This window comes from Pantoea sp. PA1 (assembly GCF_056856975.1).
In genome coordinates, this window is sequence record NZ_JBXGEE010000004.1 from 57,672 (window position 1) to 112,874 (window position 55,203).

Annotated in this window: 59 protein-coding genes and 1 other RNA gene (2 of these 60 running past the window's edge); 32 read left to right on the plus strand and 28 right to left on the minus strand. The window is 58.3% G+C overall.

Annotation, left to right across the window (positions count from 1 at the left end):
* The 3 genes from rnr to AC1V0D_RS15855 form a co-directional block, all read left to right on the plus strand.
* Nucleotides 1-2,199, plus strand: the 3' portion of a protein-coding gene (gene rnr / locus AC1V0D_RS15845; protein WP_009087461.1) for a ribonuclease R. It extends 294 nt beyond the left edge of the window; only the last 2,199 of its 2,493 coding nucleotides appear in the window; the start codon falls outside the window, past its left edge; its stop codon occupies nt 2,197-2,199.
* Between the two features lie 71 nt (nt 2,200-2,270).
* Complete coding sequence (gene rlmB / locus AC1V0D_RS15850) at nt 2,271-3,005, plus strand: 23S rRNA (guanosine(2251)-2'-O)-methyltransferase RlmB (RefSeq protein ID WP_009087460.1); 735 nt, start codon at nt 2,271-2,273, stop codon at nt 3,003-3,005.
* 95 nt (nt 3,006-3,100) lie between these two features.
* Complete coding sequence (locus AC1V0D_RS15855; protein ID WP_482907745.1) at nt 3,101-4,729, plus strand: isovaleryl-CoA dehydrogenase; 1,629 nt, start codon at nt 3,101-3,103, stop codon at nt 4,727-4,729.
* Here the strand turns inward: AC1V0D_RS15855 and bsmA are convergent.
* Together bsmA and AC1V0D_RS15865 are read right to left on the minus strand one after the other, a co-directional pair.
* Entirely contained in the window at nt 4,703-5,029 is a 327-nt protein-coding gene (bsmA, locus tag AC1V0D_RS15860; protein ID WP_009087458.1) for a biofilm peroxide resistance protein BsmA, read from the minus strand. The genes AC1V0D_RS15855 and bsmA overlap by 27 nt on opposite strands.
* Before the next feature lie 56 nt (nt 5,030-5,085).
* Entirely contained in the window at nt 5,086-7,017 is a 1,932-nt protein-coding gene (locus AC1V0D_RS15865; RefSeq protein WP_482907746.1) for a methyl-accepting chemotaxis protein, read from the minus strand.
* A gap of 157 nt (nt 7,018-7,174) precedes the next feature.
* Between AC1V0D_RS15865 and yjfP the strand changes: the two genes are divergently transcribed.
* Nucleotides 7,175-7,924: an esterase gene (gene yjfP / locus AC1V0D_RS15870; RefSeq protein ID WP_482907747.1), complete on the plus strand. Its 750-nt coding sequence runs from the start codon at nt 7,175-7,177 to the stop codon at nt 7,922-7,924.
* 49 nt (nt 7,925-7,973) lie between these two features.
* Here the strand turns inward: yjfP and AC1V0D_RS15875 are convergent, their stop codons facing one another.
* Nucleotides 7,974-8,180, minus strand: coding sequence for a hypothetical protein (locus tag AC1V0D_RS15875; RefSeq protein ID WP_009087452.1), 207 nt, complete (start codon nt 8,178-8,180; stop codon nt 7,974-7,976).
* Between the two features lie 404 nt (nt 8,181-8,584).
* On the opposite strand from AC1V0D_RS15875, the gene rpsF reads away from it, so the two are divergent.
* Genes rpsF through rplI form a run of 4 tightly spaced genes read left to right on the plus strand, consistent with a single transcriptional unit; the run spans nt 8,585 to nt 10,025 of the window.
* Entirely contained in the window at nt 8,585-8,980 is a 396-nt protein-coding gene (rpsF, locus tag AC1V0D_RS15880; protein ID WP_009087450.1) for a 30S ribosomal protein S6, read from the plus strand.
* Nucleotides 8,981-8,986: 6 nt separating this feature from the next.
* Nucleotides 8,987-9,304: a primosomal replication protein N gene (gene priB / locus AC1V0D_RS15885; protein WP_009087448.1), complete on the plus strand. Its 318-nt coding sequence runs from the start codon at nt 8,987-8,989 to the stop codon at nt 9,302-9,304.
* Nucleotides 9,305-9,308: 4 nt separating this feature from the next.
* Nucleotides 9,309-9,536, plus strand: coding sequence for a 30S ribosomal protein S18 (rpsR, locus tag AC1V0D_RS15890; RefSeq protein WP_002210155.1), 228 nt, complete (start codon nt 9,309-9,311; stop codon nt 9,534-9,536).
* 39 nt (nt 9,537-9,575) lie between these two features.
* Nucleotides 9,576-10,025 carry a 50S ribosomal protein L9 gene (rplI, locus tag AC1V0D_RS15895; protein WP_058956512.1) on the plus strand — a complete coding sequence of 150 codons (450 nt, stop codon included), beginning with the start codon at nt 9,576-9,578 and terminating at the stop codon, nt 10,023-10,025.
* Nucleotides 10,026-10,093: 68 nt separating this feature from the next.
* Here rplI and AC1V0D_RS15900 read toward each other — a convergent pair whose 3' ends face one another.
* On the minus strand, nt 10,094-10,765 hold the full coding sequence (locus AC1V0D_RS15900; protein WP_150030241.1) for a LysM-like peptidoglycan-binding domain-containing protein: 672 nt from the start codon (nt 10,763-10,765) through the stop codon (nt 10,094-10,096).
* A 220-nt stretch (nt 10,766-10,985) separates the two neighbouring features.
* On the opposite strand from AC1V0D_RS15900, the gene bamJ reads away from it, so the two are divergent.
* On the plus strand, nt 10,986-11,606 hold the full coding sequence (gene bamJ / locus AC1V0D_RS15905) for a BamJ family beta-barrel-assembly machinery protein (RefSeq protein ID WP_009087442.1): 621 nt from the start codon (nt 10,986-10,988) through the stop codon (nt 11,604-11,606).
* Between the two features lie 44 nt (nt 11,607-11,650).
* On the opposite strand, the gene AC1V0D_RS15910 is transcribed toward bamJ, so the two are convergent.
* Nucleotides 11,651-13,594 (minus strand): bifunctional 2',3'-cyclic-nucleotide 2'-phosphodiesterase/3'-nucleotidase, encoded by a 1,944-nt coding sequence (locus tag AC1V0D_RS15910; protein ID WP_482907748.1) that lies wholly within the window; start codon nt 13,592-13,594, stop codon nt 11,651-11,653.
* 292 nt (nt 13,595-13,886) lie between these two features.
* Here AC1V0D_RS15910 and cysQ point away from each other — a divergent pair, with 292 nt between their 5' ends.
* Nucleotides 13,887-14,630, plus strand: coding sequence for a 3'(2'),5'-bisphosphate nucleotidase CysQ (cysQ, locus tag AC1V0D_RS15915; protein WP_046102601.1), 744 nt, complete (start codon nt 13,887-13,889; stop codon nt 14,628-14,630).
* A gap of 60 nt (nt 14,631-14,690) precedes the next feature.
* Here cysQ and AC1V0D_RS15920 read toward each other — a convergent pair whose 3' ends face one another.
* Nucleotides 14,691-15,251, minus strand: coding sequence for a YtfJ family protein (locus AC1V0D_RS15920; RefSeq protein ID WP_058956510.1), 561 nt, complete (start codon nt 15,249-15,251; stop codon nt 14,691-14,693).
* 315 nt (nt 15,252-15,566) lie between these two features.
* On the opposite strand from AC1V0D_RS15920, the gene AC1V0D_RS15925 reads away from it, so the two are divergent.
* On the plus strand, nt 15,567-15,773 hold the full coding sequence (locus tag AC1V0D_RS15925) for a DUF1107 domain-containing protein (protein ID WP_003855513.1): 207 nt from the start codon (nt 15,567-15,569) through the stop codon (nt 15,771-15,773).
* A 50-nt stretch (nt 15,774-15,823) separates the two neighbouring features.
* Here AC1V0D_RS15925 and paeA read toward each other — a convergent pair whose 3' ends face one another.
* Complete coding sequence (gene paeA, locus AC1V0D_RS15930) at nt 15,824-17,152, minus strand: polyamine export protein PaeA (RefSeq protein ID WP_009087434.1); 1,329 nt, start codon at nt 17,150-17,152, stop codon at nt 15,824-15,826.
* A gap of 492 nt (nt 17,153-17,644) precedes the next feature.
* Here paeA and tamA point away from each other — a divergent pair, with 492 nt between their 5' ends.
* Genes tamA through AC1V0D_RS15945 form a run of 3 tightly spaced genes read left to right on the plus strand, consistent with a single transcriptional unit; the run spans nt 17,645 to nt 23,504 of the window.
* Nucleotides 17,645-19,384: an autotransporter assembly complex protein TamA gene (gene tamA, locus AC1V0D_RS15935; protein ID WP_046102599.1), complete on the plus strand. Its 1,740-nt coding sequence runs from the start codon at nt 17,645-17,647 to the stop codon at nt 19,382-19,384.
* Nucleotides 19,381-23,148, plus strand: coding sequence for an autotransporter assembly complex protein TamB (gene tamB, locus AC1V0D_RS15940; protein ID WP_482907749.1), 3,768 nt, complete (start codon nt 19,381-19,383; stop codon nt 23,146-23,148). Before tamA ends, tamB begins: the two co-directional genes overlap by 4 nt.
* A gap of 2 nt (nt 23,149-23,150) precedes the next feature.
* Entirely contained in the window at nt 23,151-23,504 is a 354-nt protein-coding gene (locus tag AC1V0D_RS15945) for a gamma-glutamylcyclotransferase family protein (RefSeq protein ID WP_009087429.1), read from the plus strand.
* Between the two features lie 59 nt (nt 23,505-23,563).
* Here AC1V0D_RS15945 and ppa read toward each other — a convergent pair whose 3' ends face one another.
* The 3 genes from ppa to AC1V0D_RS15960 form a co-directional block, all read right to left on the minus strand.
* Nucleotides 23,564-24,094, minus strand: coding sequence for an inorganic diphosphatase (gene ppa, locus AC1V0D_RS15950; RefSeq protein ID WP_009087427.1), 531 nt, complete (start codon nt 24,092-24,094; stop codon nt 23,564-23,566).
* Nucleotides 24,095-24,194: 100 nt separating this feature from the next.
* The gene (locus AC1V0D_RS15955; protein ID WP_482907750.1) at nt 24,195-24,644 is read right to left on the minus strand and encodes a DUF441 domain-containing protein; all 450 of its coding nucleotides are present in this window, start codon (nt 24,642-24,644) and stop codon (nt 24,195-24,197) included.
* A 59-nt stretch (nt 24,645-24,703) separates the two neighbouring features.
* Nucleotides 24,704-25,114 (minus strand): lysozyme inhibitor LprI family protein, encoded by a 411-nt coding sequence (locus AC1V0D_RS15960; protein WP_111208590.1) that lies wholly within the window; start codon nt 25,112-25,114, stop codon nt 24,704-24,706.
* 171 nt (nt 25,115-25,285) lie between these two features.
* Between AC1V0D_RS15960 and AC1V0D_RS15965 the strand changes: the two genes are divergently transcribed.
* Complete coding sequence (locus AC1V0D_RS15965) at nt 25,286-26,845, plus strand: methyl-accepting chemotaxis protein (RefSeq protein ID WP_140924876.1); 1,560 nt, start codon at nt 25,286-25,288, stop codon at nt 26,843-26,845.
* A 45-nt stretch (nt 26,846-26,890) separates the two neighbouring features.
* On the opposite strand, the gene fbp is transcribed toward AC1V0D_RS15965, so the two are convergent.
* Complete coding sequence (gene fbp, locus AC1V0D_RS15970) at nt 26,891-27,898, minus strand: class 1 fructose-bisphosphatase (protein WP_009087416.1); 1,008 nt, start codon at nt 27,896-27,898, stop codon at nt 26,891-26,893.
* A 168-nt stretch (nt 27,899-28,066) separates the two neighbouring features.
* Here fbp and mpl point away from each other — a divergent pair, with 168 nt between their 5' ends.
* Nucleotides 28,067-29,419 carry a UDP-N-acetylmuramate:L-alanyl-gamma-D-glutamyl-meso-diaminopimelate ligase gene (mpl, locus tag AC1V0D_RS15975; RefSeq protein ID WP_009087414.1) on the plus strand — a complete coding sequence of 451 codons (1,353 nt, stop codon included), beginning with the start codon at nt 28,067-28,069 and terminating at the stop codon, nt 29,417-29,419.
* 91 nt (nt 29,420-29,510) lie between these two features.
* Here mpl and yjgA read toward each other — a convergent pair whose 3' ends face one another.
* Complete coding sequence (gene yjgA / locus AC1V0D_RS15980; RefSeq protein ID WP_009087413.1) at nt 29,511-30,053, minus strand: ribosome biogenesis factor YjgA; 543 nt, start codon at nt 30,051-30,053, stop codon at nt 29,511-29,513.
* 115 nt (nt 30,054-30,168) lie between these two features.
* On the opposite strand from yjgA, the gene pmbA reads away from it, so the two are divergent.
* The 11 genes from pmbA to AC1V0D_RS16035 all read left to right on the plus strand — a co-directional run bounded on the left by pmbA (nt 30,169) and on the right by AC1V0D_RS16035 (nt 39,874).
* Nucleotides 30,169-31,509: a metalloprotease PmbA gene (gene pmbA, locus AC1V0D_RS15985; RefSeq protein WP_009087411.1), complete on the plus strand. Its 1,341-nt coding sequence runs from the start codon at nt 30,169-30,171 to the stop codon at nt 31,507-31,509.
* A 63-nt stretch (nt 31,510-31,572) separates the two neighbouring features.
* Complete coding sequence (gene cybC / locus AC1V0D_RS15990) at nt 31,573-31,959, plus strand: cytochrome b562 (RefSeq protein ID WP_325954794.1); 387 nt, start codon at nt 31,573-31,575, stop codon at nt 31,957-31,959.
* A gap of 294 nt (nt 31,960-32,253) precedes the next feature.
* Nucleotides 32,254-32,589, plus strand: coding sequence for a glycine dehydrogenase (locus AC1V0D_RS15995; protein ID WP_009087405.1), 336 nt, complete (start codon nt 32,254-32,256; stop codon nt 32,587-32,589).
* A 13-nt stretch (nt 32,590-32,602) separates the two neighbouring features.
* Nucleotides 32,603-32,959: an SFCGS family glycine-rich protein gene (locus AC1V0D_RS16000; protein ID WP_009087404.1), complete on the plus strand. Its 357-nt coding sequence runs from the start codon at nt 32,603-32,605 to the stop codon at nt 32,957-32,959.
* A 2-nt stretch (nt 32,960-32,961) separates the two neighbouring features.
* Entirely contained in the window at nt 32,962-33,261 is a 300-nt protein-coding gene (locus tag AC1V0D_RS16005; RefSeq protein WP_009087401.1) for a DUF4312 family protein, read from the plus strand.
* Nucleotides 33,262-33,395: 134 nt separating this feature from the next.
* Nucleotides 33,396-34,172, plus strand: a complete 777-nt coding sequence (locus AC1V0D_RS16010) for a DUF4311 domain-containing protein (RefSeq protein ID WP_009087399.1) — start codon at nt 33,396-33,398, stop codon at nt 34,170-34,172.
* Between the two features lie 11 nt (nt 34,173-34,183).
* Complete coding sequence (locus tag AC1V0D_RS16015) at nt 34,184-34,825, plus strand: DUF4310 family protein (protein ID WP_009087397.1); 642 nt, start codon at nt 34,184-34,186, stop codon at nt 34,823-34,825.
* A 43-nt stretch (nt 34,826-34,868) separates the two neighbouring features.
* Nucleotides 34,869-35,999, plus strand: coding sequence for an amidohydrolase/deacetylase family metallohydrolase (locus tag AC1V0D_RS16020; RefSeq protein ID WP_482907751.1), 1,131 nt, complete (start codon nt 34,869-34,871; stop codon nt 35,997-35,999).
* On the plus strand, nt 35,983-37,104 hold the full coding sequence (locus tag AC1V0D_RS16025; protein WP_471803570.1) for a DgaE family pyridoxal phosphate-dependent ammonia lyase: 1,122 nt from the start codon (nt 35,983-35,985) through the stop codon (nt 37,102-37,104). Before AC1V0D_RS16020 ends, AC1V0D_RS16025 begins: the two co-directional genes overlap by 17 nt.
* Nucleotides 37,101-37,841: a 2-dehydro-3-deoxy-phosphogluconate aldolase gene (dagF, locus tag AC1V0D_RS16030; RefSeq protein ID WP_009087391.1), complete on the plus strand. Its 741-nt coding sequence runs from the start codon at nt 37,101-37,103 to the stop codon at nt 37,839-37,841. Before AC1V0D_RS16025 ends, dagF begins: the two co-directional genes overlap by 4 nt.
* 122 nt (nt 37,842-37,963) lie before the next feature.
* Nucleotides 37,964-39,874: a BglG family transcription antiterminator gene (locus tag AC1V0D_RS16035; protein WP_009087389.1), complete on the plus strand. Its 1,911-nt coding sequence runs from the start codon at nt 37,964-37,966 to the stop codon at nt 39,872-39,874.
* A gap of 18 nt (nt 39,875-39,892) precedes the next feature.
* Here AC1V0D_RS16035 and AC1V0D_RS16040 read toward each other — a convergent pair whose 3' ends face one another.
* Nucleotides 39,893-40,792: a LysR family transcriptional regulator gene (locus tag AC1V0D_RS16040; protein ID WP_009087386.1), complete on the minus strand. Its 900-nt coding sequence runs from the start codon at nt 40,790-40,792 to the stop codon at nt 39,893-39,895.
* 129 nt (nt 40,793-40,921) lie between these two features.
* On the opposite strand from AC1V0D_RS16040, the gene AC1V0D_RS16045 reads away from it, so the two are divergent.
* Nucleotides 40,922-41,626, plus strand: a complete 705-nt coding sequence (locus AC1V0D_RS16045) for a pirin family protein (RefSeq protein ID WP_058956504.1) — start codon at nt 40,922-40,924, stop codon at nt 41,624-41,626.
* 52 nt (nt 41,627-41,678) lie between these two features.
* On the opposite strand, the gene dolP is transcribed toward AC1V0D_RS16045, so the two are convergent.
* Genes dolP through AC1V0D_RS16065 form a run of 4 tightly spaced genes read right to left on the minus strand, consistent with a single transcriptional unit; the run spans nt 41,679 to nt 45,242 of the window.
* Nucleotides 41,679-42,251 carry a division/outer membrane stress-associated lipid-binding lipoprotein gene (dolP, locus tag AC1V0D_RS16050; protein ID WP_058956503.1) on the minus strand — a complete coding sequence of 191 codons (573 nt, stop codon included), beginning with the start codon at nt 42,249-42,251 and terminating at the stop codon, nt 41,679-41,681.
* A gap of 14 nt (nt 42,252-42,265) precedes the next feature.
* Nucleotides 42,266-42,853, minus strand: coding sequence for a DnaA initiator-associating protein DiaA (gene diaA, locus AC1V0D_RS16055; RefSeq protein ID WP_003855538.1), 588 nt, complete (start codon nt 42,851-42,853; stop codon nt 42,266-42,268).
* A gap of 14 nt (nt 42,854-42,867) precedes the next feature.
* Nucleotides 42,868-43,263: a YraN family protein gene (locus AC1V0D_RS16060; protein ID WP_009087381.1), complete on the minus strand. Its 396-nt coding sequence runs from the start codon at nt 43,261-43,263 to the stop codon at nt 42,868-42,870.
* Nucleotides 43,221-45,242, minus strand: a complete 2,022-nt coding sequence (locus AC1V0D_RS16065; protein ID WP_337025547.1) for a penicillin-binding protein activator — start codon at nt 45,240-45,242, stop codon at nt 43,221-43,223. Before AC1V0D_RS16065 ends, AC1V0D_RS16060 begins: the two co-directional genes overlap by 43 nt.
* Nucleotides 45,243-45,304: 62 nt before the next feature.
* Here AC1V0D_RS16065 and rsmI point away from each other — a divergent pair, with 62 nt between their 5' ends.
* Together rsmI and rnpB are read left to right on the plus strand one after the other, a co-directional pair.
* Nucleotides 45,305-46,171 (plus strand): 16S rRNA (cytidine(1402)-2'-O)-methyltransferase, encoded by an 867-nt coding sequence (gene rsmI, locus AC1V0D_RS16070; protein ID WP_009087377.1) that lies wholly within the window; start codon nt 45,305-45,307, stop codon nt 46,169-46,171.
* 33 nt (nt 46,172-46,204) lie between these two features.
* Nucleotides 46,205-46,583, plus strand: an RNA gene (rnpB, locus tag AC1V0D_RS16075) — RNase P RNA component class A.
* Nucleotides 46,584-46,820: 237 nt separating this feature from the next.
* On the opposite strand, the gene AC1V0D_RS16080 is transcribed toward rnpB, so the two are convergent.
* On the minus strand, nt 46,821-46,985 hold the full coding sequence (locus AC1V0D_RS16080; protein ID WP_181161957.1) for a hypothetical protein: 165 nt from the start codon (nt 46,983-46,985) through the stop codon (nt 46,821-46,823).
* 65 nt (nt 46,986-47,050) lie between these two features.
* Between AC1V0D_RS16080 and fliR the strand changes: the two genes are divergently transcribed.
* Nucleotides 47,051-47,827, plus strand: coding sequence for a flagellar biosynthetic protein FliR (gene fliR / locus AC1V0D_RS16085; RefSeq protein ID WP_140029555.1), 777 nt, complete (start codon nt 47,051-47,053; stop codon nt 47,825-47,827).
* Between the two features lie 61 nt (nt 47,828-47,888).
* Here the strand turns inward: fliR and AC1V0D_RS16090 are convergent, their stop codons facing one another.
* The 10 genes from AC1V0D_RS16090 to AC1V0D_RS16135 form a co-directional block, all read right to left on the minus strand.
* Nucleotides 47,889-48,863, minus strand: coding sequence for a glutathione S-transferase family protein (locus AC1V0D_RS16090; protein WP_325954758.1), 975 nt, complete (start codon nt 48,861-48,863; stop codon nt 47,889-47,891).
* A gap of 76 nt (nt 48,864-48,939) precedes the next feature.
* Nucleotides 48,940-49,350, minus strand: a complete 411-nt coding sequence (locus AC1V0D_RS16095; protein ID WP_009087370.1) for a DoxX family protein — start codon at nt 49,348-49,350, stop codon at nt 48,940-48,942.
* Nucleotides 49,351-49,552: 202 nt separating this feature from the next.
* Entirely contained in the window at nt 49,553-49,837 is a 285-nt protein-coding gene (locus tag AC1V0D_RS16100; protein WP_009087368.1) for a YqjK-like family protein, read from the minus strand.
* The gene (locus tag AC1V0D_RS16105; protein WP_082668164.1) at nt 49,837-50,232 is read right to left on the minus strand and encodes a phage holin family protein; all 396 of its coding nucleotides are present in this window, start codon (nt 50,230-50,232) and stop codon (nt 49,837-49,839) included. Before AC1V0D_RS16105 ends, AC1V0D_RS16100 begins: the two co-directional genes overlap by 1 nt.
* Before the next feature lie 2 nt (nt 50,233-50,234).
* Complete coding sequence (locus tag AC1V0D_RS16110) at nt 50,235-50,540, minus strand: ElaB/YgaM/YqjD family protein (RefSeq protein WP_009087364.1); 306 nt, start codon at nt 50,538-50,540, stop codon at nt 50,235-50,237.
* Between the two features lie 35 nt (nt 50,541-50,575).
* A complete protein-coding gene (locus AC1V0D_RS16115; protein ID WP_009087362.1) occupies nt 50,576-50,950 on the minus strand; it encodes a DUF1090 domain-containing protein in 375 nt (124 codons plus the stop codon).
* A 191-nt stretch (nt 50,951-51,141) separates the two neighbouring features.
* Nucleotides 51,142-51,489: an EnvZ/OmpR regulon moderator MzrA gene (gene mzrA, locus AC1V0D_RS16120; RefSeq protein ID WP_009087359.1), complete on the minus strand. Its 348-nt coding sequence runs from the start codon at nt 51,487-51,489 to the stop codon at nt 51,142-51,144.
* Nucleotides 51,489-52,163 carry a DedA family protein gene (locus tag AC1V0D_RS16125; RefSeq protein ID WP_009087358.1) on the minus strand — a complete coding sequence of 225 codons (675 nt, stop codon included), beginning with the start codon at nt 52,161-52,163 and terminating at the stop codon, nt 51,489-51,491. The genes mzrA and AC1V0D_RS16125 overlap by 1 nt, the downstream gene beginning before the upstream one ends.
* A gap of 321 nt (nt 52,164-52,484) precedes the next feature.
* Nucleotides 52,485-53,261: a transcriptional regulator ExuR gene (gene exuR, locus AC1V0D_RS16130; protein ID WP_009087356.1), complete on the minus strand. Its 777-nt coding sequence runs from the start codon at nt 53,259-53,261 to the stop codon at nt 52,485-52,487.
* A gap of 87 nt (nt 53,262-53,348) precedes the next feature.
* A complete protein-coding gene (locus tag AC1V0D_RS16135; protein ID WP_046102587.1) occupies nt 53,349-54,653 on the minus strand; it encodes an MFS transporter in 1,305 nt (434 codons plus the stop codon).
* A gap of 399 nt (nt 54,654-55,052) precedes the next feature.
* On the opposite strand from AC1V0D_RS16135, the gene uxaC reads away from it, so the two are divergent.
* Nucleotides 55,053-55,203, plus strand: partial view of a glucuronate isomerase gene (uxaC, locus tag AC1V0D_RS16140; RefSeq protein ID WP_482907752.1) — the beginning only. It continues 1,265 nt past the right edge of the window; only the first 151 of its 1,416 coding nucleotides appear in the window; its start codon is at nt 55,053-55,055; the stop codon falls past the right edge of the window.

Sequence of the window (55,203 nt, forward strand, 5' to 3'; positions counted from 1 at the left end):
CTGCGGGCGGAAGGTCAGAAAGATGACCTCTATCTTTCCGCTGAACAGATGAAATTCTGCATGCACGGTGACGTGATCCTGGCGCAGCCGCTGGGTGCCGATCGCAAAGGCCGTCGCGAAGCGCGCGTGGTCCGGGTGCAGGAACCCCGCAACAATCAGATCGTTGGCCGCTACTTTACCGATGCCGGTGCCGGCTTCGTGGTGCCGGATGACAGTCGCCTGAGTTTCGATATTCTCATCCCGCCAGAAGAGACGATGCAGGCCCGTATGGGTTCCGTGGTGGTGGTGGAGCTGGTGCAGCGCCCGAACCGTCGCAGCAAAGCGATCGGTAAAGTGATTGAAATCCTCGGCGAAGATATGGGCACCAGCCTGGCCGTGGACATGGCGCTGCGCACCCATGAAATTCCGCACACCTGGCCGCCGCAGGTAGAAGCCCAGATCAGCCAGCTGAAAGAAGAGGTGCCGGAAGAGGCGAAAAAAGGCCGCGTCGATCTGCGCAAACTGCCGCTGGTCACCATTGATGGTGAAGATGCCCGTGACTTCGATGATGCCGTCTACTGTGAGAAAAAGCGCGGGGGTGGCTGGCGTCTGTGGGTCGCGATTGCCGATGTGAGCTACTACGTTCGTCCGGGCACGCCGCTGGATGATGAGGCGCATCAGCGCGGCACCTCGGTCTACTTCCCGTCACAGGTGGTGCCGATGCTGCCGGAAGTGCTGTCGAATGGCCTCTGTTCGCTTAACCCGCAGGTGGATCGCCTGTGTATGGTGTGCGAGATGACCATTTCGACCAAGGGTAAACTGACCGGCTTCAAACATTATGAAGCGGTGATGAACTCCCATGCGCGTCTGACCTATAACAAGGTCTGGAATATCCTGCAGGGCGACAAAGAGCTGCGTCAGCAATACGCGCCGCTGGTTAAAGATCTTGAAGAGCTGCATAACCTCTATCAGGCGCTGGATGCTGCACGCGAAGAGCGCGGCGGTATTTCGTTTGAGACGGAAGAGGCGAAGTTTATTTTCAACGCCGAGCGCCGTATTGAGCGGGTGGAACGCGTCTCCCGTAATGACGCCCACAAGCTGATCGAAGAGTGCATGATCCTGGCGAACATCGCCTCGGCACGCTTTGTGGAGAAAAATCAGGAACCGGCGCTGTTCCGCGACCACGATCGTCCGACCGACGAGAGCATCAAGAGCTTCCGTACCGTGCTCAATGAGCTGGGACTGAGCCTGCCAGGCGGCAACAAACCGCAGCCTGTTGACTATGCGGCGCTGCTGAAGCAGGTGGCCGATCGTCCGGATGCGGAAATGCTGCAGACCATGCTGCTGCGTTCCATGAAGCAGGCGGTGTACGATCCGGAGAACCGCGGCCACTTCGGTCTGGCCCTCTCCTCCTATGCTCACTTTACCTCGCCGATCCGTCGCTACCCGGATCTGACGCTGCACCGCGCCATCAAATATCTGCTGGCAAAAGAGCAGGATGAAGGCAAAGGGCTGGTTCAGCGCGCCATTAAGTACCTGATGCCGAAAGATCGCAGCGTCGCCAAAGATCTGACGACCGCGACCGGGGGCTATCACTATGACATGCCGCAGATGCTGCAACTGGGCCTGCACTGCTCCCTGACCGAGCGCCGCGCAGATGAAGCGACGCGCGACGTGGCGGACTGGCTTAAGTGTGACTTCATGCAGGATCAGGTCGGTAACGTGTTCAACGGCGTCATCTCCAGCGTCACCGGATTTGGCTTCTTTGTGCGCTTAAACGATCTCTTCATTGATGGTCTGGTGCATGTCTCTTCACTCGATAATGACTACTACCGTTTTGACCCGGTAGGGCAGCGTCTGATTGGTGAATCGGGCGGGCGCACCTATCGCCTGGGTGACACCGTGGAAGTGCGGGTCGAAGCCGTGCATATGGACGAGCGTAAAATCGACTTTGCCCTGATCTCCAGTCAGCGGCAGGTGCGTGGGGAAGGAAAGACCGCGCGCGACCGCGCAAAACGTGACGATAAAGCGCCAGCGAAGCGCCGTCGCGATGCGAGCCGTAAGTCTAACTTCGAGCCGGACGCCGCCTTCCGGGGAGGCAAAGGCAAATCTGCCGGGGCAAATAGCGAGAAAAAAAGTAAAAACGTCTCGGAAAAAACCCGTAAAATCGCCGCCGCCACAAAGGCGAAGCGCGCCAGAAGGAAGGCCGAGTCTGACTGAGGCGCGTCACCGCCTTTTCTCTCCGGAGAAAGGGCGGTTATTCTTTTCATTTCCAACCACTGAGCAGATTGATGAGCGAAATTATTTTTGGTATCCATGCCGTGCAGGCGCTGCTGGAACGTGCTCCACAACGTTTTCAGGAAGTCTTTATCCTCAAAGGCCGCGACGATCGTCGCCTGCAACCCGTGGTCGCCGCGCTGGAAGCTCAGGGGATCGTTATTCAGCTGGCGGAGCGTAAATGGCTCGACAGTCAGGTCGAAGGCGGGGTGCATCAGGGCATCGTGGCACGGGTAAAACCCGGCCGTCAGTATCAGGAGGGCGATCTGCCGGATCTGCTGCAGAGCCTGGATAAGCCGTTCCTGCTGGTGCTGGATGGCGTCACCGACCCGCACAATCTGGGCGCCTGTCTGCGCAGCGCGGATGCGGCCGGTGTGCACGCGATTATCGTGCCGAAAGATCGTTCCGCCCCTCTGAACGCCACCGCCAAAAAAGTGGCCAGCGGCGCGGCAGAAAATGTGCCGTTGATCCGCGTCACCAACCTGGCGCGTACGCTGCGTCTGCTGCAGGAGTACAACATCTGGGTTGTCGGCACCGCAGGTGAAGCTGACCATACCGTCTTCCAGAGCAAAATGACTGGCCCGATGGCGCTGGTGATGGGCGCAGAGGGTGAGGGCATGCGTCGCCTGACCCGTGAACATTGCGATGAGCTGATCAGCATTCCGATGGCCGGCAGCGTTTCGTCGCTCAACGTCTCGGTGGCCACCGGCGTCTGCCTGTTTGAAGCGGTGCGCCAGCGCAACGCCTGATCCCCGATGTGATCCTCGCCACAAATTAGTTTCTGTACCAGGCATAACCCTGCGTCCTTCGCATACTTACGGAGTGACATCCGCGAGGAGTGGTTATGACCTGGACAACACACACCGTTTTTAATCAGCCCCATCCTCTCAGCAACAGTAATCTGTTTCTTTCCGATACGCCGCTCAGCGAAGCCCTTTCCCGTGAGGGGGCCGGATGGGATCGGGAATGGCTGACCTCCGTTGGCTCACAGCTCGGCGGGGCCGAGTCGCTGGAGCTTGGCCGGCTTGCCAATACTGAACCCCCTGAGCTGCAGCGCTATGACGCCCGTGGCGTGCGGCTGGATGAGGTCCGTTTTCACCCCGCCTGGCACCTGCTGATGCAGGGCGTCTGCGCCAGCCGCCTGCACAACCTCAGCTGGCAGCCTGCGGTTCGGGAACAGGCGAGCGTGGCGCGCGCCGCGCGCTTTATCCTGCATGCACAGGTTGAAGCGGGCACGCTCTGCCCGATGACCATGACACATGCTGCCATTCCGCTGCTGCAGACCTGTCTGCCCGCCGCATTTGAGGGCTGGCTCGATCCGCTGCTCAGCGACCGCTACGATACCCATGCGCAGCCTGGCGACCAGAAACGCGGCCTGCTGATCGGCATGGGAATGACAGAGAAGCAGGGGGGCAGCGATCTGCTTACCAGCACCACCTTTGCAGAACCGCTTGAGGCGCGCGGCCCCGGCGAAGCCTGGCGGCTGACCGGCCATAAATGGTTCTTCTCCGTGCCGCAGAGTGATGCGCATCTGGTGCTGGCGCAGACGCCCGCCGGATTAAGCTGCTTCTTCCTGCCGCGACTGCTGCCCGACGGCACCCGCAATGCCATTCAGCTTGAACGGCTTAAAGAGAAGCTGGGCAATCGCTCGAACGCCAGTTGCGAAGTGGAGTTTCGCGAGGCGACGGGCTGGCTGCTGGGAGAAGAGGGTGAAGGGGTGCGGCTGATCCTGAAGATGGCCGGGATGACGCGCTTCGACTGCGCACTCGGCAGTCACGGGCAGATGCGGCGGGCCTTCTCGGTGGCACTCTGGCATGCTCACCAGCGTCAGGTGCAGGGGAAAAACCTTGTGGATCTGCCGCTGATGCGGCAGGTGCTGGCTCAGCAGGCGCTGCAGCTGGAGGGGCAGACTGCGCTGCTGATGCGCCTGGCGCGCGCCTGGTCCCAGCCGGCAAAACCGCATGAGGTCACCTTTGCCCGCTTATTTACCCCGGCCGCTAAGTATCAGATCTGCAAAGCGGGCGCGCCGTTTGTAGCGGAGTCGATGGAGGTGCTGGGCGGGATTGGCTACTGCGAAGCGAGTGAGCTGCCGCGTCTCTATCGTGACATGCCGGTCAACAGTATCTGGGAGGGGTCGGGCAACGTGATGTGTCTGGACGTCCTGCGCGTGCTCGCCCGCCAGGCGGAGGTGACTGAGATGCTGAATCAGGAGTTTGAGGCGGTAAAAGGAAGTAACCGGCATTTTGATGCGCGCTGGCGTCAGCTGCGGCTGAGACTCAGCCGCATCCCTGAAGAGCAGGCGCGCGAGGTCACCCGCACGCTGCTGCTGCTGGCGACGGGCGCTCAACTGCTGAAATATGCCGAACCGCCGCTGGCCGATGCCTGGTGCCAGCAGTGGCTCGACCCGCGCGGTTCACGCCCGCTGGAAGCCGCAGTGACCGATCGTTTACTGGCCCGCGCCTGTGGCCGGTGACGCACCATAAAGAATCGCACTGGCGTACCACAAGCCAGGCATCACCGTTTCACTCAGCGCCACGATCTGATAGTAAACCGCTCCGGCCTGATTGGCCCGGGCGGCCACCGCCCGCTGGGCGTCATCCGGCGAGCCATGCACATTCACGGTGATATTACCCAGCTTCGGTAAGCCGCCACTCTGCGACCGTGAAATCTCCTGTGCCTGCTGCGTTGGAGCAGGCGGCGCTTCTGGCGTTGTCTGAAGGGCGGAACAGCCTGCCAGAAGCAGGCTCAGGATCAGTAAGTAAGCGGAACGCATAGCAAAACCCTTTTTCAGGACGAGACAGTAAGTGTATGTCATCGTCCTGAAGGCGGTCAGGCTTTAAGGCTGAATACGCTGACCAGTTGGGTGAGATGATGACCTTTATCACTCAGCGTCTGCGCACTGTTTTCCGCCTGCGCCACCAGCTCGCTGTTCTGATGGGTCGCCTGACTGATCTGATTCATCGCCAGATTAACCTGACCAATGCCCGCCGCCTGCTGCTGCGCCGCTACGTTGATCTCGCCCATCAGCGCCTGCACCTGCTCGATGTGCGTCACAATGTCAGTCATCGCATCACGCGTCTGTTCAGAGAGCTGATGTCCCTCTGCCACGTTGCCGATGGAGGTGGCAATCAGCCCATCGATCTCTTTGGCCGCCTGCGCCGACCGCTGTGCCAGTGCCCGCACTTCTGCCGCGACCACGGCAAAACCGCGGCCCTGCTCACCGGCTCGCGCTGCTTCAACGGCGGCATTCAGCGCCAGGATGTTGGTCTGGAAGGCAATCGACTCAATCACATGGGTAATGTCCGCAATGCTTTGTGACGACACTTTAATCGCTGACATGGTGTTCACCGAGCGCTCCACCGTCTGGCTGCCGTGGCTGACGATTCCGCTGGCTTCCGCCACCAGGGACATCGCCTGACGCAGGCTGTCGGCGGTGTGTTCCACCGTTGCGCCAAACTGCTCCATGCTGGCGGAGGTCTGCTCGACGCTGCTGGCCTGACGTCCAATCTGCTCGCTGATGTTATGGCTGCTGACGGCAATGGTATCCGTACCGTCACTGATCTCCTGTGCGGCAACGCGCACCTGGCTGACGATTTTTTCCAGACCGTTTCCAATACCGTTAATTGCCACGATCAGCTGGCCCACCTCATCAGAGCGGGTGGTCTTCAGGTTGACCTGCAGATTACCGGCGGCATACTGCTCCGCCAGATGGATCACCTGCTGCAGCGGATGGGTAATGGCCCGGCGGCTGTACCAGACAAACCCCAGCGCAAAGATCACCACCAGAATCAGTCCGGTCATCAGGAACAGGTTACGGCTGTGGGTAATCGGAGCCAGCAGGCTGGCACGGTTAACTTCGCCGGTGATCACCCAGTTCCAGCCCGGCAGCTGCTGCCAGGCCAGGATTTTCTGCTCACCCTCAATTTCCACCTGCTGCATGCCCTGTGGCTGCGTCAATAGCGGCTGCAGGATGGCGCTATCCCAGCCGGGCTGTTTTCCTTCGTTGTGCTGGTCAAACAGATAGTTGCCCTGCGTCTTACCGGGCGTGCCGTTGAGCACAAAGAAATGACCGCTGTCACCCAGCCGGCGAGCCAGGATTTTTTCGCGCATCAGCGCATACTGCTTGTCAATGCCAACGCCGACGAAGAGGATGGCAACGACCCTGCCACTCTCATCCTTTACCGGCTGGTACTGCGTGATATAGCGGTGGCCGAACAGCGTGGCCAGGCCCTGATATGCCCTGCCTTCGTGAACGCTTTTCCAGGCGGCGCCGGTGCGATCAAGCTGAGTGCCGATAGCCCGACTGCCATCCTCCTTTTTCAGCGAGGTGGAGATGCGGATAAAATCATCGCCATCGCGCACAAAAATCGTCGCCACCGCCGCGGTGCGGTCAGTGAAATCGTCGACGGCGACCTGATCGAGGTTCAGCGTTTTTAATCCGGCGCGCAGCACGGGCGTTGAAAATGCGCCCACCTGAATTCTGGCGCTGTCATCAAGGCTGAAGCGCCTGGGTAAAAAGCTGATAAACAGATTGGTATAGTGGCTCACCTCTTCGGTGAGGGTGGCGTTGAACATGGAGGCCATTTCATTAATGCCCTGCACCTGATTGTGCATGTCATCGATGGCGAGATTTTCCAGCTGGCGTGAGGCGTTGTGGCTTTGAGTCAGGGTGAGTACCAGCAACAGCAGCGCAACGCTGAGAGACGTCAGTACAGACAGCTTAACTCCAAGACTCAGGCCGCTGAGAGAGAGACGCGTCATAAATTACCTTTGAACAAGTTATGGGGGTACACCAACAACGGCAGGGAGGGGGAAAAGTTTAGGGCGAAATCCGGCCGCTAAGCGCAGCGGCACGTTTCGTTAAATCATTACAGCACGTACACTGAAGCGGCACGCTTTCACCCCATCAGGAGAGACGATGATCGAACTCACGACAGAAACGCTGGCTGGTATTGAATGCCTGCACGCCACGCCTGCCGGACAGCGCCAGGCACCGCTGCCCACGGTGCTGTTTTATCACGGCTTTACCTCGTCGAAAGAGGTCTACGCCTACTTTGCGGTGGCGCTGGCGCAGGCAGGTTTTCGCGCGGTGATGCCCGATGCGGCGCGACATGGCGCGCGCTATGACGGTGATGCCGGGACACGCCTGGACCGCTTCTGGGAGATCCTGAAGCAGAACATTGATGAGCTGCCGCAGCTGGAAGCGGCGCTGCGAAATGAAAATCTGATTGCCGGTTCGCGTTTTGCGGTGGCGGGAGCCTCAATGGGCGGCATGACCGCCCTGGGGGCCATGGCGCGCTATCCACAGATTCACAGCGTCGCCTGCATGATGGGATCGGGCTATTTTATGCAGCTCAGTCACTCACTGTTTCCGCCGCGGCTCCCCGATACACCCGACCGGCAGGAAAAATTTGCTGCCCGTATGGCGCCTCTGGCGGAGTATGACCCCTGCAACCGGCTCACGGCACTGGCAGACCGGCCGCTGCTGCTGTGGCATGGTGAGGCGGATGAGGTGGTGCCCTGGGCGGAAACCGAGCGGCTGGAGAGGGCCCTGCGTGACAATGGCCTGGATCAGCATCTGACGTCGCTGTCGGAAAAGGGGATTGGGCATAAGATCACCCCCTCCGCCCTGACGGCGCTGGTCAGCTTCTTTCGTCATCAGCTGTAAACGATGAACGGGCGGAGCAGGATGCCGCCGCCCGTGACGCGACCGGTACTTACCAGCGCGCAGCCGATTTCTCAGCAGGACTGACAGGTGCGCTGACCGGGTTTCGTTCCGGCCTGTCCAGCCGGTTAACGTAGACATAACCGGATGCCGCTTCGCTGCTGTGACTTCTTATCTGCTGCGCACAGTCAGCATGGCTGGCAAGGGCGGGTGGAGACAGGAAGAGACCCAGGAAAGTGGCGATGACGAACGTTTTCATGCCCGACTCCTCACTTCAGGGAAGACACTCTGTGTGACGCCAGCGACCCTGTCGTGACGTCTGCTTTAATTTTAGCCACTGCCGCTGCGAACGCCAGATCGTCCCGCTGAACCTCTCTGTCAGCGTTTTTGAACGATCCCGCGTTAACCCGCTGTTTTTACACTGTTCCCTTCCTGACCCACCGACTCTGCGTCCCCAGCCGCATTTTATTGAAATGTGCGCTTGAGTTTAGCCACGGTCGCCAGTATGATTACGCGTCAATTTTTCAGCCGCATTCTCAGGCTGTGTCCCACAAAGGCTCGTTACGGCGAACGGTTGTGGGACACAGCCTATAACGTTCCTTGCTTCCATGGGCCGCGGCTGACCCCGACAGGAGGCTGAATAATCCGTAAGGAGCAATTTCGATGCGTCATTACGAAATCGTATTTATGGTTCATCCTGACCAGAGCGAACAGGTTCCTGGCATGATCGAGCGTTACACTGGTGCTATCACTGGTGCACAGGGCACGATTCACCGTCTGGAAGACTGGGGCCGCCGTCAGCTGGCTTACCCGATCAACAAACTGCACAAAGCTCACTACGTTCTGATGAACGTTGAAGCGCCGCAGGAAGCGATCGATGAGCTGGAAACGAACTTCCGCTTCAACGACGCCGTTATCCGTAGCATGGTTATGCGCGTTAAACACGCGGTAACTGAAGCATCACCGATGGTTAAAGCGAAAGATGAGCGTCGTGATCGTCGCGAAGATTTTGCTAACGAATCCGCTGATGAGTCAGATGCTGGGGATTCTGAAGAGTAATCCATCGTGACGGTTAATCGACTGCGCTTGTCCGGCACTGTGTGCAGGACGCCGGTTCGAAAAATTAGCCCGTCAGGAATTCCTCACTGTCAGTTTGTGCTAGAGCACCGCTCAGTGCAGGAGGAGGCCGGGTTTCACCGGCAAGCCTGGTGTCGTATGCCGGTGATTATCAGCGGCAGCACCCATCAGGTGATTACTCAACATATAACGGTCGGCACGCAACTCACACTGGACGGTTTCATTAGTTGCCATCAGGCACGCAATGGCCAGAGCAAAGTGGTGTTCCATGCCGAGCAGATTGAATTGATAGATTCTGGAGACTAGCCTAATGGCACGTTATTTCCGTCGTCGCAAGTTCTGCCGTTTCACCGCGGAAGGCGTTGTTGAGATCGATTACAAAGACATCGCAACGTTGAAAAACTACATTACCGAAAGCGGTAAAATTGTCCCGAGCCGTATCACCGGTACTCGTGCAAAATACCAGCGTCAGTTGGCTCGCTGCATCAAGCGCGCGCGTTATCTGTCTCTGCTGCCGTACACTGATCGTCATCAGTAATCGGCAACTGTCCATTAACGACTTTAAGAGGATAAGGTAATGCAAGTTATTCTGCTTGATAAAGTAGCAAACCTGGGCAGCCTGGGTGATCAGGTTAACGTTAAAGCGGGCTACGCTCGTAACTTCCTGGTTCCACAGGGCAAAGCTGTTCCTGCTACCAAGAAAAACGTTGAGTATTTCGAAGCACGCCGTGCTGAACTGGAAGCCAAACTGGCTGACGTTCAGTCTGCAGCGACTGCACGCGCTGAGAAAATCAATGCACTGGGCACCGTGACCATCACGTCTAAAGCAGGCGATGAAGGTAAGCTGTTCGGTTCAATCGGTACCCGCGACATCGCTGATGCAGTTACTGCAGCTGGCGTTGACGTAGCGAAGAGCGAAGTTCGTCTGCCGAACGGCGTTCTGCGTACTACCGGTGAGCATGAAGTAGACTTCCAGGTCCACAGCGATGTATTCGCTAAACTGACCGTGAAGGTTGTTGCTGGTTAATTTTATTAACTGAGCACAACAAAATCGCCGGCCCTGTGCCGGCGTTTTTGTTTTTATGCCTTGCTCAGCTACTGCGCGCGGATAAAGCTGCCGTCTGTCTGACGGGTAAACAGCACCGGGCCCTCTGCGCCCTCCACCGTCAGTCCCGTTACCACACCCTGTGCATCCTGTCGGATTTTGACCTGCTGACCACTTTTAAGTGAGCTGAGGGGCTGATCGTTGCCTTCCACCCGCGCCATCGCAAACACATCATTGACCGGCAGGCTGTTGTCACGAAACAGCTGCGCCAGCGTCTGGCCGGACGCGATGGTCAGACTGCGCCACGCGCCCTGAGAGTCTGCTTTTGGCGTCTGCTGTGATGAGGAGGCCTGCCCGGAGCGGGTGTTATCGTAGATATCGGCCTGCATCGGCACCTCTTTCTCTGCGGAAGGCGTAACCGGCTGCTCGACCGGATAACGCGGCGTCGTGGCAGGCCAGAGAAACGCCACCAGCATAACCAGCAGCGCCGCCACAATGCCGCGACGGTGCGGTGCGGGCAGCGGTGCCATCCAGCGGATGTCGTCGGTAAAATGCCAGATTCGCTGAAGCCATGTCGGCAGGCGGGATGACGTCTCAGAAGCCATGCGGGGTTCCTCCTCTCCGGCAGGCTGCGCTGGCCTGCGTGCGGCCAGCCAGGTCTGCAGCCGGGATATCATATGTGTTGCGCGCGTCCGGCGGCGTCGTGGGGCGATCTGGCCCATAGTTGCTCTCTTCTTCGTGTGCCACAGACGGGGGGTATTCCGTCGATAGTTATAGTATGGGCAATACTGGCGCGAAGTGCCTGCCAGCATTGATAAATCTGACGGCTCTATTGTTTCTCTTTCGCCGGGAAAAGTCATCTGCGATGCAGGGCATTTTACGCCAGCGGCCTGCGCTGCTATGCTGCCGGTTCGAATTTATCCGAGAGTGAAAGGAACGAAGATGACTACCCCTTCTTTCGACAGCGTCGAAGCACAAGCAAGTTACGGTATTGGTTTACAGGTTGGCCAGCAGTTGCTGGAATCTGGTCTGCAGGGGCTGCAGCCAGAAGCACTGCTCGCGGGCCTGCGCGACGCGCTGGAAGGGAACTCGCCTGCCGTACCGGTTGATGTCGTTCATCGCGCACTGCGTGAAGTTCATGAACGCGCTGAAGGCGTGCGTCGTGAGCGCACCGAAGCCATGGCAGCAGAAGGTCAGGCGTTCCTGCAGGAACATGCGCAGCGTGAAGGCGTGAACAGCACCGAATCCGGTCTGCAGTTCAGCGTGATTACTCAGGGCGAAGGTCCTATCCCATCGCGTCAGGATCGCGTACGCGTGCACTACACCGGCAAACTGATCGACGGCAGCGTGTTCGACAGTTCGGTGGCGCGTGGCGAACCGGCAGAGTTCCCGGTGAGCGGTGTGATCCCAGGCTGGATTGAAGCCCTGACCCTGATGCCGGTTGGCTCAAAATGGGAACTGGTGATCCCACAGAACCTCGCGTATGGCGAGCGCGGTGCGGGTGCCTCCATCCCACCGTTCAGCACCCTGATTTTCGAAGTGGAACTGCTGGAAATTCTGTAATTGCCGGACGCTGCAACCGCCCGGTTGCAGCGTTTTCTCCTGCCTTACTTCTGCTGTAAATTCACCTGCCACAACGCGAAGCCAGTCGCATCGGTCCCTTTGGGCTGAAGCGGATATTGCGCATGCTGCTTAATAAACCCGGTCGCTTTCTCCCCCGGTGCCGTCTCAAACCGGATGTCCAGCGGTGTGGATGCGTTAATCGGGGCCAGCCGCCAGTTATTGTCCGCTTGTGGCTGGACTTCCCCGTGCGCCTTAGTCTCTGCACTGATATAGGCTGCCACCACCGAACGGTTCTCATCCGGCGAGGCAAAGGCGACATACTTATCGCCGGTGCCGGCAAATTTGCCGCCATAAGCACGATAGTTGTTCGTCGCCACCAGGAAGGTCACCTGCGGGTCGATCGGCTTACCCTGCCAGCTCAGCTGACGGATACGGGAGGCATCAGGATGGATCAGCTGGCACTCGCTGTCGTAGCGCGCTGGCTGGGTCACATCGATCTGATAGGTGACCCCGTCGATCACATCGAAGTTATAGGTGCGGAAATCCCAGTTAATCAGCGACTGTGTTTTCGTACTGTGCGGATCGATCTGGTTAAACTGGCCTGCAGAGCACTCCAGCCACTCTTTAACCTGCGCCCCGCTGACCTTCATGACCACCAGCGTGTTGGGGTAGAGATAAAGATCGGCGGCGTTGCGGAAGGTCAGCGGCCCTTTCTCCACTTCGACATAGCTGGCCGGATCGTTTTTACGCCCGCCCGCCTTGAAAGGCGCCGCCGCTGAGAGTACCGGCAGACGGCCCAGATCGGGATCGCCCTGAATGAAGTGCTCGACATAGGCGCGCTGGGCGTTGTTGACGATCTGCACGGTGGGATCGTCCTGTACCAGCGACAGGTAGCTGTACATCACGTCGGCGGACTTGCCGATAGGTTTCGCCACAAAGTCGCGCGTGGCGCGGTGATCCTCAGCCAGGACCTTCACCAGCGCGGGATCTTCTGCGGCGAGAGACTTTTTCGCTGCGATGTCATAGATCGGGCGTGCCTCAGCTTTGCCGCTCGTGACCTGCCACTTGCCGTTGTCATTGTTCAGCACCAGGTCGACCACGCCCAGGTGATCGCCCCACATGCCGGGCATCACCGCAGGCACACCGTTCAGGGTGCCGTTCTTAATGTCTGCGCCTTTAATCGCGGCAAAATCTTTACCGGGGAAGACGGCGTGGGCATGGCCAAACAGGATGGCGTTGATGCCTTCAACCTGACTGAGATAGTAAACCGAGTTCTCCGCCAGGGTGTGATACGGCTCGCTGCTCAGACCGGAGTGCGGAATCGCGATGACCAGATCCGCGCCCTGCGCACGCATCTCCGGCACATAGCGGCGCGCCGTTTCCGTGATGTCATCGACCCGCACCTTGCCCTGCAGATTGGCTTTATCCCACACCATGATCTGCGGCGGCACAAAGCCGATATAGCCAATCTTCAGGGTCCGGGTTTTGCCTTCACGATCAACCAGCGTGGTGGATTTGATGAGGTAAGGCGTAAACAGCGGCTTGCCACTCTTCACGTCAATGACGTTGGCATTGACGTAGGGAAAGCGGGCACCGGCCAGCGCTTTCTTCAGGTAGGGCAGGCCATAATTAAATTCATGATTGCCGAGGTTGCCGACGCTGTAATCCAGGGTGTTGAGCGCCTTGTAGACCGGGTGGATCTCCCCCTCACGCAATCCCTTTGCCGCCATGTAGTCGCCCAGCGGACTGCCCTGAATGATATCGCCGTTGTCGACCAGCAGGCTGTTTTTCACCTCCTGACGCGCGGCGTGAATCAGCGTGGCGGTGCGCACCAGGCCAAACTTTTCGGTTGGGGTGTCTTTGTAGTAGTCGAAATCCATCATGTTGCTATGAAGATCGGTGGTTTCCAGTATGCGTAGATCGACCGTTGCGGCCTGTGCGGCGGCGGAAACGCCAAGTGCCAGTAAGACTATGCCGGGCTTAAACATGCCTGCTCCTGCTGCAAAATAATTGGGGATCTCAAAATAATGTAAAAGCCTGCCGGTGGGTCATTTTAAATCGTGATGGATATAACGTTTTGGCGCATCGGAGGCGGCACCGGATTCCGGCGGGCGCGCAAAGTGGCGCAGGCGTGGCGATAAACGGGTAACTATGATATTGATATATCTATAAATTGGCGCGCTGGTCAGCCTGTAAATGGGCAGGTCAGGCGAAACTGCTAAAATGTCACTGTCTGACGGAAAGCTGATCCTGCAGCAGAAAGACACAACGAGGTGAAAAATGTTAGAGCAAATCTGCCAACTGGCACGCGAAGCAGGCGACGCGATTATGCAGGTCTATAACGGTGCCGCGCCGCTTGACGTTTCTCACAAATCGGATGATTCGCCGGTGACCGCCGCGGATATCGCTGCGCACGAGGTCATCCTCTCTGGCCTGAAGCAGTTAACCCCCGATCTGCCGGTGCTGTCAGAAGAAGATCCGCCCGCCTGGACAGAGCGTCAGCACTGGCAGCGCTACTGGCTGGTCGATCCCCTGGATGGCACCAAAGAGTTCATCAAACGCAACGGCGAATTTACGGTCAACATTGCGCTGATTGAGGCGGGCAAGCCGATTCTGGGCGTGGTTTATGCCCCCGCGCTGGGTGTGATGTACTCTGCGGCGGAGGGGAAGGCGTGGAAAGAGGAGGGCGGTCATCGTGAACAGATTCATGTGCGTGACGCACGACCTCCGCTGGTGGTGGTGAGCCGTTCCCATGGCGACGATGAGGAGATGAAAGAGTACCTGAAGCAGCTGGGCGAGCATCAGACCGTTGCAACCGGCTCCTCACTGAAATTCTGCCTGGTAGCGGAGGGGAAAGCTCAGCTCTATCCCCGTTTCGGACCCACCAATATCTGGGACACCGGTGCAGGTCATGCGGTGGCGATGGCCGCAGGCGCGCATGTGCATGACTGGCAGGGTAAAACCCTGGATTACGCGCCGCGCGAATCTTTCCTGAACCCCGGCTTCCGCGTGTCGCTGTTTTAACGCGGGCTGAGCGTCTGTCTTCTGACGCCCCGGCGAGCTTCGCGCCCGCCGGGGCGTCTGCTATTCCGCCTTCAGCAGTGAGGTGACCAGAGCAATCACGTCTGTCACTTCATCCTGCGTCAGCGGGCCATCCTTCACAAATTTCACCGTACCCTGTCTATCCAGCACGACGATGGCAGAGCTGCCCGGCTGCAGCTGCCAGGCGTGCTGCACATTGCCCTTGCTGTCGACGATAAACTGCGACCAGGGATACTGCTGCTTATTGGTTTCAATGCTGCTGCGCACAAACATGCCGGTGCCGGGGATCGCATCATCGGTGTTAACGATGGTAGTGGTCTGATAGCGGTCATGCGGCAGCTTCGCGGCCTTAATCGCCTCTATCAGCGCGGCGTTCATCTCTTTGGCGGAGGAGCGCCCGGCAATGTGCTGAATCACGCGAACTTTTCCACTCAGCTGCGCGCTATTCCAGTTTTTATAGCTAAACTTCTCCTGCTGCAGTATCAGCTCGCCTTTGTCGTTAACGCCCGTGGCGGGCACGCGGGAATCGAGCCTGAGGTCGTGGGCCATGACGCCCGCCGGTATGAGTAATGACAGCGCCACGGCTGCCAGAATATTTCGCATCGCACTTTCCTTAAGTGATCAGACCAGTCAGTCATTTTACTGCAATAGTAAGCAGGGATGATGCGCCTGTCGTGGAAAGGTGTCAGGTTTGTTATGCCCGCCACAATTCCTTAACCAACGAAGGTTTATACTGTGTCATATGAGAGTCATAACAGACTGTTCTGTAATGATGTGTCAACTCAGTAAAAAAATTCATTTTTCGGAACACCAGTAGTGTTCGGTGTTCTATAGTTATCGCGAATTCGCGCTTCATGGGCTGGTACCTACTTTGGAAACGGCGAAGCGTGCTTTAAAAATGTACAGGAGTCAGTCAGTATGAAAATCTTCCAGCGCTATAATCCGCTGCAAATAGCGAAATATGTCAAAACGCTGTTCAAAGGAAGGTTGTATATCAAGGACGTTGGCGCGTTCGAGTTCGATAAAGGGAAAGTGTTAATCCCGCGCGTCAAAGACAAACAGCACCTGAGCGTGATGTCAGAAATTAACCGCCAGGTCGTTCGTCTCAAGCTTGAGTTCAACTAATCAAAAGGGCGCCGATGGCGCCCTGAGTGTTTTATAAGCCAGACCCTTCGCTATCCCTGCTCGTCTTCGCTTTTTGTCATGCTCAGCACCGGCGGTCGTTCATCGATGCGGGTGACCAGCAGCTGGTCGATGCGGTAGCTGTCAATATCCACCACCTCGAACTTGTAGCCGGCAAACTTCACAAAGTCGGTTCGCTTCGGGATCTTACGCAGCATATACATCATAAAGCCGCCGATGGTTTCGTAGTTGCCTGACTGCGGGAAATCGTCGATGTCCAGCACGCGCATCACGTCATCAATCGGCGTGCCGCCTTCAACCAGCCACGAGTTCTCATCACGCGCGACGATCTGCTCTTCCATGCCCTGACCGACCAGATCTCCCATCAGCGTGGTCATCACGTCGTTCAGGGTAATGATGCCCACCACCAGCGCATATTCGTTCATGATTACCGCAAAATCTTCACCGGCGGTTTTGAAACTTTCCAGCGCTTCAGAGAGGGTCAGCGTATCCGGCACAATCAGCGCAGAACGAATCTGCAGGCCACTGTTCAGCGCCATACTCTGATTGCCCAGCACGCGCAGCAGCAGCTCTTTGGAGTCGACATAGCCGACGATATGGTCGATATCCCCGCTGCAGACTAAAAACTTGGAGTGCGGATGTTCGGCGATTTTGCTCTTGAGGCTGGCCTCATCTTCATGCAGATCAAACCAGACGATGTTCTCACGCGAGGTCATGGAAGAGGGAACGGTTCGCGACTCCAGCTCAAACACGTTTTCAATCAGCTCATGCTCCTGCTTACGCAGCACGCCCGCCAGCGCACCGGCTTCCACCACCGCGTAGATATCATCGGAGGTGATGTCATCTTTACGCACCATTGGCAGCTTGAAGAGGCGGAAGAAGACGTTAGCCAGACCGTTAAACAGCCAGACCAGCGGACGCATCACCAGCAGGCAGAAACGCATCGGATTGATGATGCGCAGCGCGATGGTTTCGGGGGCGACCATTCCAACCCGCTTTGGGGTTAAGTCGGCGAACAGGATAAACAGGCTGGTCACGATGGTGAAGGAGCAGATAAAGCTGAGCTGCTCGGCCAGTTCCGGCGGGACGAAGCGGCTGAAGAGGCCGCTGAAGACCGGTGAAAAGGCAGCGTCACCGACGATACCGCCGAGGATGGCGACGGCGTTAAGGCCAATCTGGACGACGGTAAAAAACATACCCGGCGTTTCCTGCATTTTCAGGACGCGCTGCGCGTTAACGTTGCCTTCATCGGCGAGCAGTTTCAGTTTGATCTTGCGGGCGGCTGCCAGCGAGATCTCCGACAGAGAGAAAAAAGCACTGACGACGATCAGTAAAAGAATGACAAGTAAGCTATCTAACATAAGTGATCCAAAGGGTTATCCACTTGTCATTTTTGGCCTGGGCAGCGTGAGCAAGCGCGAACGGGGCGGTTACTCGTTAAACAGGGCTATCCGTGCCAAAAATGTCTGCGCCAGTTCGACAGGCTGAACGCTGCCGGGGCAGAAATGAAAACAGGCGGGATGCCTGTGGCTGCAGATTATAGCAGGAGCGCTTATCAGCCCGCCAGAGGGCAAACCGCCGGTTCCGGCGGCATTCACGGTCAGGGCGGTCAGTAGCCCGCTCAGATTTCTCTGAGTGACTCCATCAGGCGGGATCAATCCCCGTCGCAGGAGTTGTATCGATCTCCTCATTTACCGACAATAGCCCGGATATTTGACTTAGATGTTACTGCTACGCCGCCATTTGGCATAAAGTGCGGCTATGATAGGGGTGTTGCCGTTGCGGTAGTGCGGGCAAAGATGATTAATAAGCGCCCCGCGGAAAAGGGGCCGGCATGATTAACAGGAGTACAGGTGCCACGATTTCATATTTATTGCATGGCTGGCCTGCTGCTTGCTGCGCCTGCCCTTGAGGCGGCGACTGTGCGATTACAGGTAGACGGCTTAACCGGGGATCTGCAGCGAAATGTCAGAGCACGCCTCTCCACCATTGGCAGCGATGAAGTCTCCAATGATGGTCGCTTTCGTGCCCGCGTTTCTGTCGCGATAAAAGAAGGCCTGCGCGCGCTGGGTTACTACGAACCTGAGATCGACTTTGAATCCCGTCCTGCTCCCGCGCAGGGGGGACGGCCAGTGCTGATCGCGCACGTGAAACCGGGTCCGCCGGTTAAAATCGGCGGCAGCACCATCGTGCTGGAAGGGGATGCCCGCAATGATGCCGACTACAAAGAGTGGATAGCCCAGGGGCGTCCCAAAGTCGGCACGCAGCTTAACCACGGGCAGTACGATCGCTTTAAAAGCGGCTTCTCGAATCTCGCGCTGCGCAACGGCTACTTCGATGGCACCTTTAAAAAAAGCCAGCTGGGGGTGTCGGTCGAGCGGCATGAAGCGTTCTGGGATATCGACTACGACAGCGGCGAGCGTTACCGTTTTGGCGACGTGACGTTTCAGGGCTCGCAGATTCGCGAAGCGTACCTGCAGAACCTGGTGCCGTTTGAAAAGGGCGACTACTACAGCTCGCGCGATCTGGCTGAACTGAACCGTCGCCTCTCCGCCACCGGCTGGTTTAACTCCGTGGTCGTTGCACCGGAGTTCAGCAAAGGCCGGAAAACAAAAGTGCTGCCGCTGAATGCCGTGATGTCGCCGCGCACCGAAAACACCATCGAAACCGGGGTCGGCTACTCCACCGACGTCGGCCCGCGCCTGAAAGGCACCTGGAAAAAGCCGTGGGTTAACGACAGAGGCCACAGCCTGGCGGCCAGCGCCTACATTTCCGCGCCGGAACAGCAGGTCGATCTCAGCTACAAAGTGCCCCTGCTGAAAAGCCCGCTGGAGCAGTACTACACCTTCTCCGGCGGCCTGAAGCGCACCGACCTCAATGACACCAAAGCCGACACCACGACGCTGGCGATGTCGCGCAACTGGGACAGCAGCAGCGGCTGGCAGAAAGCGGTCAACCTGCGCTGGAGCCTGGATCACTTTACTCAGGGCAGCGTGACTAATACCACCATGCTGCTCTATCCCGGCGTCAGCGTAAACCGCACCCGCTCGCGTGGCGGCCTGATGCCGACCTGGGGCGACTCTCAGCGCTACTCAGCGGACGTCTCCGATACCACCTGGGGTTCAGACGTTGACTTCCTGATTCTGCAGGCGCAGAACGTCTGGATCCGTACCCTCGGCGACAGCCACCGCTTTGTGGCGCGCGGCAATCTTGGCTGGATTGAAACCAACGACTTTGAAAAAGTCCCGCCGGATCTGCGCTTCTTTGCCGGTGGTGACCGCAGTATTCGTGGCTACAAATATAAGAACATCTCACCGCGTGATGAGGATGGCAAACTCACCGGTGCGTCAAAACTGGCCACCGGCTCGCTGGAGTATCAGTACAACGTCAGCGGCAAATGGTGGGGAGCGGTATTTGTCGACTCCGGTGAAGCGGTCAACGACATCAAACAGAGTAACGTGAAAACCGGTGCGGGCGTCGGCGTGCGCTGGTCGTCACCGGTGGGTCCTATCAAATTAGACATCGCCAGACCTATCGGGGATGACGATGCACATGGACTGCAATTTTATATAGGACTGGGGCCAGAACTATGAAGCTGTGGAAAAAGGTCCTCATCGGCATCCTGATCTTTCTGGTGCTGCTGCTGGGTGGGGTGGCATTTTTAATCGGCACCACGCCGGGGCTGCATCTGGTGCTGAATGGCGCGTCGCGCTGGGTACCGGGCCTGTCAATCAAACAGGTCGAGGGCGGCTGGCGTAACCTGACCCTGAGCGGTCTGCGTTACGAAATGCCTGGCGTCAGTGTGGATGCCGGGCAGATCCATCTGGCGGTGAACCTTAACTGCCTGCTGCATTCGTCGGTCTGCGTGAATGATGTCTCCCTGCGTGATATCAGCGTGGTGGTCGACAGTAAAAAGATGACGCCTGCCGCGCCAGCGCCGGAAGAGGAGAGCGGCACGACCAACCTCAGCACGCCCTATCCGATTACGCTGCGCCATCTTGGCCTGCACAATATCAATGTCAAAGTGGATGACACCGCGATTTCGCTGCTCGACTTTACCACCGGTCTGCAGTGGCAGGATCGTGCGCTGACGCTCAATCCTACTCATATTCAAAGCCTGCTGATTGCGCTGCCGAAAGCAGCCAAAGTCGTGAACGAACAGGTGGTGGAGCCGAAAGTTCAGCAGCCGCATCCGGCTGAGAAACCGCTGGGTGAAACGCTGCAGGCGATGTTTGCACAACCGCTGCTGCCTGCGCTGCCCGATTTCCGTCTGCCGCTGGATATCGACATTCAGCAGATCCTGGGAGAACAGCTGCGCGTCACCGGCGACACCGATATTTCGGTCAGCCGCCTGCTAATGAAAGCGAAAACTGCCGACCGGCAGATGCAGCTGACCACGCTGGAGGTTGACTCTGACCTCGGCAATCTCAGAGGCAGCGGGCAGGCGACGCTGGCCGATAACTGGCCGGTCGATTTTGCCCTGAACGGCACGGTCAACACCGACCCGGTCAAAGGCGAAAAGATTGCGCTGAAACTTAACGGCGCGATGCGTGACGAGCTGAAGCTGGCGCTGAACCTCTCCGGCCCGGTGGATGCGCAGCTCAACGCCGCGACCCAGCTGGCGGTGGCGGGGCTGCCGCTGTCGCTGCAGCTAACCAGCCCGAAACTGCGCTGGCCGCTGACAGGCCCGGTCGCCTATCAGGCCGATAATCTGGACTATCAGTTCAAAGGCAAAGCCACCGACTATGTGATGTCACTGCAGACCGCCGTGAAGGGGGAGTCGGTGCCACCGGCGACCGTCTCGCTGACCGGTAAAGGCAACGTTGAGCAGTTCAGTCTCGATCGCCTGCGCGTGGCTGCGCTGCAGGGCAACATCGACCTTACCGCGCTGGTGGACTGGAGCAAGGCGATCAGCTGGCGCAGCGAACTGACGCTGGCGGGGATTAATACGGCTAAACAGTATCCCGACTGGCCGGCGCGACTGGATGGCAAAATCACCACCCGCGGCAGTCTCTATGGCGGCAGCTGGCAGCTGAGCGTGCCGCAGCTGCAGCTGAAAGGGAATGTGAAACAGAACGCCGTCACCGCAGATGGCTCCCTGACCGGCAACAGCTACAACCAGTGGACGGTGCCGGGCATTAAGCTGGCACTGGGACGCAACCAGCTGGATGTCAAAGGGTCGCTGGGCGACCGTCTGGATCTGGATGCCAGCATCAATGCGCCGCAGCTCGACAATGCGCTTCCCGGTCTGGGCGGCGTCGTCAACGGGGCCATCAAAGCGCGCGGCACCCTGAAGGCACCGCAGCTGCTGGCCGATCTCAATGGCCGGGGCCTGCGCTGGCAGCAGATGCGGATTAATCGCGTTACGCTCAAGGGCGACGTGCGCTCTGACGAACAGGTGGCGGGCAAACTGCAGCTGCGTGTCGAACAGCTGCAGCAGGATGCGCTGAACATCAGCCTGCTGACCCTGAATGCTGACGGCAATGAGCAGCAGCATCAGCTGAAACTCAACGTGCAGGGCAAACCGGTCTCCGGCCAGCTGGCGCTCAACGGCAGCTTTGATCGCCAGACGCAGCGCTGGCGAGGGTCGCTGAACGACACCCACTTCGATACGCCGGTAGGCGAATGGCGACTGACCCGTGCGATGGCCATCGACTATCTCAACAGCCGTCAGACGGCGACCATCGGACCGCACTGCTGGCAGAACCCCAATGCCCGCCTCTGCGTACCGGAACCGGTTGAAGCGGGCCCGGAGGGGCATGCCCATGTGGTGCTGAACCGCTTTGACCTGGCGATGGTGAAACCCTTTATGCCGGATGCCACCCAGCTTAGCGGCCTGTTCAGCGGCGACGTGCGCGTCAACTGGACGGCTGACGGGGCGCTGCCGACCGGAACGGTCGCGCTGAAAGGTAACGGCGTGAAGGTGGTGCAGGATGTGCAGGGCAATAACCTGCCGATCGCCTTTGATACGCTGAACCTCAATGCCGCACTGCGAAACGGTCGCGCGCAGCTCGACTGGCTGATCCGCATTGCCGGTAACGGGCAGCTGGATGGCAACGTGCAGATCGACGATCCGCAAAGCCGCCGCACGCTGGGCGGTAACGTCAACATCCGCAACGTCTCACTGGCGATGCTCAACCCGGCGCTGATGCAGGGCGAGAAGATCAAAGGCAGCCTCAACAGCAGCCTGCGTCTTGGCGGCAGCGTGCAGCAGCCGCAGGTCTATGGCCAGCTTGGCCTGACCGGGGTGGATGTGGATGGCAACTTTATGCCGGTTGACCTCACGGCCGCTAGCCTCAACCTGGTGTTCAATGGCATGAGCTCCACCCTGAACGGGCTGGTGCAGACCAGCCAGGGCAACATCAACCTCAGCGGTAATGCGGACTGGAGCCAGCTCGACAACTGGCGCGCCCGCGTCGCCGCGCAGGGCAGCCGGGTTCGCGTCACGGTGCCGCCGATGGTGCGCATGGATGTCTCGCCGGATCTGGTCTTTGAAGCGACGCCTGCCGCCTTTAACCTCGATGGACGGGTCGATATTCCGTGGGCGCGCATCACGGTGCAGGAAGTGCCGGAGAGCGCCACGGGCGTTTCGTCGGATGAGGTGATGCTGGATAAACAGCTGAAGCCGATTGCTCCACAGACCGCGGCGATTCCGATCAACAGTAATCTGGTGATCCATGTCGGCAACGATGTGCGCCTCTCCGCCTTTGGTCTGAAAGCGCGACTGAATGGCGACCTGAAGCTGGTGCAGGATCGGTCGGGCCTCGGCTTGAACGGTCAGATCAACATCCCGTCCGGCCGCTTCCACGCTTACGGTCAGGATCTGATCGTGCGTAAAGGTGAACTGCAGTTCGCCGGCCCGCCGGATCAGCCCTACATCAACCTGGAGGCGATTCGTAACCCGGATGCCACCGAAGATGGCGTCACCGCGGGTCTGCGCGTCACCGGCCTGGCAGATGAGCCGAAAGCGGAAGTCTTCTCTGACCCGGCGATGTCGCAGCAGGAGGCGCTTTCTTACCTGCTGCGCGGTCAGGGACTCGGCAAAGATGGCGACAGTAATGCCCTCACTTCTGCGCTTGTGGGCTTAGGGGTTGCACAAAGTGGGCAGGTTGTGGGTAAAATCGGGGAGACTTTCGGTGTCAGTAATCTGGCTCTTGATACTGCGGGTGTTGGCGACAGCCAGCAGGTGCAGGTCAGCGGCTATGTACTGCCGGGTCTGCAGGTAAAATACGGTGTTGGCATATTTGATTCACTGGCGACGTTAACCTTGCGTTACCGCCTGATGCCCAAACTCTATCTGGAAGCCGTGTCCGGTGTGGATCAGGCTCTCGATTTGCTCTATCAGTTTGAGTTTTAGCAATGCGAATAATTGTCTACGGCAGTTTACGGCGCAAACAGGGAAACAGTCACTGGATGACGAATGCGCAGTGGCTGGGTGATCACCAGATTGAAGGCTTTGAGCTTTACAGTCTGGGCCATTATCCCGGCGTTATTGAGGGCAACGGCGCGGTACAGTGTGAAGTGTACCGCATTGATGCCTCAACCCTTGCGGAGCTGGATGCGCTTCGCACCAAAGGGGGAGAGTACAAACGTTTTCTGACTCAGACGCCGTTTGGCAGTGCATGGCTTTATGTCTATCAACGCTCAGTGGCAGGACGCCAGCGCATTACGAGCGGCGACTGGCTGAAGCGCGATGCGGAGCCAGAGGCCTGAACAAAAACACCGTCCTGATGGACGGTGTTTTTTTTTCGACTCACAAACGGGCAGCAGGCTTATTTCTTCTGTGCGCGCTCGAAAGAGGAGATGATTTCGGCTTTCGCGGCTTCGGCGTTGTCCCAGCCATCCACTTTCACCCATTTGCCTTTTTCCAGATCTTTGTAGTGCTCAAAGAAGTGGGTGATCTGCGCACGCAGCAGCTCTGGCAGGTCGTTCACATCTTTGATGTGATCGTACTCTTTAGAGAGTTTGGTGTGCGGCACGGCAACCAGTTTGGCATCTTCGCCAGACTCGTCGGTCATTTTCAGTACGCCAACCGGACGGCAGCGGATCACGGAGCCCGGTACCAGTGGGTACGGGGTCGGAACCAGTACGTCAACCGGGTCACCATCCAGAGAGAGGGTGTGGTTGATATAGCCGTAGTTGCACGGATAGAACATCGCGGTAGACATGAAACGGTCTACAAACAGGGCACCAGACTCTTTATCAACTTCATATTTGATCGGATCAGCATTCGCTGGGATCTCAATGACAACGTAGATATCTTCTGGCAGGTCTTTACCTGCTGGCACCTGGTTCAAACTCATCGGGTATTCCTTCAGTAGTCGTATGTTGAGTGTCGGCTATTATAGCCAACTGACTCTGAAAGTATGCCCTCTTTTTGGCGTTTCGGAATGCGCCCTAAGGCTACTTCGCCGACACAAACAGCGAAACGATTCCTGCGGCTATCAGTGGCCCTACCGGCACGCCACGGAAGAACGCCACGCCAATCACCGTACCAATCAGCAGGCCCCCGATAACCGACGGCTGAACGCTCATAAAACTGACGCCACGACCGCCGAGCCAGGCAACAAAAATGCCCACCAGGATAGCCACAATCGACTTCCAGCTGGTAAAGGATTTGATCAGCGCAGCGGCCGGCAGAGAGCCGCTGGCCAGCGGGGCCATCACGGCCACCGTCAGGATAATGATGCCTAAGGTAATGCCCTGTTTTTCCACGTAGGGAAAGAACTGTGCCAGCGGGGTTACTTTGATTGCCAGCAGCACCATAATCGACAGGGTGACCGCGTTGTTGTGCACGAAATAGCTCAGCACGGCGAGGCCAATCAGAATAAGCGTTGAAGCGTAAGCGGCCATGGTTTCTCCCTGAAGGTCAGTGAACGCGCCAGCCTCAGCCAGCGCAAAATCGGATCAGATCAACAGTCGTCGGGGTTAGCGCAACTGCCCCTTGCCATCGCCTGCAGCATCTGCGCCTGATTGCGCACCAGGCTCAGACGCTGGGCGCTCAGCGCCACGCTGCCCAGAGAGCCCTGTGAACTGAGCTGGCTGTAGCCCGCCTCAAGCCAGCTGTCCCGATAGCTCAGCCAGGCGCGCTGAGCAGCACGCAGTTTATCCCGGGGTTCGCCGTTGAGGGTTTTCATCAGCCTGCCGTACTCCTTATTCATCGCCTGATCCCAGGCCTGAGTGGCGGCAGCGTAACACTGGTTCATGTCCAGCGTGGTCCGGGCGTTATTTAGGCAGCGGTCGAGCGAGGCATCTGACGGCAGATCCCCCGCTATCGTCACCGTGCTGGTCAGCAGCAGCGTCAGAAACAGGCCTGCTTTCATCGTGTTTCTCCGGGTCGGGGGTAAGCGGCGATTAGCTTGATTGATGTTTCCGTGATGATCAAGCTGTTAACACTCAATCAGGGTTAAAGTTTCGGTCCGTTACTGCCGATATCTGTTCCGTTTTAGGGCCGCTGGACATTTCGCCTATTCTCATAAACGGAAACGATCAAGATGAAACAGTTATCACTTCGCACGGGGTTGCTGGCACTGCTGGCATTTATGACACTGCTGCTGTTGGCGGTGAGTTTTATGGGTATTGTGGCAATTAACAAAGGGAACCGCTCGCTGGATGTGATCAACCGCATTCAGGGGATCGAGCTGAACAGTCTTTATCAGAGCAATGCAGATTTAATGCGGGCCCGCGCGAACGCGGCGCTGGCGGTACGAAAAATTGAAATCGGCATGCTGGAAGAGGGCGCCGCCGTCACCCGACTGTCGCAGGCGGATGTCGACTCCTCCCAGCAACAGCTCAAGCGCTTTATCGATGCCGGAACGGTAACGGCACACGGTAAAATGCTGGCGGATGCGATTTCAGCCAGCTACAAGGCCTATCTCGACCAGGGCATCAAGCCGATGATGAGCGCCCTGGACAAGCAATACACCGACGAGTATTACCAGCTGCTGGAAGGCAACCTGGCGACGCTGGCGGCCAGCTACAACAAGGCGGTCACGGACTTCAGCCAGTTCGCCGATCAGGTCACGGCGGCGCAGCTGGTGCAGGCGGCCCATAACGAAACCAAAATGAAAATCCTGATCGCCGTGGCGGTGGCCTTAACCCTGCTGCTGCTGGTGCTCGCCTGGCAACTGCTGCGCCGGATGCTGCTGCAGCCGCTGGATAGCGCGATTGTGCATCTTGAGCAGATCGCATCGGGCGATCTCTCTCAGGTGCTGCCGCCGTCCAGCAACAACGAGCTGGGACGCCTTAACCATGCACTGACCGGGATGCAGCAGTCGCTGCGTCACTCCGTCAGTCAGGTGCGTGAGGCGAGTATGCAGATCGACCTCGGCAGCCGTGAACTGGCCGCCGGCAACGTCAACCTGTCACAGCGTACGGAAGAGTCTGCCGCTTCGCTTGAGCAGACGGCGGCCAGCATGGAGCAGCTGACGGCAACGGTGCGGCTTAACGCCAGCAACGCTCAGCAGGCCCATCAGCTGGCAAATGCGGTCTCCGATACCGCCGACCGCGGCGCGGAGGTGGTCTGCTATGTGATGGAAAAAATGCATGAGATTACCGACAGCGCCAATCGCATCGGCGATATTCTCAGCGTGATCGACGGCATCGCGTTCCAGACCAACATCCTGGCACTCAACGCTGCCGTTGAAGCGGCACGTGCGGGCGAGCAGGGCCGTGGCTTTGCGGTGGTGGCGAATGAAGTGCGTACGCTGGCGCAGCGCAGTGCTAATGCAGCTAAAGAGATCCGCACGCTGATCAGCGATTCACAATCGCGGGTCAAAGAGGGCAGTGAGATGGCGACGCGTGCCGGGGAAACCATGGATGAGATTTCCGGTGAGGTGATGCGCGTGACCTCGCTGATGAAGGAGATCTCCATGGCGTCTGACGAGCAGAGTCGTGGCATCGAGCAGGTGAATCTGGCGGTCACGCAGATGGATGTGGCGGCGCAGCAGAATGCGGCGCTGGTGGAGCAGGCGAAGGCCGCGACCGAGTCGCTGGAAGCGCAGTCCGATCAGCTTCAGGCAACCATGGCGCAGTTCAGACTGCAGCCAGCGTGATAAAAAAAGGGCGCGATGATCGCGCCCTTTTTTATCTCTGCCGCATTAGCCCTGACGGCAATCCGGGAACTCAGCCAGGAAACGCTCAACGTCGTTGACCATCGCCTCATTGCCGCAGTAGAACGGGCAGCGCTGATGCAGCGTGACCGGTGGAATGTCCAGAATACGTCTCTGACCGTCGCTGGCTTTACCGCCTGCCTGCTCCGCCAGGAATGCCATCGGGTTGCACTCATAGAGCAGACGCAGCTTGCCCTGCGGATGGCTGGCGGTGCTGGGATAGAGGTAGATGCCGCCTTTCAGCAGGTTGCGATGGAAATCCGCGACCAGCGATCCGATGTAACGTGAGGTGTAAGGACGGTGCGTTGGCAGATCCTCTTCCTGACAGAACTTCAGATATTTCTTCACGCCCTGCGGGAAACGAATGTAGTTACCTTCGTTGATGGAGTAGGTGTAACCAGTCTCCGGGTAAGTCATACGTTCATGGCTGAGGCAGAAGACACCCAGCGACGGATCGTAGGTAAAGGCATGCACGCCTGCACCGGTGGTGTAAACCATCATGGTGGAGGAGCCGTAAACCACGTAACCGGCCGCGACCTGTTTGTTGCCGGGCTGCATGAAATCCGCTTCAACCACCGGGGTGCCCGGTTCGCTGACGCGATGATAGATAGAGAAAATGGTGCCGACAGAGACGTTAACGTCGATGTTAGACGACCCATCCAGCGGGTCCATTAACACCACATACTTGCCGTTCTCCTCACCTTCGAAGATGACGAACTCGTCTTCTTCCTCAGACGCGATACCGGCGACAATGCCACGCGCTTTCAGTGCGGCCTTCAGTTTTTCGTTGGCAAACAGATCGAGCTTCATCTGCTGTTCACCCTGAACATTTTCCACACCACTGGCACCGAGGATATCCACCAGACCGGCTTTATTGATGTCGCGGTGGATAATTTTGGCACCCAGCTTGATAGCTGAGATCAGCGCCGTCAGTTCCCCTGTGGCGTGCGGAAAGTCGTGCTGCTTCTCGACGATAAATTCGCCCAACGTTTTCATAACACATTCCCTGAATCTGCGATGGAGTGGCAGCACGCGTAACAGTCTGCCAACGGATGCGTACGCAGTTTAGCCGATTGAACTTCAAAAACCATAGTCCTAATCCGTTTCTTCCGTCTGCGAGCAGGGTTACACTGTGCGCCGAACTTTAGAGTAATGGATCACGTTATGCGCATTCACATCCTCGGGATTTGTGGCACTTTTATGGGCGGTCTGGCCGTGCTGGCCCGTTCACTTGGTCATCAGGTGACCGGTTCAGACGCCAACGTTTACCCGCCAATGAGCACGTTGCTCGAACAGCAAGGCATTGAATTAACAGAAGGTTACGATGCGAGCCAGCTCGACCCGGCCCCTGACCTGGTGATTATCGGTAATGCGATGACGCGCGGTAATCCCTGTGTGGAAGCGGTGCTGGAACGCAACATTCCTTACCTCTCCGGCCCACAGTGGCTGCACGATTTCGTGTTACGCGACCGCTGGGTGCTGGCGGTGGCGGGAACACACGGGAAAACCACCACAGCCGGCATGGCAGCGTGGATTCTCGAGGCCTGCGGCCTGGAACCCGGCTTCATTATTGGTGGGGTGCCAGGAAACTTCGATGTCTCGGCAAAATTAGGAAAAAGTCCATTCTTCGTCATTGAGGCGGATGAGTATGACTGCGCCTTTTTCGACAAGCGTTCCAAGTTTGTCCATTACTGCCCGCGTACCCTGATCCTCAACAACCTTGAGTTCGATCACGCCGATATCTTTGACGACCTGAGGGCGATCCAGAAGCAGTTCCACCATCTGGTCCGGATCGTGCCGGGCCAGGGCAAGATCCTGCTGCCGGAGCATGACGCCAACATCAGGCAGGTGATGGCGATGGGCTGCTGGAGCGAGCAGGAGAGCGTGGGCGACCACGGGCGCTGGCAGGCGAAGAAGCTGACGCCCGATGCCTCGCACTGGGAAATCTGGCTCGACGGCGAGAAGGTCGGCGAGGTGAACTGGGCGCTGGTCGGCGAACACAATATGCATAACGGGTTGATGGCAATTGCCGCCGCGCGTCATGTGGGTGTGAAACCGGAAGATGCAGGCCAGGCGCTGAACAGCTTTATCAATGCGCGTCGCCGGCTGGAGCTGCGTGGCGAAGTGAACAGCATCAAAGTGTATGATGACTTTGCGCACCATCCGACCGCGATTCTGGCAACGCTGGCGGCCCTGCGCAGCAAGGTTGGCGGCAGAGCGCGCATTCTGGCCGTTCTGGAGCCGCGCTCGAATACCATGAAGATGGGCGTCAGCAAAAACGATCTGGCGCCGTCACTGGCGCGGGCGGATGAGGTCTTTCTGTTCCAGCCGCACCACATTCCGTGGCAGGTTTCTGACGTCGCCGAAGCGTGCATTCCGCCTGCGCACTGGAGCGCAGATATCGATACGCTGGTCGAGATGGTGGCGAAAGCCGCACAGCCAGGCGACTCGATTCTGGTGATGAGCAACGGCGGGTTTGGCGGCATTCACCAGAAGCTGCTGGACAGACTGGCCTGAGATGACGGGCGCCCGTAACGGGCGCTCATTTTCCGGTGACGTTCTGACGTGCTTCCTGCTACCGGTCACGACAGACCGGCTATCCGGGCTATCAGGCTTCGGCCAGTTCGCGCAGGTACTGGAAAATCTGACGGGCTGACTTCGGCGGCTTGTTGCCCGCTTTCTCTTTCTGCGCGTTGCGGATCATACTGCGCAGCTGCTGACGGTCGGCGTCAGGATAGAGTGCAATCACGTCGCTGATCGCCTCATCGCCCTGTTCAATCAGACGATCGCGCAGCATTTCCAGTTTATGGAACAGCGCAACCTGCTGGTTGTGGCGGTTCTTGAGCTTGTCCAGCGCAACGCGGATCGGCTCGACATCAATACTGCGCAGCAGTTTACCGATCAGCTGCAGCTGACGGCGACGGCCCTCTTTCTTAATACGCTGCGCCAGTTCGATCTCGGTGCGCAGGCGCTCATCCAGCGGGATCTTATCCAGCGAGTTTTTACCCAGTTCTACCAGTTCGGCGCCCAGGCGTTTTAACTCTTCGGCATCACGTTTAATTTCACTCTTACTGACCCAGATAATCTCTTCATCTTCCTGTTCGTCATTATCTGGCACATCGTCGAGCCACTCATCGGGCTGTCTGGTCATTTCCGGGCTCCCAAAAAAAAGAGGCTAATCCTACCAGTTTATCGGGTGACTGCGAAATTGTTCTCTGACTCTGATAGACTCAAATCATTCACACATAAGATTAGACGGCAGGTCGATGAACGTATCTACTCAGGTTGCAGAACAGCGAAAAGTACTGGAGCAGGCGATTGCGCAGGCACTTGAACTGGCTAAAGCAAGCACTGACAGCGCGGAAGTAGCGGTCAGTAAAACCACCGGCATCGGGGTCAGCACCCGCTATGGCGAAGTGGAAAACGTCGAATTCAACAGCGACGGTGCGCTGGGCATCACCGTCTATCATCAGAACCGTAAAGGCAGCGCCTCATCGACCGACCTCAGCCCGGACGCGATCAAACGTACCGTGCAGGCGGCGATCGATATCGCGCGCTACACCTCGCCCGATCCCTTTGCCGGCCCGGCGGATGCGGCGCTGCTGGCCTATGATGCGCCAGACCTGGATCTCTACCACCCGTGGGAGATCGATGCCGACCGCGCTATTGAACTGGCCGCGCAGGCTGAAGAGGCTTCACTGCGCGCAGACAAGCGTATCACCAACACTGAAGGCGGCAGCTTTAACAGTCATGTCGGCATTAAGGTGTTTGGTAACAGCCACGGCATGCTGCAGAGCTACTGCTCAAGCCGTCACTCGCTCTCCAGCTGCGTGATCGCCGAGCAGGATGGCAACATGGAGCGCGACTACGCCTACACCATCGGCCGCGCGTTTGAGGATCTGAAAAGCCCGGAGTGGGTCGGCGCAGAGTGCGCGCGTCGCACGCTCTCCCGTCTTGCCCCGCGTAAACTTCCGACCATGAAAGCGCCGGTGATTTTCGCCTCTGAAGTGGCGACCGGCCTGTTTGGTCATCTGGTCGGGGCGATCAGCGGCAGCAGCGTTTACCGGAAATCAACCTTCCTGCTGGACGCGATGGGTCAGCAGATCCTGCCGGAGTGGCTCACCATCAGTGAGCAGCCGCACCTGCTGAAAGGGCTCGCCTCGACGCCATTCGACAGCGAAGGGGTGCGCACCCAGGCGCGCGACATTATCCAGGCGGGCGTCCTGCAGACCTGGCTGTTAACCAGCTACTCCGCCCGTAAACTGGGCCTGACCAGCACCGGTCACGCGGGTGGCATTCACAACTGGCGCATTGCCGGTCAGGGCCACAGCTTTGACGATCTGCTGAAGCAGATGGGCACCGGTCTGGTGGTCACCGAACTGATGGGACAGGGTGTCAGCGCCATCACCGGTGACTACTCGCGCGGTGCGGCCGGTTTCTGGGTCGAAAATGGTGTGATTCAGTATCCGGTCAGTGAAATCACCATCGCCGGAAATCTCAAAGAGATGTGGCGCAATATGGTGACCATCGGCGACGATATCGAAACCCGCAGCAATATTCAGTGCGGTTCAGTCTTACTGCCTGAAATGAAGATAGCGGGACAATAACGACGCATTCCTGAAGCAGCCTGTTGGCTGCTTTTTTTTCGTCACAATAAAAAGGAAGTAATGATGCGTAAGCAGCTAATTGCAATGTTGTCGGCTTCTCTGATGTTCTCCAGCGTCAGCCTCTGTGCGGCGGATCTGGAGCAGGATATGGACACGCTGAATGCGAACCTGAAAATCGTCAAAAAAACGGACGATGCCCGGGAGATGCAGCAGGCATTAACCCGGATGCGTGCGGCAGCGCAGGATGCGAAGCAGTCCACGCCCGACAAGCTGGAAGGTCAGCCTGCTGACAGCACGCAGATCAAAGATTATCACGCCGGTCTCGACTCGCTGATTGCGCAGATCGACGTGGTCAGCACGCTGGCGAAAGCGAACAACGTGGAGGGCGCAAAGCGCGAAGCCGCGAAGTTTGATGAAATCCGCAATACCAACCATAAGAAATTCCGCTAATCAGACCGCCGGTCAGCCCGACCGGCGGTTTTTTCCATCACTTCTGCTTATCACCGCGCCTTAAAACGTATCGGACCTGCCGTGATGTTGCACAACATCAAGATCCGGCACGGTTAAATTCATTATTTTGCGCACAAAGAGTCATTTTTCGCACGAAGTGTGCACTCTGCGATCTGACGCACAGCCTTCACCTCAATTTCCGCTTGCTGCTGGAAATGTTGCCTCTCCACAGCGGGAGCCAGGACGGTTAATTTATTTTCAACGCGAATTATCCGGTTCAACAGGAGTAACAAGGTGAGCAATAACGGCATCCCGGTGTATGAAGCGCCACCGGAGAAAGTGCAGCAACTGGCAGAACGTGTCATGACGCAAATTGCGGCGATCTATCAGCAGCATGGTATCCAGCCCAACGCGGTTCAGCAGCAGATGCTGGAATCCCACGTCCGGGCCATGGCATCACGCTCTCTGAGTGGCGAGCCGCTGCCGGAAGTGGAAGCGGAGCTGTTTGAGGATATTCCGCCGGAAACCGTCGCGCTGGCGCAGCAGGTGGTGGATCTGTTTGGCAATCTGCCGCGTGAAGAGGCCTGGCTGCTGTCGGTTCACATTGAAGTCGCACGATCCAACAACTGAAGAGGAAAAGAACATGGTGACAGTCGTGATTGGCGATCGTTTAGGGAAAGGGCAGAAAGTGGCCGCAGGAATCGAAAAAGCGGGTGGCCGTGCGGTGGTGGTGCCGGGTGTGGCGGCGGACATGAAACTGGGTGACGTCATGAAGGCAGAAAACGCCGACTTCGGCATCTCGTTCTGCGGCAGCGGCGGCGCAGGTGCCATCACCGCGCAAAACAAATATGGCTACAAAGCGAAGCATGGCATGCGCTCTATCGATGAAGGGGTGACCGCCATCAACGAAGGGGCCACCGTACTGGGCTTCGGCTTTATGGACAAAGAAGAGCTGGGTGAGCGGCTGGTGCAGGCCTGGAACAAGAAGCACGGCAGCTGATTATGAAAGAACACTACGTTACCCAGGTGACGGTCGAGGGCAAAGGCGACACCAAAGCGAAAGCCTTCGCCGATGCCCTGAGTCGTGTGCAGAACCAGGTTCTGCGCGCGACACAAAAAATTCTGCTGCGCATTGAACCTCAGGATGTCCGGGTGCTGCGCGCGCAGGAGAGCGTCAGAACCGAGAAGTTTCTCTTCTTCTTTCTGGCGCGCCAGCGGCGGAACTACAGCGTCACGCTGGAGATCACCGTCAGCGTCACCGTTTTCGACACCGAACAGGTGACGTTTACGGCGGCATCATAAAACAGCGCCTGTTAACGTCAGCCTGTCTGTAGCCCGCTCCTCTGCTGTCGCGCACGCGCGGCGGGCAGGCCGGAGTGAGGCGGCGGCGGCTGAAGTCTGACGGGATTAAAAAAACGACAACAAGGTACAACAACATGTTTTTAATCATTTTGTTTAAGTCGTTGATCATTGGCGGGCTGGTGGGCGTCGGCGTCGGCGCGGGTGCCGCACGCATGTTTCATGCGCCAACCACCCAGGGGATGGGCGCCTTTCGTACGCTGGGCGAGCTGAACTCATGCGAAGGCGATCCCGCTTCCCACTTCTCCTTTGGTCTCGGCTTCTTTTTCAACGCCTGGGCATCCTCTGTTGCAGCCGGTTCATTCACCCAGGATGTGGATCACCGCATCATTCCAAACTGGGGTGCGGCGGCACTGATGGTCAAAAACCGCAACGTGGCGGAAACGCTGCACAATCCGAAAAAAATGGCCATCGCCTGCGGCATTATCGGCATGGTCGTGGTCGCCTTCCTCAACTCCACCGCCTCGGCCGTTCCGGCGGCGCTTCAGGTCACGGCCGTTAAAGTGCTGGTACCGGCGGCTAACCTGCTGGTTAACACCGTCATGCCGGTCATCTTCTGGCTGGCGGCCATCGACGCGGGCAAAAAGTCAGGCTTCTGGGCCACCATTTTTGGCGGTCTGGCACAGCTGATCATGGGCAACGCCGTGCCGGGCCTGGTGCTGGGTATTCTGATCGGCAAAGGGGTCGAAGAGAGCGGCTGGAACCGGGTCACCAAAGTGATGATGACCGCCATCGTCCTGCTGTTTGTGCTGAGCGGCTTCTTCCGCGGTTTCGATATGAAACTGCTGCAGTCCTTCCAGCTCGGCATTCCCGGCTGGCTCGACATGATCCATAACTCCGTCAGCGGCAAATAGGAGGCGATGCAATGAACGAAAATAAAGGCTTCTGGTACGCCGACTGGTCTTTCCCGATCTTTGTTGGCCTGCTCTCCGCCGGCGTGTTTGCCGGAACCCACATGTACTACCTCTATGGCATCGGCGCGTTCAACGAAGTGGCGTTTGTGTCGATGCTGCGCTCTGGCATGGAGACCGGCGTCTACGGCGCGGTCGCCGCCTTTGGCGCCAGCTTCCTGTTCGCCCGCATTATCGAAGGGTCGCTGGTGGGGATTCTGGATATCGGCGGCGCGATTCAGACCGGTGTCGGCCTGGGCGTTCCGGCCCTGCTGCTGGGCGCGGGTATCGTCTTCCCGGTGGCGAACTTTGCCGCCTCGCTGGCGACGGGTCTGGTGATTGGGGTGGCGATTGGCTACGTCATTATCCTGGCGCGTAAATTCACCATCAATCAGAGCGACTCCACCTACGGCGCAGACGTCATGATGGGCGCGGGTAATGCCTCCGGACGCTTCCTCGGCCCGCTGATTATCCTGTCAGCTATGACGGCGTCGATTCCGATTGGTCTGGGTTCACTGCTGGGGGCGCTGCTGTTCTATCTCTGGAACAAGCCGATCACCGGTGGCGCCATCCTCGGCGCCATGATCCTCGGTGCGATTTTCCCGATCGCGCTCTGATCTCACCGGCAGCCCGGTAGCGGGCTGCCGTTAAGGAGAAACCATGTACGACTTGATTATCCGCGCTGCACGACTCAGCGATGAGCAGGTGGTCGACATCGCGGTGCAGGATGGCCGCATCGCCGCCGTTGGCCGGGTGCAGGGCAGCGCACACCAGGAACGCGATCTGGCGGGTCGCTACTACCTCAGCGCAGGCTGGATCGACTCCCACGTTCACTGCTATCCCAAATCCCCCATCTACCATGATGAAGCCGATGCGATAGGCGTGGCCCACGGCGTGACGACGGTGGCCGATGCGGGCAGCACCGGTGCCGATCATATTGATGACTTTTACCAGCTGACCCGCGCGGCGCAGACCCAGGTGTATGCCCTGATCAACATCGCCCGCACCGGTATCGTCACTCAGAATGAACTGGCCGACATGAGGCAGATCGATGGCGAGGCGGTGCAGCAGGCGGTGGCCCGGCTGCCCGATTTTATCGTGGGGCTGAAGGCGCGCATCAGCAGCAGCGTGGTGGGTGAAAACGGTATCCAGCCGCTGATCCGCGCGAAGGCGATTCAGCAGCAGAGCGGCGGGCTGCCGCTGATGGTCCACATTGGCAACAATCCGCCCAATCTTGACCAGATTGCGGATCTGCTCACCACGGGCGACATCATCACCCACTGCTTTAACGGCAAACCCAACCGCATTCTGACGCCGCAGGGCGAACTCAAGGCCGCTGTTAAACAGGCTATCGCGCGCGGCGTGAAGCTCGATGTCGGCCACGGCGGTGCCAGTTTCAGTTTTGAGGTCGCCCGGGTGGCGATAGCGCAGGGCATTCTGCCCGATACCATCAGCTCTGACATTTACTGCCGCAACCGTCTGGCTGGCCCGGTTCACAGCCTGGCCCATGTCATGTCGAAATTCTTCAGCGTCGGCATGACGCTGCCGCAGGTGATTGACTGCGTGACGGTCAACGCGGCGGCAGGGCTGCGGCTGCCGCGCAAGGGGCAGCTGAAAGTCGGCTATGACGCCGACCTGACCATTTTTAGCGTCAAAGAGGAAAACCGGCCCTTCATCGATTCAGAAGGTGAAACGGTGACCGGTGAGAAGCATCTGGTCCCGCTGGCGGCAGTCGTCGCGGGTCAGTGGATCGCGACAGAAGAAGGAGCAGCACATGACCTCGGTTTATGAAAAGTATGGCCTGAAGCCGGTGATTAACGCCTCTGGCCGTATGACGATTCTCGGCGTCTCCACGCCGTCGAGCGACGTGATCGACACGGTGAAATATGGCCTCGACCACTACTTCGAAATGAAAGACCTGGTCGATAAAACCGGGGCTTACATCGCCGGTCTGCTGAAGGTGGAGAACGCGGTGGTGGTCTCCTGTGCCTCGGCAGGCATCGCCCAGAGCGTGGCGGCGGTCATCGTAAAAGATGACGACTGGCTGCTGGATAACCTGCATGCCGCGCCGCTCAGCGTTCCGCATCAGATTGTGGTGCCGAAAGGGCATAACGTGAACTACGGCGCACCGGTCGGCAGCATGGTGGCGCTGGGAGGCGGCCAGCTGGTGGAGGCGGGTTACAGCAATGAGTGCTCGCCCGCGCAGCTGGCGGCGGCGATCACCCCACAGACCGCGGCGATCCTCTATGTGAAATCGCATCACTGCGTGCAGAAGAGTCACCTTGATGTGGCGCAGGCTGCCGCCGTTGCGCGCCAGCACGGCGTCCCGCTGATTGTCGATGCGGCCGCGGAAGAGGATCTGCAGTGCTACTACGAGGCGGGCGCTGACCTGGTGATCTACAGCGGTGCAAAAGCGCTGGAAGGCCCGACCAGCGGCCTGGTGATTGGCCGCCACCACTACGTTGAGTGGGTCAAACGCCAGACCAACGGCATTGGCCGTGCGATGAAAGTCGGCAAAGAGGGCATTCTCGGCCTGACCCACGCGATTGAAAACTATCTGACTCAGCCAAAAATCAGCGGCGCGCAGATGGTGGAAAAAATGACACCGTTCATCGAACAGCTGAACCATCTGAATGGCGTCACGGCCCGCGTGGTGTGGGATGCCGCCGGACGTGACATCGCCCGTGCAGAGATCAAATTTGACGAAGCGGCGATCGGGCAGCGCACCGGCGATCTGGTGCAGGCGCTGAAAAAGGGCGACGTCGCGATCTATTTCCGTGGCTACAAAGCCAATGAAGGGATCATTGAGGCGGACGTACGCAGCGTCAGCGCCGATCAACTGCACACCATTTTCACCCGTATTCAGACGCTGTTAACCGGAGAGAAAAACGCATGACGCTGACCCCCAACTTCTATCAGGATCGTCTCTGCCTTAACGTACTGGCGGGATCAAAAGAGAATGCACGCGCCATCTGGCAGGCGGCCGAAGGGCATGTGCTGGTCGGCGTGCTGTCAAAAAACTATGCCAGCAATGACGCTGCTATCGCCGACATGAGCGAGTACGCTGCGCTGATCGACAACGCACTCTCAATTGGTCTGGGCGCGGGCGATCCCCGGCAGTCACAGATGGTGAGTGAGCTGGCGGAGGTGCTGCAACCCCAGCATGTCAATCAGGTCTTCACCGGCGTGGCCACCAGCCGGGCGCTGCTGGGCCAGTCGCAGACCGTCGTTAACGGTCTGATCTCACCCACCGGCACGCCGGGTAAGGTAAAAATCTCGACCGGCCCGCGCAGCGCAACACAGCCTGACGGGATCGTTCCGATCGAAACCGCGATTGCCATGCTGCAGGATATGGGCGGCAGCTCGGTGAAATATTTTCCGATGGGCGGTTTACAGGCGGTGGATGAATATCGCGCCGTGGCAGACGCCTGCGCAAAAATGGATTTCTGGCTGGAGCCCACCGGCGGCATCGATCTGGAGAACGTCGGCGAGATCGTGCGCATTGCGCTGGAAGCGGGCGTTAGCAAAGTGATCCCTCACGTCTACAGTTCGATCATCGACAAAGCGAGTGGTGAAACCCGGATCGAGGATGTGCAGCGGTTGCTGGCGATCTGTAAAACGCTGCTGCCCTGAGGATCGCGCCGCGCGGCAGGCCGGTCGGGTGGCAGGCCGCGCACGCAACATGGACGTTGCGTCACGATCCCCGTAGGCTGAGTTTCCGTTTCCCTGATTTTCTCTGTAAACAGGTAACTGTCGTGAGATTTCCCAATCAGCGCCTTGCGCAACTGTTTGATGCCCTGCAAAACGAAACGCTGCCTCAGGATGAACTGGCGCGGCGTTTTGCCGTCTCGACCCGCACCGTACGCACCGACATCACGGCGCTGAATGCGCTGCTGGCTGAACATGGTGCGCAGTTCGTCCTGAGCCGCGGCGCGGGCTATCAGCTGAAGATTGAGGATGCTCAGCGCTTTCAGCATCTGCAGCAACACAGCGCCTCACCGCTGCGCATCCCGCGCACGTCGCCCGACCGCATCCGTTATCTGCTGACCCGGTTTCTCACTGCGGCCTATTCGCTCAAACTTGAAGAGCTGGCCGAGGAGTGGTTTGTCAGCCGCGCCACCCTGCAGAACGATATGGCGGAAGTGCGCGAGTGGCTGGGACGCTATCACCTGACGATTGAAAGCAAGCCTCACTACGGCATGAAGCTGTTCGGCAGCGAAGTGGCGATCCGAACCTGCCTGACCGATCTGCTGTGGCAAATCGATCAGTCACAGCCGGAGAGTCCGCTGCTGACCATTGAAGCGCTCAACAGCGGTATGCTGGAAACCCTCCAGCCGCTGCTGCAACGCTGCTTTGCTGAACACAATATCCGCCTCAGCGATGAGGGAGAACGTTATCTGCGGATCTACTGTGCGGTGGCGGTGCGCCGTATCAGCGAAGGCTATCCGCTTAACGATCCGGGCGCTGAGGAGATTGGGGATGACGTGCGCGAAGCGGCGCACCAGCTGATTACGCTGATGCGCCCGCTGGTCAGTAAACCGATCTCACCGGCTGAAGAGAACTGGCTGCGGGTCAACATTGCGGCACGGCGTATTCAGGCTATCGCCCCCAGCGCCATCAATGCGGATGACGCCGATGCGCTGGTGGATTACCTGCTCAGCTTCATCAACACCTACTACAACTTTAATCTGCAGAACGATCAGCAACTGCGTGCCGATCTGCTTACCCATATCAAGACCATGATCACCCGGGTGCGCTACCAGATCCATATTCCTAACCCGCTGCTCAGCAATATCAAGCAGCACTACCCCATGGCCTATGATGTCACCTTAGCGGCGGTGACCAGTTGGGGGAAATATACCCCTTACGTCATCAGCGAGAATGAGATTGGCTTTCTGGTGCTGCACATCGGTGTCGGGCTGGAGCGCCACTATGACGTGGGCTATCAGCGTCATCCCCAGGTGCTGCTGGTCTGCGACAGCGGTAACTCGACGCTGCGGATGATTGAGGCGATGCTGCTGCGCAAATACCCGCAGCTGAAGGTGACGGCACGCCTCTCTCAGCGTGAATATGAGGCGCGCAGCCGCATCGATGAGGACTTTGTGATCTCGACCATCCGGCTCAGCGAAAAAGAGAAACCGGTGGTGGTGATGTCACCGTTTCCCACCGGGTTTCAGCTGGAGCAGATCGGCAAGCTGGTGCTGGTGGATCGTACCCGTCCCTATATGCTGACGAAATATTTTGATGCTCAGCACTTTCATATCGTCGACAGGCCAATGACCCAGTCTGAACTGTTCCGGCAGTTGTGCGATCAGCTGGAGGCGGAGGGGTTCGTGGATGCTGCTTTCTATCCGTCGGTGGAGGAGCGCGAAGCGATTGTCAGCACCATGCTCGGCGAAGGCATTGCGCTGCCGCACTCGCTGGGGCTGCTGGCGAAGAAAACCGTGGTCTATACCGTGCTGGCCCCGCAGGGCATCGCCTGGGGCGACGACACCGCCTATGTGATTTTCCTGCTGGCGATCAGCAAAAGCGAATATGAAGAGGCGATGGCGATCTACGATCTGTTTGTCACGTTTCTGCGGGAAAGGGCGATGATCCGCCTGCGGGAGAGCACTGACTTCAGCAGTTTCAGAGCGGTGGCGATGGATTGCCTGAGCCGCTCTTAACGCGAGGCTCTGCCGCCGTCAGTTTTTCTTCGCCAGCAGGCGCGGGATCTCTCGCAGGCACCAGGCTTTGGCCTCGCCCATGCTGTCCCGCCGCCACGCCATAATAATGTCGACCTCGCGGGTATATTCCGGACTCACGACCCGCAGGCGGCCTTCCGCAATATCCTGCTCCACCAGCGGATAGGGCATGGTTCCCACGCCCAGACCCGCCAGCAGCGCACGGCGCTTGTCGTCCATGCTGCTGACGGTCAGGCGCTGCTGCTTATCCAGCAGCTGCACGGTCAGCACCGGGCGCTCACGCGCGGTATCCGCCACCGCAATGCCGCGGTATTTCACCCGCGTCACTTCAGACTGCGGTTCCGGCTCGTTATGGATCGGATGGTCGGCACTGGCGACATAGACGCTCATCATGGTGTAGAGCTTGCGGGTGTTGATCTCGGTTGAGGCGCGGAAGTGCATATCGGGGGCGATGACAATATCGGCCCGTCCCTGTTCCAGCCGCTCCCATGCCCCCGCCAGCACTTCGGTGACCAGCGAAAACTGGGTATTGGCTTTGTCGGCCAGGCGCGTCACCAGCGGAAAGAGGGCGTCGATGGGCACCAGCGCTTCGGTCACGATGGTCAGATGGGTTTCCCAGCCACGCGCCAGCGCTTCGGCATCGGTGGTGAGTTTGTCGGCTGCTTCCAGCAGCACCCGGCCACGCTCCAGCAGCATGCGTCCCACGTTGGTAAATTTGGTGCGGTGGCCGGAGCGGTCAAACAGCACCACATCCAGCTCCTCTTCCAGCTTCTGCATGGTATAGCTGAGTGCAGAGGGCACGCGGCCCAGCTCATCGGCCGCCGCCGCAAAACTACCACGTCGATCAATCGCATCCATTACGCGTAACGATTCAAGGGTTAACGCACGCTCTTTAGCCATCCCGTTTCTCTGTCAGGAAATTTGAACATGCCCGGCAGATTAACTGGCTAACAATCCGGCGTCCAGACTTTTACCATGTGTGCATAGAGTCCGTGACCGATCCTCGTCACCGGATGCCGGAGGTAAATAATGATAACGACACGCAGTGCGTCCGCATGTGGCCAGGCCGACTTTGGCTGGTTGCAGGCCCGCTACAGTTTCTCTTTTGGCCACTATTTTGATCCAAAACTGATGGGCTACGCGTCACTGCGCGTACTGAATCAGGAAGTGCTGGCACCAGGGGCCGCCTTTCAGCCGCGCACCTATCCGCAGGTCGATGTGCTTAACATCGTGCTGCAGGGCGAAGCGGAGTATCGCGACAGCGAAGGCAACACGATCAGCTTGCAGGAAGGGGAGGCGCTGCTGCTCTCAGCCCAGCCGGGGGTCAGTTACACCGAAATCAACCTGAGCAAAGAGCGCCCGCTGACCCGTATGCAGCTGTGGCTGGCCGCCTGCCCGGAGCGTGAGAATCCGCGGATGCAGAAACTGGCCCTGATGGCGGGCCGCACCTCTCAGCTGATCGCCTCGCCGGATGGCGTGGATGAGAGCCTGCAACTGCGTCAGCAGGTGTGGATCCATCAGGTCGAACTGGCGCCGGGCGAGCAGCATGCGCTGCATCTGCAGGGGCCGCGCGCCTATCTGCAGTCAATTCACGGTTCGCTGGAAGCCCGATCGGGTGCGGCGCATCGGGAAGCGCTCGGGTGCGGCGACGGTGCCTTTCTGCAGGAAGAGTCGCTGCTGACGCTGACGGCGAAAACGGCGACCCGGGCACTGGTTATCGACATCCCGGTCTGATCCTCAGGCAATAAAAAAGGCGGCCATGGCCGCCTTTTTTGCGTCTTACGCATTACTTCAGCAGGGTAAAGGCGGTGGTGACGTGCTTCACGCCACTGACGCGGCTGGCGATATCGGCCGCCGCCTGCCCTTCCTGTTGCGTCACCAGACCCAGCAGAAACACTTCGCCATTCTCGGTGGTCACCTTCACGTTGGAGGATTTTACCTGATCGCTGCCCAGCAGCTGCGAGCGGATCTTGGTGGTGATCCAGGTGTCTGACGAGGTGGTGCCGAGCGTCACTTTCTGACCAATGCGGATCTCGTTATAGACCTCGGTTGCGCCATCCACGCCCATGGTGATCTGTTTCGCACGATTAGCGATCTCCTGCGACGGTGCCTGACCGGTCAGCAGGACTTTGCCCTGATAGGCGGTGGCGATGACGCGGGCATCGGTTTTGATCTGCTGATCTTTCGCCAGCGCATTGGTGACGCGCAGCTCCAGCGTGCCGTCATCCACCTGCGTGCCGACCGTACGCGGGTCGGTGGCGGTTTTGGTGGCAACCGCTGCGCCACCGGCAACCACGGCGACACAGCCCTGCAGCAGCAGGGCGGTTAACAGAATAGCGATAGCGTTCAATGCTTTCATTCGTGCTCCTTCGGTCATTCCTGATGGGGAAAGAGGGTGTTATCGATCAGATCGCATAAGCAGTTAACGGTGAGCATATGCATCTCCTGAATCCGGGCACTGCGGTGTGAGGGAATACGGATTTCCACATCCTGCGGGCCCAGCAGTCCGGCAAGCTCACCGCCATCATACCCGGTAAGCGCAACGATCGTCATATCGCGTGTTACCGCGGCTTCAACGGCCTTCACAATGTCGCGGGTGTTGCCACGGGTTGAGATGGCCAGCAGCACATCACCTGCGTGGCCCAGCGCGCGCACCTGCTTGGCATAAATTTCATCGTGCAGGCGATCGTTACCAATCGCGGTCAGCATCACGTTGTCTGCACTTAACGCCAGCGCCGGCAGGCTGGGGCGCTCGGTTTCGAAACGGTTGATCATGCTGGCGGCGAAGTGCTGGGCATTGGCGGATGAGGCGCCGTTGCCGCAGCTCAGGATCTTATTGCCGTTCAGCAGAGATTGTACCAGCGTCATGGCCGCACGGGAGATGGCATCGGGCAGCGCCTCAGCGGCAGCAATCTGGGTCTGAATACTTTCAGTAAAACACGCTTTAATTCTTTCCTGCACACAACCACCTGGTTCTAAACGTCTGCATTAAAGGCATCCGGCAGCCACTCGAGCGCCGTGCCGGTAATGGCGATGATGTCGAAACGGCAATTCACCGTTGCAAAACTGCCGCCGCGTTGCGCCAGCCAGAGAGCGGCAGCGCGCAGCAGCTTCTGCTGTTTGCTACGGGTGATGCTGGCGAGTGCGCCACCGTAGCGCGCATCGCGGCGGTAGCGAACTTCGACAAACACCCAACAGTGCCCGTCACGCATTATCAGGTCAAGTTCACCCCCGCGAAAGTGAACATTGCTGGCGACCCATTTCAGGCCCGCCTGCTCCAGATAGCGCCGGGCATCTTCTTCATACCGGGCGCCAGTCTGACGGCGGGTCAGTTGGCCGGTGCGATTTCGCCCCGACGATACTGGTTCCATGTCAACTTCCTGTTGATCACACAATCCGTGTTGGCGCTGAGCTTACCGGTGTTGCCATCCAGCGTATAACCCGGTGACTGACGCATCTGGTTAAAGTGATTGGCCAGCGTCCAGGCATCCATCCCCATGGCATAGAGGCGCACCAGCGAGTAGTCATTGTTGAATGACTTCGAGGTCTGCTGCATCAGGCCCGGGTTGCTGCCGGAGAGCAGAGGGATATCGCTGAACTGCAGGCCATCCATCTCCAGACGGAAATCGGGACCGGCACCCGCCTGCGCGCTGCGCGAGCTGGCATAGAGCGAAATGTTGCTGCGGCTGCCGGTGCGCATGGCGATCATCGGCTTAATCAGCTGCAGCTCATCCTGGGTGGAAACGATATAGACCGCATCGACGCCTCCGCCGCTGCTGGTGCTGACGGCCTCTGGGGTGCTCTGCTGCGGCGCCGGAATGGTCAGACCGGCAATGGACACACCCTGCTGCTGCTGGGCAGGGGCCGCATTCACCGGCGTGCCTGACAGGCTGATGCCCGCGCCACTGTTGATGCCCTGCTTCAGCTCAGCGGTCGAGCCAAAGCGCTGCTGCATCACGGTACCGCCACCCAGCGTCTGCCACTCCTGCGCGAAAGCATTGGTGACGCGATCGCCCAGACCGCTGCGCGGAACCAGCAACAGCGGCTCGCGTTTGCCCTGATCCCAGATATGGTGCGCGGCATCGCGCGCTTCGTCTTCAGGAGAAAGCGCAAAGTAGCAAATATTCGGATGGTTCTGGATCGTTTCCGGCTCGTTAAGCGCCAGAACATTGAGTGGCGTCTGACTGTTAGCCACTTTCTCCACGTTGCTCTTCAGCAGTGGCCCCACCACGAGGGTGGCACCATCCTGCTGGGCCTGCTGCATCACCTGCTCAATCGGCTGGCTGCTGGTGTCATAGACCTTAATCTGAGCGTTGCTGGCCGGTTCGGCGGTGGCGGCAGGCTGAGACTGAGGCTGCGCCTGCGGGGTAGCCTCTGCCGCCTGCTGTTGCGGCGCGCTGATCGGGTCGGAAGCCGAGCCGGCGACAGCTGCCGGTTGCGTGCTGGCCGTGCCATCCGTCGCGGCGGGCTGTGCGGCCGCCGGGGCGGAGACGCCATTCTTCGCGTCAGTAAAGCCTTTCTGAATCGCATTCGCGAAGACCTGCGCCTGACCATTCATGGGCAGCAGCAGCGCGATAATGCTGGTTGAGGCTTTGGTGTAGTTCTGCATCTGGCTCAGCTGCGTCGGCAGCGTTTTGGCCGCCGGATTCTGCGGATAGCGGGTCTGCCAGTCTTTGATGCCCGACTTAAGCATCCCGGCATCCTGGGTGTTAGCCCGCCAGACGGCAAGCAGGTCGAGCCAGCCCTGCAGCACGTTTTCATCGGCGTTAATGACCAGGTTGCTGGCCTCCTGCGGCGACATCTGCGTCAGCGCCTGCCAGGTAGCATCGATGTTGGCCTGATGGTCGCTGCCGGTCAGCAGCGGCTCCTGCGCAATGTAGGTGCGCAACAGGGAGAGAGAAGGACGCCCCTGTGCACTGGCGATCTGCAGGCTGTAAAAACGCGCCAGCTGATCCTTCGATAATGCACCGGTTTTCACGTCAGCCAGCAGTGGCTCAGCCTCTTTGATCTTCTGCTGGGCAATCAGCAGCTGCGCTTTCAGCAGCAGCGATTCCTGCTGCTGCGTCTCAGAGAGCTGCTGCGGCAGCTGACTCAGTTGCTGGGTCGCTTCAGGATACTTTCCTTCCTTCAACAGGGCGCGGATTGCAAGTAATTGCCAGTCGGTCTTGCTATCATCGCTGCTTTGCTGCGCCTGCTGCAGATAGTAAGCGGAGCTGGCTGTGGCAGGCCCCTGAATATTGACGGTTGAGGTTTGCGGCCCCTGACCGCTACACGCGGCTAAAATCAGCCCAGCAAGAATGACAGGCAGAAAGCGTCCTGCTTTATGACGAACGACTTTTGAAGGAAGCATACTGTATCCAGTGATGTTTTTTTCAAGATGCTCAATATTAAATCGGCAATTCGGATGAAACAATGAAACAACTCGATCGGGCAGAGATTTCTGCCAGCACGCTCTACATCGTTCCAACCCCGATTGGTAATTTGGGTGATATCACCCAGCGGGCGCTGACGGTGCTTTCGAGCGTCGATCTGGTCGCTGCGGAAGATACACGTCATACCGGGCTGTTGCTACAACATTTCGCCATCAATGCGCGACTCTTCGCACTTCACGATCACAACGAACAGCATAAGGCTGAACTGCTGATTGCGAAGCTGGAGGAGGGTCAAAGCATAGCCTTAGTTTCGGATGCTGGCACGCCGCTGATCAACGATCCGGGCTACCATCTGGTGCGCCGCTGCCGCGAAGCGGGCATCCGGGTGGTGCCGCTGCCAGGCGCCTGTGCCGCCATTGCGGCGTTGAGTGCCGCCGGGCTGCCGTCCGATCGTTTCTGTTACGAAGGGTTTCTGCCGGCCAAAACCAAGGGGCGTTGTGACGCTCTGCGCGCGCTGGTGCAGGAGCCGCGCACGCTGATTTTCTATGAGTCCACCCACCGCCTGATCGACAGCCTGCAGGATATGGTGAGTGAGCTGGGCGGGGATCGCTATGTGGTGCTGGCGCGTGAGCTGACCAAAACCTGGGAGTCGATCCACGGCGCGCCGGTGGCCGACCTGCTGGCGTGGGTAAAAGAAGATGAGAATCGCCGCAAAGGCGAGATGGTGCTGATCGTTGAAGGCCATAAGGCCGATGACGAAGACGCGCTTCCGGCGGATGCGCTGCGAACGCTGGCGCTGCTGCAGAAAGAGCTGCCGTTAAAGCGGGCGGCTGCGCTGGCGGCTGAGATCCACGGCGTAAAGAAAAATGCGCTTTATAAGTATGCGCTGGAGCAGCAAGAGGCGTGACAAATGCGGGCGAATGCCCTATTATCCCGCGCCGAAGCTGACCAGACAGTCGCCGCTTTGTCGTCGTCCTCACTTGTGGGGAGACGGGCAGAGGGGAGGAAAGTCCGGGCTCCATAGGGCAGGGTGCCAGGTAACGCCTGGGAGGCGCAAGCCTACGACCAGTGCAACAGAGAGCAAACCGCCGATGGCCCAGAAATGGGATCAGGTAAGGGTGAAAGGGTGCGGTAAGAGCGCACCGCGCGACTGGCAACAGTTCGTGGCACGGTAAACTCCACCCGGAGCAAGGCTAAATAGGGGTTCACAAGGTACGGCCCGTACTGAACCCGGGTAGGCTGCTTGAGCCAGTGAGCGATTGCTGGCCTAGATGAATGACTGTCCACGACAGAACCCGGCTTAACGGTCAGCTTCGACTTCTTACTAAAAAACCCCGCTCCGGCGGGGTTTTTGCTTTCTGGCGACGTGCGTTCGGTAATGAATGACTGTCCACGACGCTTTTCATGAAAGGGACGCGGCTTAACGGTCAGCGTCGACTTCTTACTAAAAAACCCCGCTCCGGCGGGGTTTTTGCTTTCTGGCGACGTGCGCCCGGTGATGAATGACTGTCCACGACGCTTTTCATGAAAGGAACGCGGCTTAACGGCCAGCGCAGCTAGCGCTCGCCCTCCGTACCCGCTTCACCGGACTGACTGAGCGGGGCCTGTTCAGTCAGCGGGCGATAGACCAGCGCGATCATCATCCTGCGCTTCGGCTCGGGCAGCCTGAAATAGATAAAGCCCTCCTCCGGCATATTCACGACAAGGTTGTTCAGCTGCACGCCGCCGTCGATTGAATTATATGCAGTCGGTCTTCACCCATGTCGCTTTCGTCATCCGCTAGACGATGCAGAATCTGCTGCCAGACCTGAACGTGCTGATCAGCCATGCCTTCTGGCCGCTGATCCGTACCCTGGCCCTGTTCAGCACGGCACCGGTTTTCAGCGAAAAAGCGGCGCCGAAAAAAGTCAGGGTGGGGCTGGCGGTGCTGATCGCCTTTCTGCTGGCACCGACTCTGCCCGAAAACCGCGTGGTGCTGATGTCCGTGACCGGATTGTGGGTAACGATCAGAGAGCTGCTGATTGGTTCGGCAATCGGCCTGACGGTACAGTTTATTTTTGCTGCGCTGCGGTTTGCCGGTGAGGTGGTGGGTATGCAGATGGGGCTGTCGTTTGCGGCCTTTTTTGATCCCTCCGGCAATCAGAGTATGCCGGTGCTGGCACGCATTCTGAACGTTCTGGCGGTGCTGCTGTTCCTCGCCGGCAACGGTCACCTCTATCTGATTAAGATGCTGGCCGACAGCTATACGCTGCTGCCGATCAGCGGGGCGACGCTGACCCGCAGCAGTTTTTATCGGTTACCCGAGGCTGCGGGCCTGATCTTCAGCAGTGGATTGCAGATTGGGATGCCGGTGGTGACGTTGCTGCTGGCGCTGAACCTGACGCTGGGCTTACTTAACCGCCTGACACCGCAACTCTCGATCTTTGTTATTGGCTTCCCCATCTCCATCACCCTGGGATTGGGGGCGCTGCTGCTGATGATGTATAACCTTCCGACCCTGTTTCAGGAGCAGATGAATGAGATCTTCAGCGCGGTGAACAACATTCTGGTGGGGTTTCGCTGAGGGCGCGGGACGCCGCCGGGGTGAGACTCAGCCCCGCGCCGCGGCGTGGGGCTGATGCCGCTTAATCGCGACCGTGCGGCTCATCCCAGTCAAACGCCGGGCCGAGAGAGATAACGCCGTGCGGGTTGATGGTTTTATGGCTGCAGTAGTAGTGATGACGAATATGCGGCAGACTGACCGTCTCCGCAATGCCCGGCATCTGATAGATGTCGCGCAGGAAACCGCTGAGATTCCGGAAATCACCAATCCGGTGACGATCGCATTTGAAATGCGTGACGTAAACCGGATCAAAACGCACCAGCGTGGTCCACAACCGCAGATCCGCTTCGGTCAGCTGATCGCCGGTCAGATAGCGGTGCTGGCCCAGAATCTGCTCCAGGCGCGACAGCGAGTGGAACAGGGCGGTGACGGCCTCGTCATAGGCGCTCTGTGAGGTCGCAAACCCCGTTTTGTAGACGCCGTTGTTCACCGTATCGTAGATCCAGCCGTTCAGCTCATCAATCTTCTCACGCAGGGCAACCGGGTAGTAATCCCCGGCGCGCGCACCCACCGCATCAAACGCACTGTTGAACATGCGAATGATATCGGCAGACTCGTTGCTGACGATGGTGTTCTGCTGCTTGTCCCACAGCACCGGCACCGTGACGCGACCGCTGTAGTGCGGATCGGCGTGCAGATAGAGCTGATAGAGGAAGTCATTCTGATAGAGTTTGTCGCCGGTTGCCTCCGGGAACGTATCGTCAAACGTCCAGCCATTCTCCAGCATCAGTGGATGCACCACCGAGACGTCGATCAGGTTATCCAGCCCCTTCAGCTGACGCATCAGCAGCGTGCGGTGCGCCCAGGGGCAGGCCAGCGAGACATAGAGATGATAGCGGTCGCGTTCGGCGGTAAACCCCGCTTTGCCTGTCGGGCCTGCGCTGCCATCGGCGGTCACCCAGTTGCGGAAGGCGGACTCTGAGCGCTTAAAGCGTCCGCCGGTCGATTTGGTGTCGTACCAGGTGTCATGCCAGACACCATCAATTAGCTGTCCCATAATGGCTCCAAAGCAAACAGGGCGGGGAAATGTCCCCGCCCTGCTAAGTATATGTGGCATTACACGTTATGTGAGATTAGTGCGCAATCGCCTGCGGTTTTCTTTTGCTGATCAGGCGATCAATGCTGTATGCGCCCGGACCCACCAGACCCAGCACCAGGAAACCCCCGGCGATAGAGAGGTTCTTCATGAACATCAGCTGGTTCACGCCTTCGGCAAAGTTACTGTGAAACAGGAACGCGGTCAGGATGGTGAAGCCGGCAGTGAACAGCGCGGTGAAACGGGTCAGGAAACCAAACAGGATAGCCAGACCGCCGCCAAACTCCAGCAGGATAACCAGCGGCAGCATAAAGCCGGGCACGCCCATCGCTTCCATATATTGCTGGGTGCCTGCATAACCGGTGATTTTGCCCCAGCCCGCGGTAATGAACAGGATTGGCATCAGGATGCGAGCCAGTAACAGACCAGTATCTTCGAATTTTTTCATCATTTACTCCAGCGTTATCAGTAGTGCAGGGCAGGCTGCCCGCAGGGTTTGTGCCCGCTGAAAACAGTGATGCTTTTCATTGGGTTGATAGCTGGAGATGATAATCGCGGCGTGAAAAGGTTGTAAGCAGGAAAAACTGTCAGTGTTTTTCAGAAAAACTGATGAAGAAAGCCGGTCTTTTCAGGACCGGCTTTTCAGAGAGTTAACGCGGAGGCAGGGCGGACTTAATCATGCGCCAGGTACTCCAGGCACCAAATCCTCGCTTGGCCCAGCGCAGCAGCCGGTTGGGACTGCGAATCGAGTAGACGGCCAGCGCGCTGCTGCCAATCGCCAGATAGCGACGTAAGCTCAGGAACGTGAACCAGCCACGATCGTACTGGGCGGTACTTTCCAGCCAGTCGCGCCGCGCCGCGCTTAAATCCAGCCGCTGCTGCTGCACATGCTTAAGCAGTTCATGGATGCGTTCTTCACGCTCGCGGCGGCTCATCAGCGCTGCTCCTCAAGCAAATTACGGTCAGTCTCCAGCTCTTTACGCGTGTGGCGTAACAGCGTGGACTGACGGGATTTGTGAAGGGTCCAGAGTCCGAAGACAACCGCCAGCAGGAACAGGGTTCCGGTGGTGATCCCGATGGCCATCAGGCGATACTGCGCATCCACTGCCCAGATAATCAGCACCATCAGGCTCATCAGACCAAACGCCGTGAACAGCATCGTCAGGCCCACCATTAACAGCAGCTGTATCAGGTTGGCTTTCTCATGCTCCAGTTCCACCACTGCCAGACGAACGCGCGTCTCGACCATGCCAACCAGCGTGGTGACAATACGCTGGCCGATGTTAATGACCCCTTTAGCCGGGCCGTGGTTCTGCTGTGAATCAGCCATAATCAGCGACGCGAAATGAGCATGCCCAGTGCGACGCCAATCGCTGCACCGATACCCACACCATGCCAGGGATTTTCACGCACGTAGCCTTCCGCCTTCTGCGCCGCTTCGCGGGTTGTCGCCGCAAGGCGTTCGCCTGATTCACCCAGGCGCTCACGTGAGCTGTCCAGCGCCACACGCGCTTTATTACGAAGCTTATCCAGCTCCCCTTTCGATTTTTCAGTGCTGCTGCTAAGCACCTCTTCCAGGGTATCAGCCAGATTTTTCAGTTCAGCACGCAGATGTTCCGATGATGTGTCTTTAGACATAAAATACTCCTTTAACATCAGTAGATTAATTCCGATTAATAGGGCTCCGCCTGTAACTTTTTCAGCTCCCGGCGCGCTTCATCCAGTTTTTGTTGTCGCTTCGCAATCTTCTCCCTGTCGTGGCCCTCATCACGCTCTTCCCTGAGTTCGTGCTCGCGCTCAGCCACTTTCTGCTTCTGCGCGTTAATTCTTTCCAGATGGGCGGCTTCCAGCTTTTTGTCGCTGCAGTCCGCCTGGACTTCGGTCAGCGCCCGCTCAAGGCCGTTGACCCGGCGCAGATTGTTATGCTTCTGCGCCATCTCAATTTCGTGCTTAATGTCCTGCTCTTTCTGCTCGCACAGCGATTCGGCGGCCAGCAGTGAGCCAGACAGCGAAAAGAGGGCGACGCCCAGTAATAGGTGATATTTCATCCGTTTGGGTACCTTCCTTTGCGACCTGATTGTTCAGCAGCGGGATCATAGGCAAATCGCGGATGCTGAGAATCGACTCTCCGTTAAGCATAGACACGCAACGTAAAAAGTTCAAAGAAGACCGGGAGATAGAGAGTCTGTCAGGCCGCCACGCGATGCCGCGACGGCCTGAAAAGCAGGGATGGGGCGTATCAGGCCAGGGAAAGGTGCTGAGCGTGATCGTGCTGCGCCACGATAAAGCCCTGTGGCAGCAGGCGGCGTAACACCTTTTGTGCCGCCAGACTCTGTTCTTCGCTGTCAAAGTGAATAATCAGTGCATCGCCCGCTGGGGTAATGCTTTTGATACGGATACCCTGCGCGCTGAGCTGCTGATAGAGATAAAAGCCATCGGGCAGAGTCGCACCCGCATGGGAAACCCGGATCTGCACCACCGTCTCGTGCTGCATCAGGGCGGGAACCACGCAAAGCGCGATCAGCGCCAGCGCGCCCGCCATCAACCACGGCATCCACCGTTTTGGAATCGCCTGCAACGCTTTCATCACTCGGCTTTCCCGTTCTGATTCGCCTGACGTTTACGCCATAAAACGACCAGCGAACCTACCAGCCCGAAGACCAGCAGCGCCAGCGGCAGCATCATCAGGAAGAACATCATCTCATCTTCATAGCGCCGGAAAATCGGTGTTTTACCCAGTGCAAAGCCGATAACGGTCAGAATCACCACCCAGAGCAGCGCGCTGACCCAGTTGAAAAACTGAAAGCGGGCGTTGCTCAGACCGGACAGGCCGGCGATGGTAGGCAGCAGGGTGCGCACAAAGGCGATAAAGCGGCCAATCAGTAGGGCAGAGAGGCCGTGGCGGTGAAACAGGCTGTGCGCGCGCAGGTGATACTGGGCGGGCAGATGGGAGAGCCATTTCTGTACCGTGGGGGTATTGCCGAGCCAGCGACCCTGGATATAGCTCACCCAGCAGCCCAGACTGGCCCCGGTGGTTAAAACCAGAATCGTTAAGGGGAAACTCATGGTGCCTTTGGCAATCAGCACGCCGACCAGAATCAGCAGACTGTCACCCGGCAGAAACGCGGCAGGAAGCAGGCCATTTTCCAGAAACAGAATCATGAACAGCACGCCGTAAATGGCCCATACCAGCGTGGGGTCGGAAAGGGTCTCGTAATCCTGTTGCCACAGGGCATGCAGCAACGCTTGCAGAATATCCATCAATCATTCCTGAACATCATTGTTAAACATGTCCCACAGGGACTTAAACGCAGACCGGCATGTCGTTATAAATTTTAGGAGCGCAGCCTGGGCGGGATTTTCCGGATCCTTCCAGAATTGATTGTTAAATCAGCGATTTTATAACCCCCTGTCTCAAAGGGTAATAAAAGGGCGATAACTGTAACAAAAATCACCTGTCTGAGACAGGAAAACTCGCTGATGAACAGGAGTTTTACCTTGTGAAACGGCGTGTAAAAAGGAGCTTTACATGACCTGACACTATTGCAGATTAACTGACCCTCACCGGCGCGTTCAGGCTGTTTAGCGGGCGTGGCTGGAGCCGTCAGGAAGGATGACCGGATTCTCACCGAACATGTATCGGTCGACATTAAATTCAAAATCATCCGCCGTCGCGTTAAACAGCATCTGTTTAGTATTTTCCAGATGTTGCCACATCGCCAGTTTGCTGGCGGCGGGATCTTTACGCATCAGGGCTTTGAGGATCTGATCGTGGTCGTCGCACCAGCTGAGAATGCTGCGCTGGTCGATGTGTTCGTGAAGTTTCAGCCAGTAGGGATTGTGCTGACGATGCAGCCACATTTTTTCAACGATGGCGGCTAACGCGCTGTTCTGCGTGGACTGGGCGATGCGGACATGAAACTGCATATCCCACTCTGAATCGCGGAAGTGGTCTTCCTTACGGGCATTCTCCTGAATCGCCATCAGGTCGATGATGTCCTGTCGCGTCACCTGCGTGGCGGCAAACTCCGCCACGTTACTCTCAATCAGCTGACGTGCCTGCAGCAGTTCAAACGGACCGAACGTCGCGAACTCCAGCTGGCTGCTGGTCGGCGCGATGCGATTCTGCTGCTGGCTGGCAATGACGTGGATGCCCGACCCTTTACGGACCTCCACATAGCCTTCCACTTCCAGCATGATGATCGCTTCGCGCACCACGGTGCGGCTCACTTCCATCTCTTCGGCAATCAGACGTTCAGCGGGCAGCTTGTCACCGACCGGGTAGATCCCGGTTTCAATACGGCTTTTCAGCTCGCTGGCCAGCTTCTGGTAGAGTCGACGGGATTCGGTGAGGTCCATGGCACAGTCCTGATAGCAAAACAGATAAGTTGTTATACCACTTCAGGCGGCGGGAGGAAATGGGCTGGCGTATGCCAGCCCGATGGGTTAGCTGCGAACGGCATTCGCAGGCGGCAGGGCGGCCTCAGCGGTCAGTTCAGCAACCGGTTTGTTTTTCAGGACGGTCCAGATCACCACCGCACCCAGCAGGTCGAACACCGCCAGCGCGGCAAACAGCGGGCTGAAGCCCAGCGTATCAGCCAGTGCGCCGACCACCAGCGCAAACATCGTACTGGCGGTCCAGGCTGCCATGCCGGTCAGGCCATTGGCCGTGGCAACCTCATTGCGGCCAAAAACGTCAGAGGAGAGGGTAATCAGCGCACCGGAAAGCGCCTGATGAGCAAACCCGCCCACACAGAGCAGCGCGATGGCGACATAGGGGCTGGTGAACAGGCCGATGGTGCCAGGCGCAATCATCAGGACCGCGCCCATCGTCACCACCAGCTTGCGGGAGACGATCAGGTTGACGCCAAACCAGCGCTGGAACAGCGGCGGCAGGTAGCCACCCAGAATGCAGCCGAAATCCGCAAACAGCATCGGCATCCAGGCGAACATCGCAATCTCTTTGAGGTTAAAACCGTAAACCTTGAACATGAACAGCGGGATCCAGGCGTTAAAGGTGCCCCACGCCGGTTCGGCCAGAAAACGTGGCAGGGCAATCCCCCAGAACTGGCGGTTGCGGATAATCTCCAGCGCCGACATTTTGCGGGTGTTGCCGGTCTGATGCTGCGCCTCCTGACCGGAGATAATGTAATGGCGCTCCTCCTCACTCAGTTTCTTCTGCTGTTTCGGGTGTTTATAAAACAGCAGCCAGCACAGCGCCCAGACCATGCTCAGCACGCCGGTGATGATAAACGCCATCTGCCAGCTGTGCGCCATGATGGCCCAGACCACCAGCGGAGGAGCCAGCATCGCGCCGATGGAGGAGCCGACGTTGAAGTAGCCGACCGCCACCGAACGCTCTTTTGCCGGAAACCATTCGCTGCTCGCCTTCAGGCCCGCCGGGATCATCGCGGCCTCAGCCGCCCCGACGGCGCCGCGCGCCAGAGCAAAGCCGCCCCAGCTGCCCGCCATCGCCGTGGCCGCGCAGAAGATCGCCCACAGCACGGCAAACACCGCATAGCCAATTTTGGTGCCGAGCAGATCGAGCACATAGCCTGCCACCGGCTGCATCAGTGTGTAGCAGGCCGAGTAGGCCGCCACGATATAGGAGTACTGTTGCGTGGTGATATGCAGCTCGGTCTGTAGTGTCGGTGCCGCCACCGCAATCGTGTTGCGGGTCAGATAGCCTAGTACCGTGCCGAGCGTCACCAGCCCAATCATGTACCAGCGTAACCCTTTGATCTTACGCATCCTCTACCTCTTCCAGTTCTGTATGCGGTCATGCCGCTGTTGTTATCTGGAGCGGGACAGCACGTGATACTGCTCGGCTCACGCCCGCAGGTTCTGTGTCAGCAACCCCGTTTTTACCCTGCCATGTGTGGGTCGTCTGCGACCTCACGATGGGGCCAGAGCCTAACTTGTTATACAACTTTAAAAGTTGAGAGCCATCACAAAAACCCTTTCTGCGCTGTGGGATACTGGAAACCTGACAGATGACAGCCATTTAGCGCGCTGTGGGCGACAGAAATGTCCATGACGGCGGTGAGTGGCAGCGGTTTATGTGAGCAGGATCGCAAATAATTCCGTCACGAACCAGAATTGGTATGATAACTTTGAGCCATACGTGGTTCAGCTGATGAGGATGTCTCTATGTCGCGTTTTATGACCGAGGATTTTTTACTGGATAGTGAATTCGCCCGTCGTCTCTACCACGACTATGCGAAGGATCAGCCGATTTTCGACTATCACTGCCACTTACCGACGCAGCAGATTGCCGAAAATTATCGCTTCGCCAACCTTT

Coding starts and splice junctions, on each gene's coding strand:
- AC1V0D_RS16135 (WP_046102587.1), bottom strand. CDS start 54,653: ATGCGTAAGATCAAAGGGTTACGCTGGTACATGATTGGGCTGGTGACG.
- AC1V0D_RS16105 (WP_082668164.1), bottom strand. CDS start 50,232: ATGGCTGATTCACAGCAGAACCACGGCCCGGCTAAAGGGGTCATTAAC.
- mzrA (WP_009087359.1), bottom strand. CDS start 51,489: ATGAAAGCGTTGCAGGCGATTCCAAAACGGTGGATGCCGTGGTTGATG.
- AC1V0D_RS16125 (WP_009087358.1), bottom strand. CDS start 52,163: ATGGATATTCTGCAAGCGTTGCTGCATGCCCTGTGGCAACAGGATTAC.
- yjfP (WP_482907747.1), top strand. CDS start 7,175: ATGATCGAACTCACGACAGAAACGCTGGCTGGTATTGAATGCCTGCAC.
- AC1V0D_RS16115 (WP_009087362.1), bottom strand. CDS start 50,950: ATGAAATATCACCTATTACTGGGCGTCGCCCTCTTTTCGCTGTCTGGC.
- fliR (WP_140029555.1), top strand. CDS start 47,051: ATGCAGAATCTGCTGCCAGACCTGAACGTGCTGATCAGCCATGCCTTC.
- rplI (WP_058956512.1), top strand. CDS start 9,576: ATGCAAGTTATTCTGCTTGATAAAGTAGCAAACCTGGGCAGCCTGGGT.
- AC1V0D_RS15910 (WP_482907748.1), bottom strand. CDS start 13,594: ATGTTTAAGCCCGGCATAGTCTTACTGGCACTTGGCGTTTCCGCCGCC.
- AC1V0D_RS16065 (WP_337025547.1), bottom strand. CDS start 45,242: ATGCTTCCTTCAAAAGTCGTTCGTCATAAAGCAGGACGCTTTCTGCCT.
- bsmA (WP_009087458.1), bottom strand. CDS start 5,029: ATGCGTTCCGCTTACTTACTGATCCTGAGCCTGCTTCTGGCAGGCTGT.
- rsmI (WP_009087377.1), top strand. CDS start 45,305: ATGAAACAACTCGATCGGGCAGAGATTTCTGCCAGCACGCTCTACATC.
- pmbA (WP_009087411.1), top strand. CDS start 30,169: ATGAACGTATCTACTCAGGTTGCAGAACAGCGAAAAGTACTGGAGCAG.
- dagF (WP_009087391.1), top strand. CDS start 37,101: ATGACGCTGACCCCCAACTTCTATCAGGATCGTCTCTGCCTTAACGTA.
- AC1V0D_RS16040 (WP_009087386.1), bottom strand. CDS start 40,792: ATGGCTAAAGAGCGTGCGTTAACCCTTGAATCGTTACGCGTAATGGAT.
- bamJ (WP_009087442.1), top strand. CDS start 10,986: ATGACTACCCCTTCTTTCGACAGCGTCGAAGCACAAGCAAGTTACGGT.
- AC1V0D_RS16060 (WP_009087381.1), bottom strand. CDS start 43,263: ATGGAACCAGTATCGTCGGGGCGAAATCGCACCGGCCAACTGACCCGC.
- yjgA (WP_009087413.1), bottom strand. CDS start 30,053: ATGACCAGACAGCCCGATGAGTGGCTCGACGATGTGCCAGATAATGAC.
- dolP (WP_058956503.1), bottom strand. CDS start 42,251: ATGAAAGCATTGAACGCTATCGCTATTCTGTTAACCGCCCTGCTGCTG.
- AC1V0D_RS15855 (WP_482907745.1), top strand. CDS start 3,101: ATGACCTGGACAACACACACCGTTTTTAATCAGCCCCATCCTCTCAGC.
- ppa (WP_009087427.1), bottom strand. CDS start 24,094: ATGAGTTTGAACCAGGTGCCAGCAGGTAAAGACCTGCCAGAAGATATC.
- AC1V0D_RS15945 (WP_009087429.1), top strand. CDS start 23,151: ATGCGAATAATTGTCTACGGCAGTTTACGGCGCAAACAGGGAAACAGT.
- AC1V0D_RS15920 (WP_058956510.1), bottom strand. CDS start 15,251: ATGCGAAATATTCTGGCAGCCGTGGCGCTGTCATTACTCATACCGGCG.
- AC1V0D_RS15955 (WP_482907750.1), bottom strand. CDS start 24,644: ATGGCCGCTTACGCTTCAACGCTTATTCTGATTGGCCTCGCCGTGCTG.
- AC1V0D_RS16045 (WP_058956504.1), top strand. CDS start 40,922: ATGATAACGACACGCAGTGCGTCCGCATGTGGCCAGGCCGACTTTGGC.
- AC1V0D_RS16090 (WP_325954758.1), bottom strand. CDS start 48,863: ATGGGACAGCTAATTGATGGTGTCTGGCATGACACCTGGTACGACACC.
- AC1V0D_RS15900 (WP_150030241.1), bottom strand. CDS start 10,765: ATGGGCCAGATCGCCCCACGACGCCGCCGGACGCGCGCAACACATATG.
- AC1V0D_RS15925 (WP_003855513.1), top strand. CDS start 15,567: ATGAAAATCTTCCAGCGCTATAATCCGCTGCAAATAGCGAAATATGTC.
- AC1V0D_RS16025 (WP_471803570.1), top strand. CDS start 35,983: ATGACCTCGGTTTATGAAAAGTATGGCCTGAAGCCGGTGATTAACGCC.
- exuR (WP_009087356.1), bottom strand. CDS start 53,261: ATGGACCTCACCGAATCCCGTCGACTCTACCAGAAGCTGGCCAGCGAG.
- rlmB (WP_009087460.1), top strand. CDS start 2,271: ATGAGCGAAATTATTTTTGGTATCCATGCCGTGCAGGCGCTGCTGGAA.
- rpsR (WP_002210155.1), top strand. CDS start 9,309: ATGGCACGTTATTTCCGTCGTCGCAAGTTCTGCCGTTTCACCGCGGAA.
- AC1V0D_RS15960 (WP_111208590.1), bottom strand. CDS start 25,114: ATGAAAGCAGGCCTGTTTCTGACGCTGCTGCTGACCAGCACGGTGACG.
- mpl (WP_009087414.1), top strand. CDS start 28,067: ATGCGCATTCACATCCTCGGGATTTGTGGCACTTTTATGGGCGGTCTG.
- tamB (WP_482907749.1), top strand. CDS start 19,381: ATGAAGCTGTGGAAAAAGGTCCTCATCGGCATCCTGATCTTTCTGGTG.
- AC1V0D_RS16020 (WP_482907751.1), top strand. CDS start 34,869: ATGTACGACTTGATTATCCGCGCTGCACGACTCAGCGATGAGCAGGTG.
- AC1V0D_RS15865 (WP_482907746.1), bottom strand. CDS start 7,017: ATGACGCGTCTCTCTCTCAGCGGCCTGAGTCTTGGAGTTAAGCTGTCT.
- AC1V0D_RS16010 (WP_009087399.1), top strand. CDS start 33,396: ATGTTTTTAATCATTTTGTTTAAGTCGTTGATCATTGGCGGGCTGGTG.
- cysQ (WP_046102601.1), top strand. CDS start 13,887: ATGTTAGAGCAAATCTGCCAACTGGCACGCGAAGCAGGCGACGCGATT.
- AC1V0D_RS16015 (WP_009087397.1), top strand. CDS start 34,184: ATGAACGAAAATAAAGGCTTCTGGTACGCCGACTGGTCTTTCCCGATC.
- AC1V0D_RS16005 (WP_009087401.1), top strand. CDS start 32,962: ATGAAAGAACACTACGTTACCCAGGTGACGGTCGAGGGCAAAGGCGAC.
- cybC (WP_325954794.1), top strand. CDS start 31,573: ATGCGTAAGCAGCTAATTGCAATGTTGTCGGCTTCTCTGATGTTCTCC.
- AC1V0D_RS16000 (WP_009087404.1), top strand. CDS start 32,603: ATGGTGACAGTCGTGATTGGCGATCGTTTAGGGAAAGGGCAGAAAGTG.
- AC1V0D_RS16100 (WP_009087368.1), bottom strand. CDS start 49,837: ATGAGCCGCCGCGAGCGTGAAGAACGCATCCATGAACTGCTTAAGCAT.
- paeA (WP_009087434.1), bottom strand. CDS start 17,152: ATGTTAGATAGCTTACTTGTCATTCTTTTACTGATCGTCGTCAGTGCT.
- fbp (WP_009087416.1), bottom strand. CDS start 27,898: ATGAAAACGTTGGGCGAATTTATCGTCGAGAAGCAGCACGACTTTCCG.
- AC1V0D_RS16110 (WP_009087364.1), bottom strand. CDS start 50,540: ATGTCTAAAGACACATCATCGGAACATCTGCGTGCTGAACTGAAAAAT.
- AC1V0D_RS15965 (WP_140924876.1), top strand. CDS start 25,286: ATGAAACAGTTATCACTTCGCACGGGGTTGCTGGCACTGCTGGCATTT.
- AC1V0D_RS16095 (WP_009087370.1), bottom strand. CDS start 49,350: ATGAAAAAATTCGAAGATACTGGTCTGTTACTGGCTCGCATCCTGATG.
- rpsF (WP_009087450.1), top strand. CDS start 8,585: ATGCGTCATTACGAAATCGTATTTATGGTTCATCCTGACCAGAGCGAA.
- AC1V0D_RS15875 (WP_009087452.1), bottom strand. CDS start 8,180: ATGAAAACGTTCGTCATCGCCACTTTCCTGGGTCTCTTCCTGTCTCCA.